The sequence below is a fragment of the Streptomyces sp. ISL-1 genome (assembly GCF_018614585.1).
GTDB lineage: Bacteria > Actinomycetota > Actinomycetes > Streptomycetales > Streptomycetaceae > Streptomyces > Streptomyces maoxianensis.
In genome coordinates this window covers 57,672-114,585 of the sequence record NZ_JAGGOI010000053.1, presented here as the reverse complement: position 1 = coordinate 114,585, position 56,914 = coordinate 57,672, and the positions used below count along the sequence as shown (strand labels likewise).

General features: G+C 69.2%; 51 protein-coding genes and 1 pseudogene (1 of these 52 running past the window's edge). 26 read left to right on the top strand and 26 right to left on the bottom strand.

Annotation, left to right across the window (positions count from 1 at the left end; genetic code table 11):
- Positions 1-795 carry the 5' portion of a hypothetical protein gene (locus J7E87_RS30980; protein ID WP_215097926.1) on the bottom strand. 30 nt of this gene lie to the left of the window's left edge, so only the first 795 of its 825 coding nucleotides appear in the window; it begins with the start codon at positions 793-795; its stop codon lies off the left edge, out of view.
- A gap of 4 nt (positions 796-799) precedes the next feature.
- On the bottom strand, positions 800-1,003 hold the full coding sequence (locus tag J7E87_RS30975) for a hypothetical protein (protein WP_215097925.1): 204 nt from the start codon (positions 1,001-1,003) through the stop codon (positions 800-802).
- 269 nt (positions 1,004-1,272) lie between these two features.
- Between J7E87_RS30975 and J7E87_RS30970 the strand changes: the two genes are divergently transcribed.
- On the top strand, positions 1,273-2,277 hold the full coding sequence (locus J7E87_RS30970; RefSeq protein ID WP_215097924.1) for a LuxR C-terminal-related transcriptional regulator: 1,005 nt from the start codon (positions 1,273-1,275) through the stop codon (positions 2,275-2,277).
- Here J7E87_RS30970 and J7E87_RS30965 read toward each other — a convergent pair.
- The 4 genes from J7E87_RS30965 to J7E87_RS30950 form a co-directional block, all read right to left on the bottom strand.
- Complete coding sequence (locus tag J7E87_RS30965; protein ID WP_215097923.1) at positions 2,212-3,261, bottom strand: DMT family transporter; 1,050 nt, start codon at positions 3,259-3,261, stop codon at positions 2,212-2,214. The genes J7E87_RS30970 and J7E87_RS30965 overlap by 66 nt on opposite strands.
- Positions 3,262-3,328: 67 nt before the next feature.
- On the bottom strand, positions 3,329-4,057 hold the full coding sequence (locus J7E87_RS30960) for a 2OG-Fe dioxygenase family protein (protein WP_215097922.1): 729 nt from the start codon (positions 4,055-4,057) through the stop codon (positions 3,329-3,331).
- Positions 4,058-4,117: 60 nt separating this feature from the next.
- Positions 4,118-5,323 carry an argininosuccinate synthase-related protein gene (locus tag J7E87_RS30955; protein WP_215097921.1) on the bottom strand — a complete coding sequence of 402 codons (1,206 nt, stop codon included), beginning with the start codon at positions 5,321-5,323 and terminating at the stop codon, positions 4,118-4,120.
- Positions 5,324-5,451: 128 nt separating this feature from the next.
- A complete protein-coding gene (locus J7E87_RS30950; RefSeq protein WP_215097920.1) occupies positions 5,452-6,381 on the bottom strand; it encodes an SDR family oxidoreductase in 930 nt (309 codons plus the stop codon).
- Positions 6,382-6,492: 111 nt separating this feature from the next.
- Between J7E87_RS30950 and J7E87_RS30945 the strand changes: the two genes are divergently transcribed.
- Positions 6,493-7,014, top strand: coding sequence for a DUF4240 domain-containing protein (locus J7E87_RS30945; RefSeq protein WP_215097937.1), 522 nt, complete (start codon positions 6,493-6,495; stop codon positions 7,012-7,014).
- Between the two features lie 28 nt (positions 7,015-7,042).
- Here J7E87_RS30945 and J7E87_RS30940 read toward each other — a convergent pair whose 3' ends face one another.
- On the bottom strand, positions 7,043-7,540 hold the full coding sequence (locus J7E87_RS30940; protein WP_215097919.1) for a GNAT family N-acetyltransferase: 498 nt from the start codon (positions 7,538-7,540) through the stop codon (positions 7,043-7,045).
- Positions 7,541-7,584: 44 nt separating this feature from the next.
- Here J7E87_RS30940 and J7E87_RS30935 point away from each other — a divergent pair, with 44 nt between their 5' ends.
- Together J7E87_RS30935 and J7E87_RS30930 are read left to right on the top strand one after the other, a co-directional pair.
- A complete protein-coding gene (locus J7E87_RS30935; RefSeq protein ID WP_251018247.1) occupies positions 7,585-8,475 on the top strand; it encodes a TIGR01777 family oxidoreductase in 891 nt (296 codons plus the stop codon).
- A 191-nt stretch (positions 8,476-8,666) separates the two neighbouring features.
- Complete coding sequence (locus J7E87_RS30930; RefSeq protein ID WP_215097917.1) at positions 8,667-10,037, top strand: NAD(P)/FAD-dependent oxidoreductase; 1,371 nt, start codon at positions 8,667-8,669, stop codon at positions 10,035-10,037.
- An 845-nt stretch (positions 10,038-10,882) separates the two neighbouring features.
- Here the strand turns inward: J7E87_RS30930 and J7E87_RS30925 are convergent.
- The gene (locus J7E87_RS30925) at positions 10,883-12,328 is read right to left on the bottom strand and encodes a regulator (RefSeq protein WP_215097916.1); all 1,446 of its coding nucleotides are present in this window, start codon (positions 12,326-12,328) and stop codon (positions 10,883-10,885) included.
- A 242-nt stretch (positions 12,329-12,570) separates the two neighbouring features.
- Between J7E87_RS30925 and lipB the strand changes: the two genes are divergently transcribed.
- From lipB to J7E87_RS30905, 4 genes are all read left to right on the top strand, one after another.
- The gene (gene lipB, locus J7E87_RS30920) at positions 12,571-13,365 is read left to right on the top strand and encodes a lipoyl(octanoyl) transferase LipB (protein ID WP_215097915.1); all 795 of its coding nucleotides are present in this window, start codon (positions 12,571-12,573) and stop codon (positions 13,363-13,365) included.
- Positions 13,366-13,467: 102 nt separating this feature from the next.
- Positions 13,468-14,433, top strand: a complete 966-nt coding sequence (gene lipA / locus J7E87_RS30915) for a lipoyl synthase (RefSeq protein WP_215097914.1) — start codon at positions 13,468-13,470, stop codon at positions 14,431-14,433.
- A 280-nt stretch (positions 14,434-14,713) separates the two neighbouring features.
- The gene (locus J7E87_RS30910; protein WP_215097913.1) at positions 14,714-14,923 is read left to right on the top strand and encodes a hypothetical protein; all 210 of its coding nucleotides are present in this window, start codon (positions 14,714-14,716) and stop codon (positions 14,921-14,923) included.
- A gap of 19 nt (positions 14,924-14,942) precedes the next feature.
- On the top strand, positions 14,943-15,650 hold the full coding sequence (locus tag J7E87_RS30905) for a DUF4191 domain-containing protein (RefSeq protein WP_215097912.1): 708 nt from the start codon (positions 14,943-14,945) through the stop codon (positions 15,648-15,650).
- A gap of 156 nt (positions 15,651-15,806) precedes the next feature.
- Here J7E87_RS30905 and J7E87_RS30900 read toward each other — a convergent pair whose 3' ends face one another.
- Complete coding sequence (locus J7E87_RS30900; RefSeq protein ID WP_215097911.1) at positions 15,807-16,274, bottom strand: RDD family protein; 468 nt, start codon at positions 16,272-16,274, stop codon at positions 15,807-15,809.
- A gap of 207 nt (positions 16,275-16,481) precedes the next feature.
- Here J7E87_RS30900 and glnA point away from each other — a divergent pair, with 207 nt between their 5' ends.
- Positions 16,482-17,891, top strand: a complete 1,410-nt coding sequence (glnA, locus tag J7E87_RS30895) for a type I glutamate--ammonia ligase (RefSeq protein WP_215097910.1) — start codon at positions 16,482-16,484, stop codon at positions 17,889-17,891.
- 442 nt (positions 17,892-18,333) lie between these two features.
- Here the strand turns inward: glnA and J7E87_RS30890 are convergent, their stop codons facing one another.
- Positions 18,334-21,900: a hypothetical protein gene (locus tag J7E87_RS30890; protein WP_215097909.1), complete on the bottom strand. Its 3,567-nt coding sequence runs from the start codon at positions 21,898-21,900 to the stop codon at positions 18,334-18,336.
- 133 nt (positions 21,901-22,033) lie between these two features.
- Here J7E87_RS30890 and J7E87_RS35660 point away from each other — a divergent pair.
- Both J7E87_RS35660 and J7E87_RS30885 read left to right on the top strand, forming a co-directional pair.
- Positions 22,034-22,210, top strand: a pseudogene (locus J7E87_RS35660) (site-specific integrase); the annotation flags it as partial.
- Between the two features lie 192 nt (positions 22,211-22,402).
- Positions 22,403-23,170 (top strand): hypothetical protein, encoded by a 768-nt coding sequence (locus tag J7E87_RS30885; protein ID WP_215097908.1) that lies wholly within the window; start codon positions 22,403-22,405, stop codon positions 23,168-23,170.
- A 129-nt stretch (positions 23,171-23,299) separates the two neighbouring features.
- Here the strand turns inward: J7E87_RS30885 and J7E87_RS30880 are convergent, their stop codons facing one another.
- Both J7E87_RS30880 and J7E87_RS30875 read right to left on the bottom strand, forming a co-directional pair.
- Entirely contained in the window at positions 23,300-23,836 is a 537-nt protein-coding gene (locus tag J7E87_RS30880) for an NUDIX domain-containing protein (RefSeq protein WP_215097907.1), read from the bottom strand.
- Between the two features lies 1 nt (position 23,837).
- Positions 23,838-25,196, bottom strand: coding sequence for a tetratricopeptide repeat protein (locus tag J7E87_RS30875; protein WP_215097906.1), 1,359 nt, complete (start codon positions 25,194-25,196; stop codon positions 23,838-23,840).
- Positions 25,197-25,424: 228 nt separating this feature from the next.
- Between J7E87_RS30875 and J7E87_RS30870 the strand changes: the two genes are divergently transcribed.
- The 4 genes from J7E87_RS30870 to J7E87_RS30855 all read left to right on the top strand — a co-directional run bounded on the left by J7E87_RS30870 (position 25,425) and on the right by J7E87_RS30855 (position 28,473).
- Positions 25,425-26,183, top strand: a complete 759-nt coding sequence (locus tag J7E87_RS30870) for a hypothetical protein (protein WP_215097905.1) — start codon at positions 25,425-25,427, stop codon at positions 26,181-26,183.
- Between the two features lie 75 nt (positions 26,184-26,258).
- A complete protein-coding gene (locus tag J7E87_RS30865) occupies positions 26,259-27,170 on the top strand; it encodes a phosphotransferase family protein (protein ID WP_215097904.1) in 912 nt (303 codons plus the stop codon).
- Positions 27,171-27,866, top strand: a complete 696-nt coding sequence (locus J7E87_RS30860; RefSeq protein WP_215097903.1) for a bifunctional 2-polyprenyl-6-hydroxyphenol methylase/3-demethylubiquinol 3-O-methyltransferase UbiG — start codon at positions 27,171-27,173, stop codon at positions 27,864-27,866. It begins immediately after the preceding gene.
- A gap of 28 nt (positions 27,867-27,894) precedes the next feature.
- On the top strand, positions 27,895-28,473 hold the full coding sequence (locus J7E87_RS30855) for an HAD domain-containing protein (protein WP_215097902.1): 579 nt from the start codon (positions 27,895-27,897) through the stop codon (positions 28,471-28,473).
- Positions 28,474-28,590: 117 nt separating this feature from the next.
- Here the strand turns inward: J7E87_RS30855 and J7E87_RS30850 are convergent, their stop codons facing one another.
- The 4 genes from J7E87_RS30850 to J7E87_RS30835 form a co-directional block, all read right to left on the bottom strand.
- A complete protein-coding gene (locus tag J7E87_RS30850) occupies positions 28,591-30,276 on the bottom strand; it encodes a relaxase/mobilization nuclease domain-containing protein (protein WP_215097901.1) in 1,686 nt (561 codons plus the stop codon).
- Positions 30,266-30,877: a plasmid mobilization relaxosome protein MobC gene (mobC, locus tag J7E87_RS30845; RefSeq protein WP_308313137.1), complete on the bottom strand. Its 612-nt coding sequence runs from the start codon at positions 30,875-30,877 to the stop codon at positions 30,266-30,268. The genes J7E87_RS30850 and mobC overlap by 11 nt, the downstream gene beginning before the upstream one ends.
- 334 nt (positions 30,878-31,211) lie before the next feature.
- Entirely contained in the window at positions 31,212-32,426 is a 1,215-nt protein-coding gene (locus J7E87_RS30840) for a DUF3631 domain-containing protein (protein ID WP_308313139.1), read from the bottom strand.
- A gap of 601 nt (positions 32,427-33,027) precedes the next feature.
- Positions 33,028-33,255, bottom strand: a complete 228-nt coding sequence (locus J7E87_RS30835; protein WP_215097899.1) for an AlpA family transcriptional regulator — start codon at positions 33,253-33,255, stop codon at positions 33,028-33,030.
- Between the two features lie 412 nt (positions 33,256-33,667).
- Between J7E87_RS30835 and J7E87_RS30830 the strand changes: the two genes are divergently transcribed.
- Positions 33,668-33,934 (top strand): helix-turn-helix domain-containing protein, encoded by a 267-nt coding sequence (locus J7E87_RS30830; protein WP_215097898.1) that lies wholly within the window; start codon positions 33,668-33,670, stop codon positions 33,932-33,934.
- The gene (locus tag J7E87_RS30825; protein WP_215097897.1) at positions 33,927-35,204 is read left to right on the top strand and encodes a tyrosine-type recombinase/integrase; all 1,278 of its coding nucleotides are present in this window, start codon (positions 33,927-33,929) and stop codon (positions 35,202-35,204) included. Before J7E87_RS30830 ends, J7E87_RS30825 begins: the two co-directional genes overlap by 8 nt.
- A 16-nt stretch (positions 35,205-35,220) precedes the next feature.
- Here J7E87_RS30825 and J7E87_RS30820 read toward each other — a convergent pair whose 3' ends face one another.
- Positions 35,221-35,496, bottom strand: a complete 276-nt coding sequence (locus J7E87_RS30820) for a hypothetical protein (RefSeq protein WP_215097896.1) — start codon at positions 35,494-35,496, stop codon at positions 35,221-35,223.
- Between the two features lie 351 nt (positions 35,497-35,847).
- Here J7E87_RS30820 and J7E87_RS30815 point away from each other — a divergent pair, with 351 nt between their 5' ends.
- From J7E87_RS30815 to J7E87_RS30805, 3 genes are all read left to right on the top strand, one after another.
- On the top strand, positions 35,848-37,305 hold the full coding sequence (locus J7E87_RS30815; protein ID WP_215097895.1) for a hypothetical protein: 1,458 nt from the start codon (positions 35,848-35,850) through the stop codon (positions 37,303-37,305).
- Between the two features lie 318 nt (positions 37,306-37,623).
- Complete coding sequence (locus tag J7E87_RS30810) at positions 37,624-38,142, top strand: hypothetical protein (RefSeq protein WP_215097894.1); 519 nt, start codon at positions 37,624-37,626, stop codon at positions 38,140-38,142.
- Positions 38,143-38,329: 187 nt separating this feature from the next.
- The gene (locus J7E87_RS30805; RefSeq protein ID WP_215097893.1) at positions 38,330-39,382 is read left to right on the top strand and encodes a phosphotransferase family protein; all 1,053 of its coding nucleotides are present in this window, start codon (positions 38,330-38,332) and stop codon (positions 39,380-39,382) included.
- A gap of 620 nt (positions 39,383-40,002) precedes the next feature.
- Here J7E87_RS30805 and J7E87_RS30800 read toward each other — a convergent pair.
- On the bottom strand, positions 40,003-40,461 hold the full coding sequence (locus J7E87_RS30800; RefSeq protein ID WP_215097892.1) for an ATP-binding protein: 459 nt from the start codon (positions 40,459-40,461) through the stop codon (positions 40,003-40,005).
- Positions 40,462-40,604: 143 nt separating this feature from the next.
- On the opposite strand from J7E87_RS30800, the gene J7E87_RS30795 reads away from it, so the two are divergent.
- A complete protein-coding gene (locus J7E87_RS30795; protein ID WP_251018245.1) occupies positions 40,605-41,501 on the top strand; it encodes an XRE family transcriptional regulator in 897 nt (298 codons plus the stop codon).
- The gene (locus J7E87_RS30790) at positions 41,498-42,316 is read left to right on the top strand and encodes a class I SAM-dependent methyltransferase (protein ID WP_215097891.1); all 819 of its coding nucleotides are present in this window, start codon (positions 41,498-41,500) and stop codon (positions 42,314-42,316) included. The genes J7E87_RS30795 and J7E87_RS30790 overlap by 4 nt, the downstream gene beginning before the upstream one ends.
- Positions 42,317-42,413: 97 nt before the next feature.
- Here the strand turns inward: J7E87_RS30790 and J7E87_RS30785 are convergent, their stop codons facing one another.
- From J7E87_RS30785 to J7E87_RS30765, 5 genes are all read right to left on the bottom strand, one after another.
- A complete protein-coding gene (locus tag J7E87_RS30785) occupies positions 42,414-43,616 on the bottom strand; it encodes a serine hydrolase (protein ID WP_215097890.1) in 1,203 nt (400 codons plus the stop codon).
- A gap of 317 nt (positions 43,617-43,933) precedes the next feature.
- Complete coding sequence (helR, locus tag J7E87_RS30780) at positions 43,934-46,096, bottom strand: RNA polymerase recycling motor ATPase HelR (protein WP_215097889.1); 2,163 nt, start codon at positions 46,094-46,096, stop codon at positions 43,934-43,936.
- 513 nt (positions 46,097-46,609) lie between these two features.
- Entirely contained in the window at positions 46,610-48,412 is a 1,803-nt protein-coding gene (locus J7E87_RS30775; RefSeq protein WP_215097888.1) for a choline/carnitine O-acyltransferase, read from the bottom strand.
- A 23-nt stretch (positions 48,413-48,435) separates the two neighbouring features.
- Positions 48,436-49,326: a class I SAM-dependent methyltransferase gene (locus tag J7E87_RS30770; protein ID WP_308313136.1), complete on the bottom strand. Its 891-nt coding sequence runs from the start codon at positions 49,324-49,326 to the stop codon at positions 48,436-48,438.
- A 97-nt stretch (positions 49,327-49,423) separates the two neighbouring features.
- Complete coding sequence (locus J7E87_RS30765) at positions 49,424-50,293, bottom strand: arpA protein (protein ID WP_215097887.1); 870 nt, start codon at positions 50,291-50,293, stop codon at positions 49,424-49,426.
- A 249-nt stretch (positions 50,294-50,542) separates the two neighbouring features.
- Here J7E87_RS30765 and J7E87_RS30760 point away from each other — a divergent pair, with 249 nt between their 5' ends.
- Positions 50,543-51,136 carry a GNAT family N-acetyltransferase gene (locus J7E87_RS30760; protein WP_215097886.1) on the top strand — a complete coding sequence of 198 codons (594 nt, stop codon included), beginning with the start codon at positions 50,543-50,545 and terminating at the stop codon, positions 51,134-51,136.
- A 49-nt stretch (positions 51,137-51,185) separates the two neighbouring features.
- On the opposite strand, the gene J7E87_RS30755 is transcribed toward J7E87_RS30760, so the two are convergent.
- Both J7E87_RS30755 and J7E87_RS30750 read right to left on the bottom strand, forming a co-directional pair.
- Positions 51,186-52,532 carry a glycoside hydrolase domain-containing protein gene (locus tag J7E87_RS30755; RefSeq protein WP_215097885.1) on the bottom strand — a complete coding sequence of 449 codons (1,347 nt, stop codon included), beginning with the start codon at positions 52,530-52,532 and terminating at the stop codon, positions 51,186-51,188.
- Between the two features lie 202 nt (positions 52,533-52,734).
- On the bottom strand, positions 52,735-53,004 hold the full coding sequence (locus tag J7E87_RS30750) for a hypothetical protein (RefSeq protein ID WP_215097884.1): 270 nt from the start codon (positions 53,002-53,004) through the stop codon (positions 52,735-52,737).
- A 121-nt stretch (positions 53,005-53,125) separates the two neighbouring features.
- On the opposite strand from J7E87_RS30750, the gene J7E87_RS30745 reads away from it, so the two are divergent.
- Positions 53,126-53,488: an arsenate reductase family protein gene (locus tag J7E87_RS30745; RefSeq protein WP_215097883.1), complete on the top strand. Its 363-nt coding sequence runs from the start codon at positions 53,126-53,128 to the stop codon at positions 53,486-53,488.
- A 236-nt stretch (positions 53,489-53,724) separates the two neighbouring features.
- The gene (locus J7E87_RS30740; RefSeq protein ID WP_215097882.1) at positions 53,725-54,411 is read left to right on the top strand and encodes a septal ring lytic transglycosylase RlpA family protein; all 687 of its coding nucleotides are present in this window, start codon (positions 53,725-53,727) and stop codon (positions 54,409-54,411) included.
- Positions 54,412-54,491: 80 nt separating this feature from the next.
- Here J7E87_RS30740 and J7E87_RS30735 read toward each other — a convergent pair whose 3' ends face one another.
- Positions 54,492-55,406, bottom strand: a complete 915-nt coding sequence (locus J7E87_RS30735; protein ID WP_215097881.1) for a Gfo/Idh/MocA family protein — start codon at positions 55,404-55,406, stop codon at positions 54,492-54,494.
- Positions 55,407-55,670: 264 nt separating this feature from the next.
- Here J7E87_RS30735 and glnII point away from each other — a divergent pair, with 264 nt between their 5' ends.
- Positions 55,671-56,693, top strand: a complete 1,023-nt coding sequence (gene glnII / locus J7E87_RS30730) for a glutamine synthetase (RefSeq protein ID WP_215097880.1) — start codon at positions 55,671-55,673, stop codon at positions 56,691-56,693.
- Positions 56,694-56,914 lie beyond the last annotated feature (221 nt).

The following is a 56,914-nucleotide window of genomic DNA, read 5'->3' as shown; positions in this document are numbered from 1 at the left end:
GTGCAGGCGCGAGACACGCCAGCCGTCGCCCACCACGCCTCCGCCCGCCGCCAGGAGCACCCCGGAACGGGCACGTACGGCGGCGGACAGGGCGTGGCCGCGCACGGCCGGGGCATCCACGAGGGCCTGGGCCAGTGCGGTCACGGCGGTCCTGGCCCGCCGTACCGCGCACATCTGCGGATGGACCGCCCACACCGTCCGGTCACGGGCAGCCTCTGCGAGCGCGGCGAAGGAACCCAGCCCGCAGTCGGCGACGGTCAGCACCGGCCCTCGTACGTCTGTCACCGCCACGAGGCGGGCGAAGCGGTCCTGCGGGGCGAGGACGGCGAGTGCGGCGGACCCGCCGCTCTCCAGGCCCGCGGCGGCGGCCTCCTCGCCCACCTGCCGGGCCAGCTCGGGCCAGCCGTCGCCGTCGCCGTGGACGACCGACAGGGTGCCGGCCCCGAGCGCGCTCGCGCCCTCGATGATGGCGCGGGCGAGTGCGTCCGTGTCCGGCATCCAGCTGAGAGCGCAGCCGCCGGCCTGGACGAACGGCAGCAGGCAGACGAGTCCGGCCGCGCGGTAGGCGGGCAGGGCGTCCCGGGCGGCGCTCACATCGCTGTGGCCGATGACGGCCGCGTAGCCACCCACTGCGACGGCGTCCGTCGCGCCGGGGGTCTCGTCGTGGACGTGCCATTCGACGGCGCCGGTACCCATGGCCCGGACCTGCTCGACCTGGCTGAGGAGTACGGCCCCCCAGGCGGCCCGCGGACCGGTCAGGGGTGCCACTACCGCCACCACCGGCTGTGCTGTCACGGGATCAGCCCCAGATGAACGAGCGGTCCGTGCTCGCCGTGCTCGTCGAATCAACCGCGCCCGCCGCGGCCGTCGCGACCAGTGCCGGCGCCGTGGGCTCGGCACCGTTCACGGCGAACGCCCCGAGCGCGAGGAGCACGGTCGCCGTCAGCCGCGCAGGCTCGGCGAACGAGCGTCGTGCATGCGGTGCCGCATGGGAAACAAACACGGGAACCCCCTGGAAGAAAACGACCGGATGTTGATCAATGTGTCGGGTTCAGCATGTTCCGGCCGCCTCACCTGCGGCTATGCCCAGCGTTGTTCCGGGACCGGCCATGGCCGGGGGCGGACGGGCCGGGATCGCCGAGTCGGAGGTTCCTGACGTGAGACGACCGTCCGCATGTCGGAACGCACCTGGTAACGGCCCTGGGCCTTTCTTATGATCATCGAAGGGAGCGCGGGGGGGGGCGTGCCCACAACAGCGGAGAGAAGTTTTGCGTGGACACACGGGCCAGGGCTCAGGAGCTGTACCGGATCGCTCTGGACGACGCTGCATGGAGACCGGAACTGCTCACCGACGAACGCGGCTGGAGCGGCACGGATTTCGCGGCGGCCCTCCAACTGCTCAGCCGCCTCGACCTGTTCGTACCGGCCCCGGAGACGCGCAGCGGCTGGACCGCGCTCGCGCCCGACACGGCGCTCCGTAATCTGCTCCTGGAGGAGGAACGCCACACGGGCTCCCTGCTGGCAGCCGTGCAGCAGACACGTTCCGCGCTGGCGCAGGTCGTCGCGGACTTCCAGCCGGTGCACGCAAGGGAGTTGTCCTCCGTGCACATGGAGGTGGTGACGGGCACCGCCAATGTGTCCGCCGCGCTGGAGGACGCCTCGCATCGGGTCGAGGACGAGGTGCTGTCGCTGCACCCGGGCCGTGCGTTGCAGGCCGGGATGATCGAGGCGGGGCTGGAGCGGGACCGCCTGGCACTCGGGCGGGGCGTACGTATACGGACCATTCATCTGGGGTCCGCGGCAGCCGTGCCGCACATGACGGCGTATCTGCGCCGGCTGACCGCTGCCGGGGCCCAGGTGCGGACGGCTCACACCCTGCCCCTGCGGCTGATCGTGGTGGACCGGTCCCTGGCGGTCGTCCCCGCGCCGGTGTCCGCCGACGGGGACATCGCGGCGATCGTGCTGCGCAGCGAGACCCTGGTGGAGGTACTCCGGGGGATCTTCGAGCACTGCTGGGCGGGTGCGAACGTCCTGACCGACACCGGCTCCGGTAGCGAGGCCCTCGCGGGCGACGCCGAGTGGCAGCCGACGGGCAGGCACCGCGAACTGCTGCGGATGCTGTCGGGTGGACTGACGGACGAGGCGATGGCCCGCAAGCTCGGTGTCTCCGAGCGCACGGTCCGCCGCCTCGTTTCCGAACTGACCGAACGGTTAGGCGCGGCCAGCAGGTTTCAGGCCGGGGTGTGTGCCGTCCGCCTCGGCTGGCTCGACGACTGACGGCGCACCTTGGGGCTCCGCGGCGACAGGCGGCCCGCCCGCGGCGCAGCCCCCCGCGGGGTTGGTCTTCGCGGGGTCGGTCTTCGCGACGGGATCGGCGGCCGTGCGCCCCCAGGCCGTACCGGCGAGGATCAGCACGATCCCGAGCAGGCCGAGCCACCCCGGCCGGTCCCCCGCCAACGTGATGCCGACGACGGCCGCCCACACCGGCTCCGTACCGAGCAGCAGGCTGACCCGCGACGGGGAGGTACGCCGCACGGCCCACATCTGCACGAAGAAGGCGAACAGCGTGCAGAACACGGACAGATGCAGCAACCACAGCCAGTCGCCGAGCCCGAAGTCCGCCGCCGCGGCCCAGGGCATGGCGCCTGTGCCGGGCACCGCGCACAGCACGGCGAAGACGAGGACCGCGCTGCTCAGCTGAACGGTTGTCAGGGACATCGCGTCCGCACCCTGCACCGACCGCATCCGCGACATCGCCAGCACATGCACGGTGCGGGCGAGGGCCGCACCGAGCATGAGCAGATCACCCAACGACGGCTCAGTGAACCCCGCCCCCTGAGTCAGCAGCACGATGCCCAGTACGGAGAGTCCCGCGGCCGCGACGAACGACCTCGGCAGCCCGGTGCCGTGCATCCTGCTCTCGGCGATCGGCGTGAAGATCATGGTGAGGCTGATGATGAGCCCGGCGTTGGTCGCCGAGGTGTGCACGACTCCGTACGTCTCCAGGAGGAAGATCCCGGCGAGGACCAGCCCGAGAAGTCCCGCCCCGCGTATCTGCGCACCGCTGAGCGCGCGCAGCTTCCGCCACCCCGCGATCACCAGGACCGGCAGCACCAGGGCGAAGCGCAGCACCAGGACCGCCAGTACGGTCTGGCCGGTGGTGACGCCCTTGGCTGCCAGGTAGCTCGAGCCCCACACCACTGCGACCAGCAGTACGGGCAGATCGGTCAGCCAGGTACGGCGGGCCGCGGTGACGGTCATGGGGCTCCTCGGCACAGGATGTTCTGCGGAGATGTTCGGACGAAGACGTGCGGAGGCGTGCGGCGTCTCAGCGCGCCGTGTAGGCGATCACCAGGACGTCGCGGTGGCCGGCGAGATCGGGGGCCGCCGGCTGCACCGGGGTCACCGAGTGCAGGGTGCGGCGGTCGTCGCCCAGCAGCAGGTCACCGGGCTCGGACAGCGTAGTCGTCAGCAGATGGTCGCCCTCGTCCGTATAGACGCCGCTCTCACCGCCGGTGACGTTGGTGCGGTTGATCATCAGCGACGTAATGAACGTCACGCCATCGCGGTGCCGGCCTTCGGGCGCGGGCTGACCCTGCTCGTCGGCAGAGGCGTTGATCCGGTACGGGTGGAGCTGGACGTTCCAGTTCCGCGTACCGTCCACCGCCGTGAAGATCCGGCCGAGCTCGACGAGCACCGAACGCAGCACAGGGTCGCCGGCGAACGAGTCCGTCAGCGGATCGAGGAAGCGCTCGATGCCGCCGTTGAGCGGGTTGATCTCCGACTCCTGACGGTAGGGCGCGTGGGGCAGCAACGTGAGCTCGCCCGCCTGCGCGTCGAGCTCGAACTGGCCGTAGCGGCGGTACCGGTAGGTGCCGCCGTCGGCCATATAGGTGTCGAGAGTCAGCTCGTCCCAGTGCGCGGCGAAACGGGCCCAGTCACCGGCAGACACTCCGGCGAGGGTGGACAGGGCGGCGGAGGGCATCAGGTGGCCGCCGGGCCCGGCCAGGCTCCGGACGGCGTCGAGGGCGACGGTGTGGGCGACAGCAGTGGTCATAAGGGAGCTCCAGAAAGGTCAAGGACGCCGGCGGACGACCCGCCAGTCGGCGGAAACGGATCAGACAGCGGTGAGCAGCGCCTCGGTACGGGCGAAAGGCGCCGACTCCGCGGCGATCGCCCGGTCCTCCCAGGCCTCGCGGTCACGGAGGTACAGCGGCTCGGGAACGGTGATGGCTCGGGTGTCGGCCCCGCCGTTACGCAGCCGCCAGGTCACCGATCCGGTCGTGCGGGCTGCACAGGCGTCAATGAACGTCTGGACGGCGAGGCGGAGTTCGCCGAACCAACGGCCTTCGAGCGCCTCGCGCACCCAGACCTGCTCCAGGTGCCGCTTCTCACGGATGAGTTCGGCGTCCAGGCAAGCGCTCTCGATGTGGCGGTAACTGCTCAGCAGCAGCCATGCGGCCGGCATCTCCCGGATCTCGAGGACCTTCTCGCCGTGGTCGAGGTGTTCGAGACCGGAGTAGCGGCCGAGTCCGTAGGCACCGACCCGCCGGTTGAGCTGGTCGATCACATCGGTCAGCGGCAGCGGGAGACCGTCGACGGCGACGGGCAGTCCGCGCTCGAAGGTGACGGTCACGGTGTCGCAGTCCGAGGGAGCGGCGGTCGGCCGGCTCCAGGTGTACATCTCGTCGGGGACGTGGTGCATCTCGGGGTCGTCGAGGATGCCGGACTCGAACTCCCGGCACCACAGATTGGAGTCGCCGCTGACGATCCGCCCGGCGAGAAGATCAACACCGGCGGCGCGCAGCTCGACGAGCTTGTCGTCACGGGTGACGGGGTCCAGATCGTACGGGCTGCCGAAGACGCGCTCGTAACCGAGCAGCGACAGGGCGCCGTTGAGGCGGCGCAGGGTGTTCTGCGACCGGTTGGCGGTGTGCAGGAGGGCTTGGGCACCGAGTACCCGGGCCAGGTCGACCGCGGCGTGGGCGATCAGCGGGCGGCTGAGGGTGGAGCTGACCGGGTGGATGCCGAGGTAAACCGCCTGCGCGGCGATCGCGGGGGCCACGTACTGCCCGGCGAACTCCGCGCGCCTGTCAAGGATGTGGACGGTGGCGCCGAGCGCCTCGGCAACCTGGCGTTTGTAGGAGCTGGACTCGTCCTCCCCGATGTCCACGCTCACGGCGTGCACCTCGCGGATGCCCATGCGGCGCAGCCGGAGCAGCAGGTACGAGCTGTCGAGCCCACCACTGAACAGGGTGACGACGGGGCGCGCGGGATCCAGGGATTCGAGCTGCGAGAAGGAACGTATGAGCGGGGACGTCATGGGCTCTCCAACTTCTGTACTGGTTACAGAGGAGACCCTGCCGCGCGGACACCCTGCCGGACAATGCGTTCCCCCCGTCCGTGCCCGGCCATGACCGGACCCGGAAACGGGGGGAACCCCCGGCTGCTCTACCGGTAGTCGGCCATGGACGGGTCCGCGCCCGCCGCCTCCTCCGCCATGTACGTCCAGACGTCCGGCCTGCTGCCGTCCGCGTCCGTGACGCCGTACACCTTCGCCAGCTGCCCGCTGGAGAGCGACTGCCCGTTCCAGCGGGCCCGCTCCGGGTCCGCGGCGAGCGCCGCGACCCCCCGGCCGACATAGACCGGCGACTCGGACAGCGCCCAGTGCGACTGCTTGTCGGTCGCGTCGCGCCAGGTCTCCTCCGTGACGCCGAAGATGTCGAGCATCTCCTCGGAGCGCAGAAAGCCCGGCGTGACGGACACCGCCGTGCCGCCGACGCTCTTCAGCTCCTCGCCCAGGACGAAGGCCATCCGGATCGGGCCGTTCTTGGCGAGGTCGTAGTAGAAGTTCTCGCGGAAGCGCTTGTTGGTCTCGGCCGTGCCGTCGGTGACCTCGACGACCAGGCCGCCCGGCCGCCGCACCAGCAGGGGCAGCGCGATGCTGCTGGTGATGATGTGGCTCTTCACGCCGAGCTCGATCATCCGCAGCCCGCGGCTCAGCTCGACGTCCCACATCCTCGTGTCGAAGTCGAGCAGGTGGTTGCCGCCCCAGATGTCGTTGACCAGGATGTCGAGCCGTCCGTGGTCGCGGTCGATCCGCCCGACGACCGCCCGTACCTGCTCGGGCTCCAGATGGTCCGCCGGTACGGCGATGCCCTCGCCGCCCGCCGCCGTGACCAGCTCCGCCGTCTCCTCGATGGTCTCCGTCGACCGGCCGACCTCGCTGACGCGCTCGCGAGTGGTACGTCCCGTCACATACACCGTCGCTCCGGCCGCGCCCAGCTGTACGGCGATGGCGCGGCCCGCGCCCCGGGTGGCCCCCGCGACGAGTGCGACTTTCCCTGTCAGTGGTGTGCTCGTCGGTGTGTCCGTCGTCATGGGCCGACAGTCGCACGGATACCCGACATCTCCTGTCCGCCATTCGAAAAAGTCAGCATTTCGGTGGCTCCGCGTGCGCCGCCCCCCGCCAACCAGGATGCTTGTCCCGTGATGGACGAGACGGAGTTCTGGGAGATCATCGACAGCACCCGCGAGGCCGCCGAGGGCGACCCCGAGGACCATGCCGAGCTGCTGGTCGAGCGGCTGCTGCAGCTCGACCCCGACTCCGTGCTGGACTTCGCCCGGCACTTCGAGGCCCGCTACAACCGCGCGTACACCTGGGATCTGTGGGGCGCGGCCGCGGTGCTGCTCGGCGGCGCGAGCGACGACGCCTTCGACTACTTCCGCTGCTGGCTGATCGGGCAGGGCCGGGAGATCTTCGAGGGCGCGCTGCACGATCCGGACTCGCTGGCCGAGCTGCTCGATGAGTTCGACGAGGACATCGACGGGGACGGCGAGGAGCTGGGCTACGCGGCGGACGAGACGTACGAGCAGCTCACCGGGGTCGTCGCGCCCGATCTCGGGATCGCGCCGCAGGCGGCCGAGCCGGCCGGGACGCCGTTCGACTTCGACAATGACGAGGCGCTGGCGCAACGTTTCCCCCGACTCTGGGAACGCTTCGGGAACCTGTGAGAACTCCGTCCCGGCTGGGGGCCGTTGCTCACTCGGTGAGGCTGCGGCCCATCATCACGTCGTCGACGTACTGCCCGTCCAGGCAGAACTCCCCCGGCAGTACGCCCTCGACCGCGAAGCCCTCCGACTCGTACAGCGCGCGGGCCGGTCTGTTGTGGCCGAGCACCCGCAGGGTGATGCGCACCGCGCCCTGCCGCCGCGCCTGGTCGAACGCCGCCCGCACCAGCGCCCGCCCGGTACCCTCCCCGCGCGCCCGGTCGGCCACGGCGAGGCCCTGGATCTGCCGCACATGCTGGTTGCAGGCGAGCGGGGTGGGCGGGACCAGCCGGATGTAGCCGGTGACCGTGCCATCGGCCTCCTCGGCGACGAGGAAGTCCTCGGGCCGGTGGTTCGAGTCGAAGAAACTGTCGTACGGCGGCCTCGGCCTCGGCTGTACCGCGTGCAGCGGCGACCAGGTCTCCCGGTCGAGCTCGCCGAGGGCCTCCTCGTCGGTGCGCAGTGCGGGGCGTATGTGCGACTCGGGCATGACGGTCACTGTGCCATGCGGCCGCACGGGGGCAGGATGTGCCCATGCGGATCGCGGTCACCGGCTCCACCGGACTCATCGGTACGGCACTTGTGCGCTCACTGCGCTCGGACGGGCATGAGGTGGTGCGCCTGGTGCGCCGCCCCGCGCGGGCCGGGGACGAGGTGGAGTGGGACGCGCACCGGCAGTACGTCGACGTGGGCGGCCTGGCCGGCTGCGAGGGCGTCGTGCACCTCGCCGGGGCGGGGATCGGCGCCCGCCGCTGGAACGACGCGTACCGCAAGGAGATCCGGGACAGCCGGGTGCTGGGCACGGCCGCGATCGCGGAGGCGGTCGCCTCCCTGGACGTACCGCCCCGGGTGCTGATCGTCGGAAGCGCGGTCGGTTTCTACGGCGACACCGGAAACCGTGCCGTGGACGAGAGCGCGCCGCCCGGCGACGGGTTTCTGCCAAATCTGGTCGTGGAGTGGGAGGAGGCGGCCGCCGCGGCGGAGGAGGCGGGCATCCGTACCGCCTTCGCCCGCACGGGGCTTGTGGTGGCGCGCAAGGGCGGGGCGTGGGGCCGGATGTTCCCGATCTTCAAGGCGGGCGTCGGCGGGCAGCTCGGCAATGGCCGGCAGTACTGGAGCTACATCTCGCTGCACGACGAAGTGGCGGCGCTGCGGCACATCCTGGACACCGAGTCGCTGTCCGGTCCGGTGAACCTCACGGCCCCTCACCCGGTCACCAACCGCGAGGTCACCGAGGCGATGGGCAGGGCGCTGCGGCGTCCCGCGTTCTTCGCGGTCCCGGCGCCGGTGCTGCGCGCCGTTCTCGGCGAGCTGGCCGAGGATGTGCTGAGCAGTCAGCGGGTGCTGCCCAACCGGCTGCTGGAGTCGGACTTCTCGTTCGCGTTCCCGGGCATCGACGAGGCGATCCGCGCGGTACTGCGGTAGTCCGGTGCCCGGACCGCGGGGGCGGGCGGAACAGCGGGAAGAAGTGTGCGCCCCCGCGCCCCGGTGCTCCAGCGCATGCGCGACTCGCGGTTCGGCCACCGCTGCCTACTCTCGGTCCGAACTCGGGCATTCCGGGGTCCTGTTGGGGGCATGAGCCTCCCACCAGCCGCGCCGACCTCGGGGAGGGGCACGTGCTCAGCAGCACCGCTCACCATGCGGACGTCGTCATCGTCGGGGCCGGGATCGCCGGTCTCTCGGCGGCTCATCAACTCACCGGCGCAGGCCTCAAGGTCAGTGTTCTGGAGGCCGCCCCTGAGGTGGGCGGGAGGATGGCCACCGAGGAGATCGACGGATTCCGGCTCGACCGCATCGGCCAGTTGCTCAACACCTCGTATCCCGAACTGCACCGTACAAAGGGGCTCGCGGACGTCGTGCTGCGCCCCTTCTCGCCCGGTGTGCTCGTGCACAGCGGGGGGCGGCTCCAGCGGACCGGAGAGGTGGTCGCGCGGACCGTAGAGGTGGTCGCGCGGTCCGGTGAACCAGGGAGCGCACGATGGGGGTCCCCGCACGCCCTCCGGGGCGTAGGGGGAGCATTCACCGTCGCACGCGCCCTCGCGAGCGCCCCCAGGCCGCTCGACCAGGCCAGGCTCAGCGCGTCCCTGGCCCGACTCGCGGCCACGCCGGTGGAGCGCCTGCTGGCCCGTCCCGAGCGGCCGACGGCTGGCTCGCTCTGCGCCCGCGGCGTGCCGGCCCGTACGGTCCACGGCTTCCTGCGCCCGCTGCTGTCCTCACTGCTCTGCGACCCGGCGCTGACCACCTCGAGCAGGTGCGCCGATCTGGCCCTGCGCGGCTTCGCACGCGGCCGGATGTGCGTACCGGAAGGCGGCGCGGCGGCACTGCCCCAGCAGCTGGCGGCCGCCCTGCCGCCCGGCACCGTACACACGGGGATACGCGTCACCGACGCCTCCATCAGCAGCGTCATGACGGAGGAATACGGCGAACTCGGCTGCCGTGCCCTGGTGCTGGCCACCGGCGCCCGCGCGGCCGCCGAGCTGCTGCCGGGCCTGCGCGTGCCGGGCTTCCACCAGGTCACGGTGCTCCACCACACCGCGCCCGAGGCCCCGCTCGCCGACCCGGCCCTGGTACTGGACGCGGACCGCAGCGGGCCCGTCGCGCACACCACCGTGATGAGCGAGGTCGACCCCTCACGCGCGCCGGTCGACCGCGTGCTGATCTCCTCGACCGTGCTCGGGACTCCCCCGCCGCAGCTGGACAAGGCCGTCCGCGCCCATCTCGCCACGCTGTACGGCACGCCGACCGACGACTGGGAGCTGCTCGCGGTCCACCACGACCCGGAGGCGGTCCCGGCGATGCCCCCGCCCCACGATCCGCGCCGCCCGGTACGGCTGCTGTCAGGCCTGTACGTCTGCGGGGACCACCGCGATACGAGTACGGTCCAGGGCGCGCTGTTCTCGGGCCGCAGGGCGGCGGACGCGATCCTGCGGGACTTCGGCGTCCAGCCGGGCCATGCGGAGGCGGCCGCGCTGTCGGCGGTGGCGTAGCTACTGGGGCTGGGCCGTGGTCGGGGCTCCGCCCCGGGCCCTCCCCCTGCGGGCGTGGGGCCCCCACCCCTCAATCACCGGCAGGAAATTAAGCCCGTCCGGCGATTGAGGACACGGCCGAAGGCCGTGCGGGGTCTGGGGCGAAGCCCCAGTCACGGGATGGGGATACCTCCCACGGCCGCCAGGCCGTAGGGGACGGGCGGGCAGCGGAAAGTCCCGTCGGCGACTGAGGCGCCGAGATCCGGAGGCCCCGGGCGGTCCGGGGATCCAGAGGTCCCGGGCGGTCCGGGGATCCGGAGGTCCCGGGCGGTCCGGTGGGTCCGGAGGTCCCGGAAGTCCGGAAGTCCCGAGGATCCGGAAGTCCCGAAGATCCGGAAGTCCCGAAGATCCGGAAGTCCCGAAGATCCGGAAGTCCCTGAGGGTCGCGGGGGTTCCTGAGGTCCGGAGGCCCCGGGCGGTCCGGAGGACCGGAGGGCCGGAGGGCCGGAGGGCCGGAGGGCCGGAGGGCCGGAGGCCCCGGGCGGTCCGGAGGACCGGAGGGCCGGAGGGCCGGAGGGCCGGAGGGCCGGAGGGCCGGAGGGCCGGAGGGCCGGAGGGCCGGAGGACCGGAGGGCCGGAGGACCCGGCCGGTCTGGGGGCCGGAGGGCCGGAGGGCCGGAGGGCCGGAGGGCCGGAGGACCGGAGGGCCGGAGGACCCGGCCGGTCTGGGGGCCGGAGGGCCGGAGGGCCGGAGGGCCGGAGGACCCGGCCGGTCTGGGGGCCGGAGGATCCGGAGGACCGGAGGGCCGGAGGACCCGGCCGGTCTGGGGGCCGGAGGATCCGGAGGACCGGCGGCGCCCCCGGGTTCAGCCCAGCGCTGCCACCCGGTCGCGATAGTTCCGCGCCGCCGCCGCGTCCCGGTACGGCTCCAGCCGCCGCTCGAATTCCCGTACATACTCCGTCGCCCGCGCCGACCGCATCTCCGACGCCTGCAGCGCCGCCTCCGCCCCCAGCGCGCACGCCTGGTCCAGCTCTCCGAGGCCGAGCCGGGCGGAGGCCAGCACCACGCGGCAGAAGACCCGGCTGCGCGCGAACGCCGGGGCGCGCAGTTGGAGCGAGCGCTCCGCGTGCTGCGCCGCGGAGCGGTACTGCTGCAGATCCCGGTGGCAGTGCCCGAACTCGTCGGCGAGCTGCGCCTCGTCGAAGAGCCGCGCCCAGTGCGGCACATCGTCCCCGGGCCGCGCCGTCTCCAGCGCCCGTTCGGCCCGTACCAGCGCGGCGGTGCACGCCCGCGCGTCGCCGAGCACACCGTGCCCGCGCGCCTCGACGGCGTGCAGCAGCGCCTGCACCAGGGGCGGGGCCGACGAACCCACACCCTGCTGGGCGACGCGCGTCAGCTGCACCGCCTCCCGGCCGTGCCCGAGATAGACCGCCTGGCGGCTCATGGTCACCAGCACATAGGAGCCGTACGCACGGTCTCCGGCGGCCTGGGAGAGCCGCAGCGCCTGGACGAAGTAGCGCTGGGCGAGGCCGTGGGCGGCGATGTCGTACGAAGTCCAGCCGGCCAGCCGGGTCAGATCGGCGGCCGCGGCGAACAGCCGCCGCCCGGTGACCTCCCCATAGGTGCCGCGGAGCATCGGCTCGGCCTCGTGCTCGAGATAGCGGACCAGCGCCTGCCGGACGTGCCCGCCGCCGTAGGCGTGGTCGAGGGTGCGAAAGAGCTCGCCGACCGAGCGCAGGGCCGCGATGTCGCCGTTGGAGACCTTCTGGCCGGGCCCCCGGTCGGTGGACCGCTGCCGGGGTACGGAGGCCCGGCCCTGCACGGGGACGCGGGCGGTCCCGTTCTGCACGGCCTCCCCGCGGCTGACCCGTTCGTCGGCCCGCCCGATCAGCCAGTCCCTGCTCGGCACGACAAGTCCGGCCGGGGTGAACGCGATCTTCCGCAGCTCCGCGTGGCTGCCGGTGTCCTTGCGCCACAACCCGCTGACGATGTCCACGGCCTCTTCCGGCGTGGCCGCGAACTCCAGACCGGCGTAGACGGGCGCACAGGCGTCGAGCCCCAGATCCTGCGCCGACAGCCTGCGGCCGAGCCGCCGGGTGAACACCTCGGCGATCAGGGCGGGGGTGGTGCCGCGTGGCTGCTGGCCGCGCAGCCAGCGGGTCACGGAGGTTTTGTCGTACCGCAGATCCAGTCCGTGCTCCAGCCCGAGCTGGTCCACTCGGCGGGCAAGACCTGCATTGGAGAATCCGGCTTCTGCGATGAGCGCGGCGAGCTGGCGGTTGGGGATGCGCTGTGGGGGTCGTTCCGTCATCAGCTGTGCGGTCTCCTGCCTTCCGGGCCGCGAGCAGCCCTCATGGAACGGCGTGAATTTAGCGGCCCCTCGCGCCCGGACCGCCACCTTCGCCCCACATTCATCCGATCGTGTGAGGATTGGGGAAGTCGCTGACGGGACGCACCTGCCCCGTCGGCCTCTCACGAGCCGCCGTACAGTGGCGTGGGCGTGATGAGTGCAGGATGAAGGTTCTGCAGGTGAGGGTCGAGGGAGGCTCAGCCGTGAGTGAGCTGCGGTTCGTACCACTGGGGTTCGGCGACCAAGCCGTCGAGTACCAGGAGGCGTGGCAGAAGCAGCGCGAGGTCCACGCCGCCCGGTTCGCCGACGAGATCGAGGACACCTGCCTGCTCCTGGAGCACCCGCCCGTCTATACGGCCGGCCGGCGCACAGCGGACAGCGAGCGTCCCCTGGACGGCACCCCCGTCGTCGACGTCGACCGCGGCGGCAAGATCACCTGGCACGGCCCGGGGCAGCTGGTGGGTTACCCGATCGTGAAGCTGCCGCGCCCGGTGGACGTTGTAGCCCATGTCCGCAGGCTCGAGGACGCGCTGATCCGCACCTGCGCGGAGTTCGGCCTGGAGACCAGCCGCGTCGAGGGCCGCAGCGGTGTGTGGGTGCTTGGCGACCCGGTCGAGGACCGCCCGGCGATCGGCGGTCTCGCGCTGGACTTCGACCCACGTCTGCAGGACGAGGAGTTCGACCCGCGGCTGAACGGCCCGGAGTACGCCCCCTCCAACGCCGGCCAGCGCCGCGAGGACCGCAAGCTCGCGGCCATCGGCATCCGTATCGCCAAGGGCGTCTCGATGCACGGCTTCGCGCTGAATGTGAACCCGGACAACACCTGGTTCGACCGGATCGTGCCGTGCGGGATCCGGGACGCGGGGGTGACGTCGCTGACGAACGAGCTGGGCCGTGAGATCACGATCGCCGATGTCCTTCCGGTGGCCGAGAAGCACCTGCGGGCCGTACTGGAGAACGCAGACCTGCGACCGAGGGCCGTCGAGGCCGCCGTCTAGGGAATGCACCCCTGTGGCCTGGGGTTGTCCACACGTTGGACCACACAAATAACGGGCGTACCCTGGGGTCCGCCGAAGAATCGAAGTCGTAGGGAGCCGGACGTGTCCGCAGTCGCACCCGACGGACGCAAGATGCTGCGCCTGGAGGTCCGGAACAGCCAGACGCCCATCGAGCGCAAGCCCGAGTGGATCAAGACCCGGGCGAAGATGGGCCCCGAGTACACGCAGATGCAGAAACTCGTGAAGAGCGAGGGCCTGCACACCGTGTGCCAGGAGGCCGGCTGTCCGAACATCTACGAGTGCTGGGAGGACCGCGAGGCGACCTTCCTCATCGGCGGCGACCAGTGCACCCGGCGATGTGACTTCTGCCAGATCGACACCGGCAAGCCCGCCGACCTCGACCTCGACGAGCCGCGCCGCGTCGGCGAGTCCGTGGTCACCATGGATCTGAACTACGCCACCATCACCGGCGTCGCGCGCGACGACCTGGAGGACGGCGGCGCCTGGCTGTACGCCGAGACGGTGCGCAAGATCCACTCGATGACGTCGGAGCGCGAGGCGGGCCGCACCAAGGTCGAGCTCCTCATCCCCGACTTCAACGCGGTGCCGGAACAGCTGGCCGAGGTCTTCTCGTCCCGCCCCGAGGTGCTCGCGCACAACGTCGAGACCGTGCCGCGGATCTTCAAGCGGATCCGCCCCGGCTTCCGTTACGAGCGCTCCCTGGAGGTCGTCACGCGCGCCCGCGAGGCGGGCCTGGTCACCAAGTCGAACCTCATCCTGGGCATGGGCGAGGAGCGCGAGGAGGTCAGTGAGGCGCTGCAGCACCTGTACGACGCGGGCTGCGAGCTGATCACGATCACCCAGTATCTGCGTCCTTCCGTACGCCACCACCCGGTCGAGCGCTGGGTGAAGCCGCACGAGTTCGTGGAGCTGAAGGAGGAGGCCGAGGAGATCGGCTTCTCCGGTGTGATGTCGGGTCCACTGGTCCGTTCCTCGTACCGCGCGGGCCGGCTGTACCAGCAGGCGATGGAGGCCCGGGGTGCGGTCGTCGCCCCCCAGACCATGTGAATTCGGGCACAGGCAACTACCGGCCAGTGATGGCCGATTGGACGCGGTTCGTACACTCCCCGCAGGTCGGGGGCGGCGTACGGGCCGCGTCACCGTTTGGGCGCGCGCGGAAAGGTTTCATCGGTGTTTGACCGCTCGGTCATGCACTGGTAACACCAATCAGTGACCCTGGGCTTACGCACAGCTCGCACCGCTCGCTCTGTGCACAGGACTCACCGCTCTCCGTACCACCCCGAACGACTCCCGCTCTTCGTCTCTCACCCCGAGGGGGGACATCCACATGCAGGTCGCGTCAGTCCGTCCAGTACGCGCTACCGCCATCCCGTCCGTCACCGATGCCCTGCGCGCCATGGAGTCGCTGCTCCTTGGCAGCGGCCAGCGCACGGCCCGCAGGAACGCGTGGACGGCAGTCCTCGAAGACCGACGCCGGGCCAAGGACCGGGTCGATGCGCAGCATGTAGTGGAGGCCGTGGCCCACCGCACTTCCTAGGCCACGTAAACTTCCTGTTATGGCGAGGAAGGCAAACACAGACAGCAGTGACGCTGCTGCGAACCCGGGGCGACTGAAGCAGATCGCCCTCACGTACAAGATGACCCGGAAGGCCGATTCGAAGGTCGGTCTTGTCGTCGCGGCTGTGGGAATCGTCACCTTCGGTGTCTTCCTCGCGATCGGCTTCTTGATCGACCACCCCATTTATCTGAGCATCCTCGGATTCCTGCTGGCCTTCCTCGCGATGGCGATCGTCTTCGGACGCCGCGCCGAGCGAGCGGCCTTCGGGCAGATGGAGGGCCAGCCGGGCGCGGCGGCCGCGGTGCTGGACAACGTGGGCCGCGGCTGGAGCACGACCCCGGCGGTGGCGATGAACCGCAGCCAGGACGTGGTGCACCGGGCGGTCGGCAAGGCCGGCATCGTGCTGGTGGCGGAGGGCAACCCGAACCGGCTGAAGTCGCTGCTGGCGGCCGAGAAGAAGAAGATGGCGCGCATCGTGCTGGACGTGCCGGTGCACGACATCATCGTGGGCACCGGCGAGGGCCAGGTGCCGCTGAAGAAGCTGCGCACGACGATGCTGAAGCTGCCGCGGGTGCTCACCGGGCCGCAGGTCACGGCCGCGAACGACCGCTTGCGGGCGATGGGCGACCTGATGAGCAATATGCCGCTGCCGAAGGGGCCGATGCCGAAGGGCATGCGGATGCCGCGGGGCGGAAAGACGCGCTGACGTCGGACGAGACGTCGTAACAAGCGTCGTACGAGACAGGGAAGCGGCCCGGACTCATCAGTCCGGGCCGCTTCCCTGTCTCCGTCTACCGGGTCGTTTCCGTCTGCCGGGTCTCCGTTTACCGGGTCTCCGTCTGCCTGGTCTGCGTTTACCGGGTCAGGTCCTCACCTGTACGGCGCGGGCGAGGCGGTCGTGCAGCCCGCGCCCGTCGCGGTCCCAGATGAGGGCCGGGATCGCGAGGCCCAGGAGCACGCTGCGCACGAGAACCCGGACGACCCCGAGCCGCCCGCCGTCCTCGGAGATGACGCGCAGCCCGAGGATCCGCTTGCCGGGCGTGAAGCCGACGGTTCCGACGGTCAGCACGCTCAGTACGAGGAAGATGCCGAGCGCCCAGTTCCCGACGCCCTGCCGGTCACCGTTCGCGAACAGTCCGTATGCGATCAGGAGGCACAGCCCCCAGTCGATGAGTACGGCGCCGAAGCGCCGCCCGAGGGGTGCGATGGAGCCCGGTCCCGCCTCCGGCAGACCAAGCCGCTCACCGCGGTGACCGAACTCGGCGCCCATGTCCTCGGCCGCCGCACGGGGCCCGGAGAGCCACGATCCGATTGCTTGCCTGTTGTCCACCCGTACACGGTACTGCGCCCGGTTTCACCCACCTGAAGGCGGGGCCTTTGCCCGGCCCCGACTCCGGCCCGGTTAACTTCGGCGAAACAAATGGGTCATGCTAGAGAAATCCGGCCTGCCTAAGGTCAGGTCTCAGCGTGTGCCACCGCACTGGCCGCACGACGAGCTATAAGCCCGTCCCTCCCGGGTCGGGAGTAGGAGGAGTGGATGTTCCAGAACGCCGAAGACGCCAAGAAGTTCATCGCGGACAACGACGTCAAGATGGTCGACGTCCGGTTCTGCGACCTTCCCGGCGTGATGCAGCACTTCACGATCCCGGCGACGGCGTTCGAACCGTCCGACGAGCTGGCCTTCGACGGCTCCTCGATCCGCGGCTTCCAGGCGATCCACGAGTCGGACATGGCACTTCGCGCGGACCTGTCGACGGCACGGATGGACCCGTTCCGCAAGGACAAGACGCTCAACATCAACTTCTTCATCCACGACCCGATCACGGGCGAACAGTACAGCCGTGACCCGCGCAACATTGCCAAGAAGGCGGAGGCGTACCTCGCCTCCACCGGCATCGCCGACACCGCGTACTTCGGCCCGGAGGCCGAGTTCTACGTCTTCGACAGCGTGCGCTTCAGCACCGCGGCGAACGAGGGCTTCTACCACATCGACTCCGAGGCCGGCGCCTGGAACACCGGTGCGCTGGAGGACAACCGCGGCTACAAGGTCCGCTACAAGGGCGGCTACTTCCCGGCCCCGCCGGTCGACCACTTCGCCGACCTGCGTGCCGAGATCTCCCTGGAGCTGGAGGCGTCCGGCCTTCAGGTCGAGCGCCAGCACCACGAGGTGGGCACCGCCGGCCAGGCCGAGATCAACTACAAGTACAACACGCTGCTGGCCGCGGCCGACGACCTGATGCTCTTCAAGTACATCGTGAAGAACGTCGCCTGGCGCAACGGCAAGACCGCGACCTTCATGCCGAAGCCGATCTTCGGCGACAACGGCTCGGGCATGCACGTCCACCAGTCGCTGTGGCAGGGCGGCGTCCCGCTCTTCTACGACGAGCAGGGCTACGCGGGCCTGTCGGACACCGCCCGCTACTACATCGGCGGCATCCTGAAGCACGCCCCGTCGCTGCTGGCCTTCACGAACCCGACGGTGAACTCCTACCACCGCCTGGTCCCGGGCTTCGAGGCGCCGGTCAACATGGTGTACTCGCAGCGCAACCGCTCGGCGGCGATGCGCATCCCGATCACGGGCTCGAACCCGAAGGCCAAGCGCGTGGAGTTCCGCGCGCCGGACCCGTCGTCGAACCCGTACCTGGCGTTCTCGGCGCTGCTGCTCGCGGGCCTCGACGGCGTGAAGAACAAGATCGAGCCCGCGGAGCCGATCGACAAGGACCTCTACGAGCTCGCCCCCGACGAGCACGCGAGCGTCCCGCAGGTCCCGACCTCGCTCCCGGCGGTGCTGGAAGCGCTGGAGGCGGACAACGAGTACCTGCAGGCAGGCGGGGTGTTCACGTCGGACCTGATCGAGACGTGGATCGACTACAAGCGGACGTACGAGATCGCGCCGATCCAGCTCCGGCCGCACCCGCACGAGTTCGAGCTGTACTTCGACATCTAAAGATCAGGTCTGGGTGACCTGGGCGGGAATCCTGAAACATGCGTTGACCTGCGAAAAGACTGCTCAGCAGTTCGCGCTGTTCCCGCTTGCTTTCCGCCCCCTTGTGCACCGCGTGTGCACCGCCCGGCCGATCCTCTGACGTAGCGTCAGCAACAGTGCGGCCGCCACCCCCCCATCGGGGTGGCGGCCGCACTCGTTTTATGGCACGGCCCCACCCAAGACCTACGCATTACGAGGGCCTGCAAGATCGTGCCGAATGGTGATCCGAGATCATGCTTGATCCGGTTTTCCCTGGTCAGAGGATTGCCGGACTCGCCAGCGTGATGTTCGGTCCAGCTGCTGGACGCCCCGCTGACCAGCCCCGAACTACCCATGGTGAACATCACGCCCACATTGCCCCCAATGGAGATCGTCCTCCCTGCCGAGAGGACTACCCGCTCGCTCAATCTCCCCGCACCCGCTCGGCCCGCTCCTTCTGCACCGCCTCCCGCAGCAACGACTCCTGCTGCGCGCGGCCCGCAGCCGCGACAGCAGTGAGAGCAGGCACACGGGTCGAGAGAGTGGTGAAGTAGTCGATGAGTTCCTGGTGCCTCGTAGAGGCAGAGCCCCACCAGGTGTCGTACCACGCAGCTGTGGCGGCGATGTGAGCAGCAGGAACACCGTGGTCAAGCAGCACAGGGCCGAGGCTCTCCAAGATTTCGTTGCGCTGGCCGGAGAGCGCTTCGAGAAGTCGGTCGGCGGTGACTTCACCTTCGCGGAGCAAACGTTCAGCCAGGTCTCGATCGGGGCCAACTAATTGGATGAGAGGGCTGGGCCCGATTCGGGGGAGGCCAGCACAACGGATGGCGAGCCGATATCGGTGTGTTTGGGGAAGACTTGCCAGGTGAGCCTCGCAGCCACGGGGTTCGAGCGGAGTGAAGAAGCCCCGGTCGGTCATCTCGTCGAGCCGTTCGGTGAACCATGCCTCGAAGAGATCGGGATCGCTCTCGGCCAGGTGCCCGAGCAACTGACCGGCCCGCCATTGGCTGTGCTGGGGCAGGTCCTCCACCCTCATGTGCTGTACGGCCTCACGCCAGGCCGGTCGCCATACCTCGGGCAGCGAGGGGCCATGACGCTGGCCTACGGCGAAGCTAACGGCGGCGCTACTGGCGATCGCGGCGATCGGGTGCAGCAGCAGCCGTTGCAGCACCTCATCCGGCTCATCGTGTACGAACAGCGAGTCGAGTAGGCCGACGTCCTCCTTCCTCATCGCTGCGATCACGAACTCGGCGGACTCGTCGATCTCAGCGCGTCCGAGCACAACGCTGATAACACCGGAACGAAAGTCCGGATTGTCCAGAGACCTGGCGAGGATGTCCCTCGGGACCGTAGTGGGATCGGTCTTGAGCCACTGTCCCAGTGCGCTGCGAAGCAGGAGCGGGTTCCCGGACGTCGCAGCGGCCTCATACCAGGCACTTGGGTCGCTCAGGAGGGGTGCCATCTGGTCAGCAACCCAGATCCCACCACTCTGGTCACCGGCAAGCGCCGATTGCTCGGCCAGCTCACCGAATCGCGCCACTCCGTCGTACGGTCCTAGCTCTGCAATCTTCTGTGCGAGGGCCTCCACAGAGAGGGGCGGGTCCGGCTCAGCAGCGTCGGCAGCGTCGGCAGCGTCGGCAGCGTCGAGGTGACTCCACCACCCCCGACCTGCGAAGGCTTCCAGGTCCGGATCAACATTGAACGAAGGGAGTTCACGCCCGGTGCCATCGCGCTCGCGCAGTGAGTCGAGCATGCGCTGAGCGCGTAGGGCCAAGCCAGGAGAGGCTTGGAGCAGGGGATACAGCGTGGCAAGGATGCGGCCCCCTCCTTCAACCCCCAAGCGCTTTTGCTCATCTGTGGGTCCCGCATGGCCAGTTGCGTGCCCCTCGCCGAGCCGTAGCCAGGTGAGCGCGAGGTCGAGCAGCGGAACGAGCGCGCTCGGAGGGCATCCACAGGGTCTCTCCAGTTCGTCCTCTGCGTCGAGAACTGCCGCAACCTGCTCCCACAAGGAAATGAGCTGGGCCAAGTTCTCCGCCCTGTCGATGCCCCGGCTCAGGGTAACGGTGTTCGGCGCGCCGGGATCAGTCCAGTTTCCCGACACTTCCACGGTAAAGATGCTCGCCAACATCTCGGTCGCCACGGCCCAATGCGACGGTTCGCGATGAGCACGCAGCCAGTCCAGTGCAGACCGCAGCAGGAGCCTGCGAATCTCGATCTCGGTGCCGAAGTCAGGGTCGATGATGCCGGCCAAGTCACTCAACACGCGCAACGGGTGTTGCGGCGTGGAGTGACGCGGACGGTGGTCACCCACAGCAAGGTCGAGTAGGCCGGAAACAGCGTCGGGCAGCAGAAACTGTTCTGCAGATTGGATCAGTTGTCGAACCGCAGCGTCACCAGCAAGGTCAACGGAAACTCCAGATAGCTGATGAACCTCGCGTGGCCCATCAAGAACGGCGTGGGCGGCCGCGACGGCAAATTCAGCTGCCCGTCGGTCCAGCTGGGCGTATTCCGACACCACGGCGAAAATTTCGGTATCCCAATCAGTCGGCGCGGGCAGCGCACGGATCCAGGCTGCCGCCGCCGCGCGAGCAGCGGGGGAGTCAGAGACCCGGGCAGCAGACATCACCGCCAACGCGAGGTCTGAAGCCCGTTCTGGAAAGGCATCACAAACGGTGGACCATGGCCTGCCAGCAGGGGTGGTGAAGAACCACCGAGCTACGAGTGGCGCGCGCAGTGCTGGCTGCAAGCGCCAGACATCGCCAACGGTTTCAACTAGGCCATTGCGCGCGAGCCGCTCCATCAGGCCGGACATGCTGGCTGGCGGCTCGCCGACGAGGGGCGCCAGCGCGTACAGCGTCTCGGTGGACGCACCTCCAAGGGCCGCTACGCAAGCCAGGGTGTCCACAGCCGTCTCGGATTCAGTGACGCGCCGGAGATGTCGTTCCACATTCGCCAGGTGCGCCCTACCAGTTACAACGCTGTCGCCCTCCCCCGTGGCAAGCAACTCACAGAGCGTAAGGGCCCAGCCCGGTCTGCCGTCCGCCTGAGCGAGAACCACAGCACGTGCCCGGTGGCCGGTCACACCGACTGAGGTGACCAACGTGTTCATGTCGGCCCGCTCCAGCAAGTCGACGTCAACACGGACGGCCCCCGGAAGAGCTGACATCACCTCGTCATCCCTGTCAGGCCAGGTCGGCGCGACGATAACGAATGAGAGGTCTGCCTGGCGGCGAGCCCGCCGGAGAACGCGGATGTCGTCGAGGCGAACATGGGCGTCGTCCACCACGACGGCATCAGGCCGGGCCTGCAACAGTTCGTCGATGAGTCGGTCGAGTTGCGTCTGCTCAAGGTAGACGACGCGGCGGTCCAGCTCAGCCGTAAGCCGTGTCTTTCCCACACCGGGGACACCGACCACAACAGTGTCGCGACCGGCATCAACCTCACTGTCGAGCACTGCAAGGGTGCTCTCCCGGCCCACGAGCGGGGTCAGGTCCGTCACGTGGTCCGGTGCCTCGAGCGGGCGGTCAAGCAGGGCACCCAAGTCCGCCGCGATGCGCAGAAGGTTCCATCGCCAAGCCGGCTCACGCACGAAGTGGTCAACGAACCATTCCTGGGCGTAGATGTGCGGTGCTGGGAGGCTGCGTCTCGCACACAACCGGTCCATGGCCGCGCGGGTAGTCGCGTCAACTGCCCGTGAGCAGGCCACCACAATCAGGTCGGCCCGCACGCCCTCCTCGCGCATTCTTCTGAGACCGGTGCGTAGATTCGCCACCGGATCACCCGTGGTGACCAGCAGCCGTCCCCGGGCATCCACGTCGTCGGTGCCAAGGGGAAAGTAGATGTCGGCATCACGACCGAAGTCATGACCACCCTCGACTGCAGACAGACCCGGGTACCGCGATTGCAGGAGCGCGCACGCGCAGCGCTCGAACTCTGTTGGATGGATGGCTTGTTCTCTTAGCGCCTGACGCACGCGTACTACGAGATCCACGAATGGTCATGATACGCACCGCTTGTAATCAATTTTGCGATGATGAGCATGTTGCTTCCGCTCGCAGCACTACAGCGTGTCGCTGATCGCTAGGTCAGCCAAGAACTGCGCACGACTCGGTAGTCACCACGACTTCCTCTGGTTCGTGGCCGAGGATCGGTTGTACGCCTCGTAATGCCTGGCTGCCTTCCGCGGCCTGCATCGAGGCGAGGCATGCGGCCAGCCCTGGCCGGAGACCAACCTGGACCGGCGCTCCCTCCTCGTCACCGGCCAACTCGTCCGGGACAGATGGGACGTTGAGAGGCATGAACTCATGCAGGTCAGGGCTGAGTCACATGCCCACGGACTCACCGGGACGGCGACGGATAGAGGCGCGCACGTGGCCGCTACCGCAGCCAGAGACGCGCCGAGAGGCTTCCTGCCAACTAGACGCTGTCCCAAGTCAGTTGTCAGTGCCTGCCCCTATGGTTCCAAGCAGCCCTGGCGAGCCGAGGAGGACACCGTGACGGAAGCGCCCCACAGGAAGTACGACAACACCACCATCGCTGCGCTCATGACCTTAGCCAGAGGCGGCTGCTACGCCCCCCGCTGCGGAGCACCGACGATCCGCTTCATTGACGGCGAGCCCGTTCTCAACTTGGACATTGCCCACATTCGCGCCCTGAAGCCGGGCGGGAAGCGATTCGACTCCACATGGAGCGTGGAGGGCAGGAACAGCTTCGCCAATCTGATGCTGCTATGCAATGTGCATCACAAGCGGGTTGATGGTGCGGATGGTGAGAAGTACACCGTAGAGATCCTCGAAAAGTGGAAGAGCGATCGCGAGGCCGACGGTCGGGGCGCCCTTGTGGGGTTGAGCGGACTGACCGAGTCCCGGCTGGTCGAGATGATCCAAGAGGCACAGGATCAGTACGTTGATCGGCTCGCTCCTGTGCTGGGTGCCATCGCAAAACAGGTGCCGGAGCTGTCTTCACTCGTCAAGGTCCTCAAACAGGACCTTGAACGCACGCTGGTGCGCACGCAGGGCATTTCAGAGGACACGGCTTGGATGGTGTACGAAGCCAGCCGAAACCTGTCACATCTACAGGACAACGCACCCTTGTTGATGCAAGCAGGAGACGACCTCGCACACCTGCAGGACAACGTCGCTCTGTTGACCTCCGCAGCACGTAGGTTGACGGGAGTGGCAGATCTACCGGCAGCACTCGAAGACGCGTCCAGGAGCATCCAGAGCGCTGCCGCTGCGCTCTCAGATGCGAGGAGGTACTGACCTGGCTGTCCGATCGACGTCGGCCATGTCCACCCACAGGGTCCCGTCGGCGATCAATGCCTTGCAGACGTCAGCACGGGTCGACAGTTCACGGCTCACGACGGCCTCCTCGAATGACTGGAGGTGCCTTCACCGATGCCAGCCGTCGAGGGAGACCTCTGGCCCGCCGGTGAGATACCGGCGGAGGGCGCTGGCGGTGGTGTCCACGAATTCGTCGGGGATGGCGTCGGCGGCGACCCAGCGGACCTGGGCGTGCTTGCGTGGTTCACGGTTCTCGGGCTCGCCGGTCCACTCGTGAGCGGCGAAGACAACGGTGAGGAAGCCGTTCGGGGCCTCAACTCCCCAGGCACCGTGAATGATGTGGGCGACCTTCAGAGCCTCGGACTTCACCGTCAGGCCGGTCTCCTCGTACAGCTCGCGGACCGCGGTCTCGGTGATCGGCTCGCCCGGCTCGCTCTTGCCGACCGGCAGGTCCCACATGCCCTGGGCGAACTTGGCGTTCTCACTGCGTTGGAGGAGGACGACGCGATCGGTGGCCTGGTCGTGGACGATGACGGCCGCGACCAGCAGGGTCATGGATTCGAGGGCGGGCTTGAGGGCTTTGGGCTGGTCGTCGGTGGTGGGTTGAGCCACTGTGCGTCCCTTCGTCGGCCGGTTGGTGGGCATGTTAGGCGAGTGCTTCGCGCGCGCGGCGGGCGAGTTCGGCGGCTCCGGGTACTTTGCGCCGCTGGTAGATCGCGAGGGTGGACCGCAGTGAGGTGATCGCCTTGCGGGTGCGGTCGGAGGTCATGCCTTCCATGAGCGTCAGGGCCTGCGACCAGGCGGCGACGGCCTCGTCGGCGCGGGCTTGGGCGGCGAGGCTGTCACCCAGGTCGGCGTACGTGAGGGCGTGGACGCGCTTGTACTTCACGGGGTCCCAGCGGACCAGGGCGTCGCGGTGCTGTTGCTCGGTGCCGATGTGGTCGGCGAGGTCGGTCAGGGTGCGGGCGGTGTGGCTAGCCACGGTGCCGGCGGCCGGGCCGCTGACGCGGGAGTAGCTGGGCTGAGGGCCGTCGTCGCGCAGGAGAGCGTCCTCGGCGGCGAGCAGGGCGCGTGCGGCGGCCGGCTTCTCGCCTGTAGCGGCGTAGGCGCGGGCGTGGGTGATGTGAAGCAGGGCCTCGGTCTGGCCGTCGATGTGGCCGAGGCCGCCAGCAAGGGCGGCTTCAGCGAGGTCCACGCAGTGGTGGGGCTGCTTGAGGCTGAGGGCCTGGTGGGCAAGAGCGCGCATCATCCAGGCGGCATGGCCGTGCGGGTCGGCCTCGCAGGCGAGTTGGTAGCCGACTTGGTAGTAACGCTGAGCGGCGCCTTCCTGGCCGAGGTCATGGTGCTTCCAGCCTGCCAGGTAGGTGAGTTCGGCCACCGCCCCGAAGGCGGCCCGGCGTAAGGCTTCGGTCGGGAAGCGGGCGCGGAGCATGGGAGCGGCTGTGTCGGCGAGGTAGGCGGTCACAGTGGTCAGGCCGTGGCCTCCGCCCAGGCGTTCGTCGGCGGCGCTGAAGGCGGCGGTGATCTGGCGTACGACGTCCACGTCCTCCGGTCCCACCAGGGTCGCGCCAGTACGGGCGCGGAGCATGCGGGCGGTGGCTTCGTGGTCGTAAGCAAGGGGCATGGCGACGCCGGCCGTGGTGAAGGCGGCGATGGCGAGGAAGCGGCGTCGTTCGACGTCGGCGCGGCCGAGGTCGGTTGCGGCAACGACCGGATCCTGGTCCGGTTCGTCGGCCGTGGATTCCGGTGTGGTCAGGCCGATCTCGACCTGAGTGATGGTCCTTTGCGACCGGCGGGAGAGGGCTTCGGCGAGGTACTGGCCAGTCCTCCCGGTGGGCTGGCGGGCTCCGCTTACCCAGTGCGAGATGGCCGACTTGTTGGTCTGCAGCATCTCGCCGTTCTCCGCGGCGACGCGGCGGACGTCCTTGGCGAGGGCCTCGAAGGTGCAGCCGACGGCCTCGATGGTCTCGCGCAGACGAGAGTTGGGCTCTCTCGACGCTGCCACGATCGCCTCCGCTCCGGGCTGTAAACCGCGTATACCGCTTGGCCTGCCCTTCACCGTACCCACTGAGCGTGACCGGCGGTTCACTAATCATCAGCCGCTCGGAACGGTTCCAGGTCCGACCGTGAATCCAGGCTCCCCACTTGGCCGGGCGGCCCCAAGTTGCGTACACCCGCTCCGGGTTCGGGCATTCCTGTGCCCGAACCTGGCCGACCAGAAACGGAGACCCCGGTGACCACCATCGACACGGCACCCACCACGGCCATCACGGTCGAGCTGCCCGAGGCATTCGACGAGCGCTGGAGCCGCCTACCCGGCATCCAGGTCGAAGGCCGGCGCATCACCATCGACCCGGCCGACTACTTCTTCCGCTTCGAGTCCAACACCTGGCTCGTCGCCGACTGGACGCTGGTCAAGTCCCAGCTCCTGGACGTGAACGAGACCACGCAGAGCGCGGTCGAGCAGCTCGCCCTCGACTTCGTGAAGGCCCATGCCACCTCCACGTCGGACGCGGCCCAGGTCCTGGCCACCGCGTACGAGGTGTACGCGTACCTCTTTCGGGATGAGCACCTCGCCGCTCTCGGGCTGCCGCAGATCACCGCTGCCCACCTGCGGATGCTGCGCGAGGCGGCCACGCTGATGGCGCTGGACAAGGTCGAGCTGGACGGGCACATCTCGAACGTCGGACCGTGCTGGTTCTTCCCCGCCGCCACCTCGGTCGTCTTCGACCTGGACGACGAGACCGGCGGCATGCTCGACGAGGTCTACCACGGCGGCTGGTTCAACGAGCACCGCCGCATCGAGTCCATCAAGGCCCACGCCGCGCTCGGCGGACGGCTCGTGCACGGCTGCCAGTCCGTGCCGGACCAGTCCGGTGGCGTCGTCGCGCCCTACGGTGCCTCGATGGCCAACTTCCGTAACGACCTTGCCCAGTTCAAGGCCGGATGGATCGAGCAGGTCTACGCCCGTCGCGTGACCCCCGCCACATAGCCCGCACCCGACCTGGCTCCGGGGCGGGCCGGCACCTTCGCCCGCCCCGGACGCCCTCCACCGCAGGAGCCACCTATGGACGCGAACCTGAACGCCGAACTCTTGGACAACGTGCTGACCGCTGCCGGCCAGTCCGCCGTAGCGCGCGAAGAGGTGCGCGTCTGGTCCATGTCCGGCGTCGAACGCCTGACGCTCCCCGACGGCGCCACCGCCATCTTCAAGTACGCCAAGAAGCCCTTCGACAGCGAAGACCAGGCCCTCCGCCTGGCCCACACCCTCGGTGTCCCGGTCCCCAAGGTCCATGCCTCCGCGGTGCTCGACGGCTGGCTCGGGATGCTGCTGGAAGATCTCGGAACCCCTATCCGCGACGCCGACGACCTCGACGGCGCTGCCGCAGCCGTAGTCCTGCACCACACCCGCACCGCCGCCGCCCTGCCCGTCCTCGACCAAGAAGCCCTACGGTCCCTGCCCGGCAGGGCGCTGGATCACCTCGATCAGCTTCGCAAGGCTGAGCGGTGGCAGGACGCGGACGACATCGAGAGCGCGCTCGACCAGCTCGCCCAGGCCGCCGAAGCCCGCTCGGCCGGAACGACGGTGGCGCCGTTCGGCTGGGTGCATTCCGAGTTCCACCCCACCAGCCTCCACATCGGCCAACGCGGATGGCGCCTGCTGGACTTCGCCCGTGCCTTCACCGGCCCCGGCCTTCTCGACCTCGCCAGTTGGCACGGCACCCTCGAGGAGCCCGACCCCGTACGCCTGCGCGTATTCCTGGAGACCTACGTCACCGAGGGCGGCACCCCTGATGCCCTCGCCGAGCGGGGCGGTCTCGCCGCCGAGAATTGGGCGCTGGGCTGGCACCGTATGTGGGCGGTGGAGTGGTTCATGGAGCAGGCCATCCGCTGGATCAACGACCCGGCCACCGACCCTGCGTACATCAAGGTCGTGCGCCGCCACCTCACCGATGCCCTCCGGCTCCTGGAGGTCTAGATGCCGCTCGCTCAGGCATCCCCCTGGCACGCACACGCGCTCCAGCGCACCGCTGTCGGCCTCGCCGGAGCACTCCCCGTACCGGCCCGCATGGAATGGACCACCAGGCCCGGCAGCGGCCCAGGTGCCGAGATCCTCGGCCACGACCTGCCACGGAGGCGGCTGCTCGAACTCGGCTGCGGCCCCGGCCACAACGCCGCCCACCTCGCCACCCGGCACGGGGCACGCGTCACCGGCCTCGACCTCGTCGGCCTTCAAATCCGCCGAGCCCGCTCCCACTACGGACGTCTCAGCAACCTCACCTTCGTCGCCGGCCATGCCCTGCACTACCTGCAGGCCAGCGACGAGCAGTTCGACGCCATCTACTCGGTCTTCGGCGCCATCGGCCTGGTAGCCCCCGAACTCCTGCTCCCGGCCATCGCCCAGCACCTGAAGCCCGGCCGCACTCTGGCCTTCACGGTGCCTCACCCCGAGCGCGGCGGCCGCCGTCCCTCACCAGACGACTGGCCGCGCCGCGATCACGTCGTGCTCCCGGACCGCACCCGACTGCCCGTCGCGCGCTGGGACTTCGACGCCGGCCGATGGGAGACGCACCTCGACCGCGTGGGCCTCTGGGTCACCTCAGCCCAGGAGTTCCACGACGCCCGCCACGGCCACTGGCCCACCACCTTGCTGATCAGCGCCCGCAAGCTCTGACCCTCGCTCCAGCTCCTGGGAGGAACCGATGCGCCAGCCCTACCTGCTCCTCGACATCGACGGAGTCCTCATACCGTTCCCGGCCGACGACGGGGCCACCCCGGCCACGCACGTCCGGCACGACGTCGTCCCCGCCGGACGAAGCGCCGACGACCCCGTCGCCGTCTGGCTCAACCCCGACCACGGCCCCCTGCTCATGGAAGTGTTCCGAACCGGCCTGGTCAGCCCTGTCTGGTGCACCAGCTGGCGCAGGGATGCCGCCACCTTGATCGGCCCGCTCCTCGGCCTCCCGTCCTTGCCGTACGTGGATCTCCCGCGCCCACAGATCACCACCAGCCATCCCGACGGCTACCTCTGGAAGCGCGACTTCGTAGACAGTTGGCTGGGTGACGCGCCCGCCGTCTGGATCGACGACGACTTCACCGGCCTCGACCACGCGTGGGCCGCAGAACGCACCACCCGCGGCTCGGCGACCCTGCTCGTCCAACCTGACCCCCGCATCGGGCTCCGAGACGAGCACCTGGCGCGCGTGCGAGCGTGGGCCAGGCAACTGATCACCTCACCGGCCGGTGAACCGGCAGCCACGAGCAAGGGCCAAGCTGCCTGATCTACCGGGCGCCCAGGCAAGTTGATGCCCTCGCCGCGACGAGCGGCGAGGGCACCTGTTCTGGCTCAGCACTGCCGATTGGGGCCAGGCTGCCTCGGCTCCCTGAGGCCGATGCTGCTACCGGTGTCGGCCGCGTTCTTCGGTATTCGTGCTCATCGTTGAGGTCGCGGGTCGTGTCGCTTTCGGCGCTTTTCGCATGGATGCAGTGCCACTACGGGTACTTGGCGTGCGCGCTGCCTGTGCGCGCTTGTTGGGCTGTGCGGTGATGCGCCAGGTGAGGACTTCGGCCGGGCGTTCGGCCGTGTCGAGCTCTCGGCTGGCAGCCACTTCGGAAAGGAGACGCCGGGCGTTGTGGCCGGCGGATTCCGCGCGGGCAAGTGTGGTGACCAAGGCTGGCCAGGCGGCGTCGGTGAGGACGCGGTCGGCATGGTCTGGTATGGCCTGGCGTACGGCGGTTTCGAAGCGCTGGATGGTCTGGGGGCGTGGGGCGCGCTGGGCGAGGTCCGCCAGGGCGGGCTCGGCGGTTTGGCGGTAGCTCTCCTGGAGGTGGCGGAAGGCTTCTTCGGCTGCTGCGGCCTGCTGTACGTGGCCGCGTTGCTCGTGCCACTTGGAGGCGGCTCGGGCCAGGTGCAGGGCGGTGAAGATGAGGGCTATGGCGAGGCCACCTGGGATGTTAGCGGCGTGGGTGAGTTCCCTGGCGGCTTGGCGGAGTTCGGTGGCGGCCTGGTGGTCGGCGCGGATCACGGAGCGGCGGGCGCGGTTGAACGCCGAGGCTGCTGCTTGCAGTTCGGCCTGATGAGGGCCGGGGATGTTGCGGGCCACGTTGTGCAGGATGTCGGCGAAGGCGTCCAAGTGGCCTTGGGCGGTGGCGTCGTCGCCCGCGTCGAGCGCGGTGAGGGCCGTACGCACAGCGGATTCCGTACGGCGCCACGGCTCGGCCGGGTCCGCCACCTGTTGGGGCCGGTCGGGCACGTCCTGGGTGGGGAGGCGTTCGGCCAGGCGGTTGTAGGACAGGTCAGGGGCGAGCGCGGAACCACCGAAAAAGATGGTGTCACCGGGGGCGGCCAGGCTGTAGCCGTCCACCTCATCGGTCTTGGCGCTCACGCGCAGCTTGACCTGGATACCCAGCGACGTGAGCACGCTGAAGTAGTCGTCGATGCTGCGCACCGCGGCGGCAACCTCGTACGCCCGCTCGCGCAGCCACTCCCGCGTGGTCACCTCCTGGCCCAGGCGCTCGGCCTTGGCCCGCTCCGCCCCGGTGGGCGTCTTCGGGGCGGTCAGGTCGCCGGACTTGAGGCGGCGCAGCCCGAACTCGGCCTCGATCTTGCGGCACTCCTGCTGCGCCCGCCAGCCATCCCGGTTCGTACGCGGGCGGCGGCCGTCGGCGCGCACGGTGGTGGCGAGGATGTGGATGTGGTCGTCCGCGTGCCGCACGGCGATCCACCGGCATGCCTGGTCGTCGCCCTCGGGTGCGATACCGGTAGCGGCGACGACCCGGCGGGCGACCATGGCCCACTCGGTGTCGGTCAGGTAACGGTCGCCGGGCGCGGTGCGTACCGGGCAGTGCCATACATGCTTCGGCGGCTTCTTGCCGAGTTCGCGGGTGCGCAGGTCGACGTGGTGGTCGAGGCGTCGGGCAAGTTGGGTGTAGGTGGCTTCGGGATCGCGGCCTGGGTCGGGGGCGCCGGTCATGTCCCAGGCGGCCACGATGTGCGGGTCGGTGTGCTCGTCGCGGCGGCCCGGCCCGAAGAGGTAGTTGATCAGGCTGCGGGTGTCGGAGCCGGAGGAGACATCAGGCACCATGGCCAGCGCCGCCTTCCGCCACGAGCTCGTCCATCAACTCGTAGTTGCGCTGGACGGCTTGGTCGACGTGGTCGAGTACGACCTCGGCCTGGTCGGGGACGGCTCCGCTGTTGATGGCCATGGTGATCTGGTTGAGGTTGGTGCCGATCCGGTTCAGCGCCTTGGTGTGGGACTCGACGGCCTCCACCAGCGGGCGGATGGGATCGTCCTCCGGGCTGCCGGTCATGGTCGCCTTGCCGAGCGCGACCGCGAGGGCGGCGTCGCCGACGAACCCGGCGAACTTCTGACGGCGCCGCTTGGCTGCCTCGTCGATGATGCGCACCGCGGTCGGGGTGAAGCGGATCTTCTTCTCCTGGTCGCGCCTCTCGATGGTGCGCTTGCGGTTCAACCGCGCAGGCAGCGCGGGGGCGTCGGGCTCACGCCACGAGGGCTGCTCAACGGGCAACGGAGTGCGGGCAGGTGACTCGGGCTGCGGGACGGCGAGCTCGGCGGGCAGCTCATCGTGTACGGCGGGAGTGTTGGCGGCGGACGCGGCGTTGGGCTCAGCCACCCCCTCCTCCGGCTCGGGTGCCCGCTGGCGCCCGGCCTCCTCCTCCGCCACCCCTGGGGCGGGGGCAAGCGCGGACGAAGCCCCGTTAGGGGCTCGAACGCTCCAGCTTGCTGCTGTTCGTCGGCCGAGGCCGAGCCATCCCCAGCGGCGAGGGGGGTAGTGGTTGCTGGTGCCGGTGTCGGGCATCGTGGTGCTCCAATGGCAGGAGTGGTGCGGTGTCGCATCCGTTGCATGCGTCGCGTGCCTGGTCAGCACAGGTACGGACGGCCGGGCAGGTACGGATACGTCCGTCCCGGTGAGAGAGTCCGTCGCCGTGCTGACCTGCGCGGGGACGGATGCGACGCACTGCTGCGGACTACTGCCCAGGTGCGATACGCGGGCGGGGTCAGAGAGTTCGCTTCGGTCCGGCGGGACCTCCGGGCGGGCCGACGGGCAGCGAACCCGCCGGCCCGTCCATGAGCGGCTTGCGTTGCGTCGGGCGGGCGGGTGAGGTGCCGTGGGCGGGCTCGGGTAGAGCCTCCGCCTGGATCAGGTCGGGGCAGTGGCGGGCCCAGGCGTCCAGGAATCGGTTGCGCAGATATGCCTTGGCCTGCCTGCCCTGGTCGAAGCGGTAGTTGGCGGGGCCGATGCCGAAGTCCCGCAGCAGGTTGCCCAGATGGTAGGCGTTCATCCCTTTGGCGCCGTGCTCCGCCCACGGAGCGTCCGCGTCCTGGATCAGAGCAGCGACCAGATCCAGGGTGGGCAGGGCCTCGGGGTTGTTCGCCCGCTCGAAGATGCGGTGGATGTCGCGCAGCAGCCGTGTCTTGAGGCTCGTCTGTTCGTCCTGGACCGCCTCGTGCCGAGTCATGGCCAGGCAGGCGGCGCGAGCCCCAGCGGGCCAGTGACCGCCGGCCAGGTCGGCGATGATGACCAGCGGCTCCCAGGTATCCGCCGCCCGGTCCTCCACCGGCATCGCCGGAACCATGCGGGCAGCCGTGCCGCGCAGTGGCCCGAGCCAGGCGGCCAACCGGTCACGCAGCACGTTGAGTTCGGGCGCCGCGTATCGCGTTCGGAACGGGGCGACCTTCTCGCCAGGCTTGCGCTTTTGCATCCGCAGTACGACCGACCGGTCGGTGATCGTATCCGGCAGGTCACCGATCCCCGCGATCGCGGCCAACGCGAAGGTGGGGAACGGGGTGGGCTTGTGCTCCGGGCCGGAGATCCGCCACGCGGGCCGGTTGCGCTGGTGCCCGGCGTTCAGCAGGCCGCGCAGGATCTCGCTGTCGCCGCTTGCCTTGGGGCTGAAGATGGTGTCCGCCTCGTCGACCAGCAAGGTGGGCGGGATCTTGCCGATGGTGCGGAAGATGACGGCCGGTGAGGTGTTCACCGTCATCATCGGGTCGTGGACGGTCTCGTAGAGCACATCCAGCACGCGGGACTTGCCGCAGCCCTTGGTCGGGCTCATCACCGCCAGGCGGGGCGCGTGCTGCAGGGCGGTCTGGATATGCGTGGCCGCCACCCAGAGGGTGACCGCGGTCAGCGCTTCTTCGTTGGGCAGCACCACGTACTTGCCGATCGCTGACCGCAGCTCGTCCAGCAGCACCGCTCCCTCACCGGTCACCGCAACCGCATCGTCCCCGGTCCCCGACGAGCCACCGGAATCCGAGGTGCCGCCCAGCTCGGTCCCCACCCGGCCGCCCGTCCCCAACTCTTCTCCGGTCCCCAGTGACCGTTGGGGACCGGAATCCCGGTCCCCAAGTCGCTGTGATTCGTCCCCGTCGCGGTCCCCAAACGCGGTCCCCATCACGCTGACCTGCAGGTCAGGGGCAGATGCCGATATTCGGTCACCGGTTGGGGACCGGTCCCCAAGTTCCGGTCCCCGCACGCCGGTTTCGCCTTGGGGACCGTGCTGGCCCCCGTCGACGGCAATGGCCATCTGGCCGGGGACGGCGTCCACAGTCCGCGCGTCCCCTTGGTCCGCACGGAGCCAGGGGATCCCCTCTCCGGGGACGGCGACCTCAGGCCAGACAGTCTTCGGGGATGTGTCGGTGGCAGTGGGGGACGTAGAGTCCTCCATAGACGTTCCTCTCCGGTGAGGGCAGGTCCGGCAAGACCCACCCTCACCAGCTCGTTCCTTCAGGTGTGGGCGATCAGTTGGGGAATCCTCGGCCCTCGGCGGTGGCTCGCCGGGGGCCGTTTCGCTGTCCCGATGGGGTGCGGAGTCAGACCGTGAGGTCGTACGAGGTCTGCGCGTCCAGCCACGCGTCCACCTCCCGCCACCGGTAACGCAGGTGCCGACCGACCTTGTGCACGGTCGGGCCGATACGGCGATGACGCCACTGATAGAGCGTCTTCACCGGTACGCCGAGGTAGGCCGCGACCTCCTCCGGCGTGGCCAGCGGGATTGGACTAGCACCGCCGGCGACTTCGTGGCGAGGGGTTCGGGGCATAGGGGCTCCTTCATGGAAGTGGCGGGATGGACAAGACAGCCACAGGTTTACCGACGGCGTCCAGCGGCATTGTGTGGAAATTCCACGGCCGCCCCAAACGGCGCTTCGCCGAGTGAGAGCAAAACGGTAGACCCGAATCCCCGGTTGCCGAAATCACCTCGCAAACCAAGGGGATCTGTCCGCTTTCTGTCGGACGGCCCCTCTCACCCGATTCCAGCCGAACGATCAGGCTGCAACCATCGCTGCCGCAGGTCAGCGGGCATCTGGAGTGCCCGCGGGAACAGGGGCGCGGGACCATAGCATGAGAATCCAGCTTCACCGAACCGCCCGAATTCTTGACGCCACCGAGTTTTCACGACTTCTTGAGTAACCCCTTGCCATGGCCACCGAATTCGAGTTACAGCTATCTGTCATGGCAACCCGACCCGTAGAAATAGGCCCCGCCAGAATTCAGGCCGCGCGCAATATCGAGCGCTTGCGTCTGCTGCACGGACTCTCCCAGCAGGACCTCGCTGAGCGCTGCACCGCTCTCGGCCGCCCCCTGACCAACATCGCCCTAAGCCGCACCGAACGCGCTCGCCGCCGCTGCGACGTCGACGACCTCGTCACCATCGCCTCCGCACTCGGCGTCTCCCCGATCGCGCTGTTCACAGCTTCCGTGGCGGCGCCGCGTGGCTGAGCCGTACGACCGCTGGCACAAGAAGCGGCCGCAGGCCGACGAGGAGAAGTGCACAGCCCACAACAAGGTCCCCTCGGGCGAACACGGTCGCGGCAAGCGGTGGTTGGCCCGGTGGCGCGACCCCGACGGGCAGCAGCAGAGCGAGAGCTTCGACCGGTACGAGGACGCCCGGCAGCACCTCACCAAGATGCAGGGCAGCGTCGACGACGGCACGTACATCGACCCGAGGAAGGGTGAGGCCCAGCTCAAGGCGGTGGCCGAGCAGTGGCTGGAGAACCAGACCTTCGACAACCCTCGGACCTACGCCCAGTACGAATCCCGCGTCCGCAACCACGTCATCGGGCCGCTGGGCTCGCTCAAGCTGCGCCAGATCAAGGCATCCACTGTGCAGACCTGGATCAAGCGACGGTTGCAGGTGCTGGACGAGACGACGGTCGGGCTGGTCTTCACGCACCTGTCGTCGATCTTGGCCATGGCCGTGGACGACGACCTGATCGCCAAGAACCCTTGCGAGACGGGGTCGGTGAAGCGCGTGAAACCGAGGCGGTCGAAGAAGGCGGCGAAGGACGTACCTCTGTCGTGGGAGCAGACGGACGCGCTGCGACCTCATCTACCCGAGCGCTACCAGGCCACGGTCGACTGCGGCCGAGGGCTCGGCATGCGGCAGGGCGAGATCTTCGGGTTCAGCCCCGAGGACGTCAACTGGCTACAGAAGGACAAGGTCGTTCACATCCGCCGCCAGATCACCCACGACCGCGGCACGCTGGTCTTCGCCCCACCGAAGGGCGGCACGGAGGACGACCCCAAGGACCGCTTCGTACCAGTCGGCGACGAGTTGGCTGTGCTGCTCACCGAGCACATGCGCAAGCACCCACCGGTCGAGGTCACCCTGCCGTGGATGACCAAGGACGGTGAGCCTGTGACCGTGCGCCTGGTGTTCACCACGCGGGAGCGCAAGCCGCTCAACAAGAACTACTTCAACTACCTCTGGAAGGGTGCCCTGGAGGCGATCGGCGCGATAAAGGCCCTCAACGACAAGCCCATTGGCAAGGGCCGCAAGTGGGAGGAGTGCCGTGACAAGATGATGCACGCCCTACGGCACCTGTTCGCCTCCGAGGCGATCAACGAGGGCGTTGACGTCTACACCCTCGCCGACCTGCTCGGCCACGAAGATCCCGCATTCACGCTCCGCCGGTACGTCCACCGCGTGACGGGCGCGGTCGAGAAGGCCCGCAAGGCGATCGGCCAGCGCTACCGGTCAGCCGCCTGACACTGGCGTGCGCAGGTCAATCGACTTCGAACAGCTCAGGCCGCCACTCTTGGATGTCCATGTCGAGATTGCCTCGGCGCACGTCCTGCATGGCCGCCGCGTAGCCGATCTCGATGGCCCGCGAGAACGCCTCCAGTACCTCCATCGGCGCGTTGAGGTAACCGCTGCCCGAGTGGAGGTTGGCGGCGGCTTCGGATGCCGCACGGGCGTCCTCGTCACGCACGGTGGCTAAGTGAAGGTCGTTGATGGCCTGCACGAAGCCGTCGAGCTGTTCCTGTGGTGTGTCGGTCATGAGGGACTAGATGCGCCGCCAGGGAGCGATCGAAACACCGCTCCGCCGCCCCTCCCTCGCGATGTGCACTTCCTGTGCACCGACCCACTCGCAGACCAAATGTCGCCGCAGGTCAGAGCCGTTTCACACCTCTACTTCGACCTCTAGGCGGACCCGGCCGGTCGCGTGACCGGTCGCCCGGAGACAGCGCCGAGGGCCGTCATCCCTGTTGGGGCGGCGGCCCTCGGCGCTGTCTCCGGGCGGGCAGCGGGCTGCGGTCCGCGTGCGGATATATCAGGCGACCGGCCGGAGTGGGGCGGCGTAGCATCACCGCAGATCGGACAGGTCGAATACACATATTGCGGGGCACGCATGGGCGGGGACGACAGAACCGGGGTGGCGGCTGCCGTACGGCTGGGTGAAGGGGTGGCGTTGGGCGAGGCGCTCGATGTCCATGATCCTGACTCGTGGCTCAGCCTCGATCTCGGCGTACGGTACCTCCGCCCGCATCAGCGCGAGTTGCTGCCCACGCGGGCCGAGGTCATCGACGGGCAGGCGAGTCGGTCCGCGAGTTGGTCCCTGAAGGGATTCGCCGTTCGACGGCAGGCCCGGGAGCTCGACGACGCCCGGCTCGCGATGGCGCTGTGCCACCCTGACGGGCGGGTGCGGGAGGCGGCCGTGGGCAAGGCAGTGGGGCGGCCCGCGCTGTTGCCGCTCGTGGTCGTCCGATGTACCGACTGGGCGGCTCCGGTGCGGGAGCGGGCGCGCGAAGTGCTGCGGGCCGGGCTCGACTGCGCGGATACCACAGGGCTCGCGGCGCTGGTGCTGAAGGCTGGGCGCCGGGATCGCGGGGAGTTCGCGGTCGGACTGCTGCGCGAGCTGCTGTGCCGGGCGCCGCACGGGCGGCTCGTGCCGCTGCTCACCGACCGGGACCGTGACGTGCGCAGGTTCGCCCATCGCATCGCCGTGGCCGAGCGTCGGCTGTCCCCCGCCGAGCTGGCCCGTACCGCCGCCCGCGACAACGACACGGTCGTCCAGAAGCTGTGCGCCGACGTCGCGCTCGCCGGAGCGTCGGAAGCCGACTACGACGAAGTGCTCGTGCCGCTGCTCGGCTCCCGTAATCCTTGGGTGCGGTCGGCCGGTGTGACCGGGCTGCGGCGGGCCGGACAGGCAGGCCGGGCGCGGGAATTCCTGGTCGACCGCTCGTCGCTGGTGCGGGCCTGCGCGCGCTATGTCGTACGACAGGACGGGGTCGATCCGCTTCCGCGGTACCGGGACTGGTGCACGCGCGCCGGCGAGGTGCCGCCGGGGGCGCCGGCCGGGCTCGGCGAGTGCGGGGTACGCGCCGATGCCGAGCTGCTGTGGCCGCTGGTCACGCACCCTGTGGGTGCGGTCCGGGTGGGTGCGGTGGCGGGGCTGCGCGCTCTGGACGCGGTGGAGGCGGAACGGCTGCGCGTGCTCCTCGACGATCCGGCACCGGCCGTCGCACGCGAGGCGGCGACCGCGCTCGCCCCGTCAGCAGGCCGCCTGGATACCGACTGGCTGCTCGACCGGCTCGCACCGGACCGGCCCCGGCACACCCGGCTCGCCGCGTTCCGGCTGCTCGACGTACAGGGCGGAGTGATCCAACTGCGTTCTGCGGTCGCTCTGTTGAACGACTCGGACGACAAGCTGCGCCGCTGGGCCGAGCAGTCCGTCCAGCGCTGGCAGCCGTCGGCGGACGTGCCGCGCGGGGACGCAGAGGTGGCCGAGCTCCTCGGCCGGTGCGAGCACCTTTTCAGTACGTACGTGATGGACCGTCGCAAGTGGGCGGCAGGGATCAGGAGTTGACAGTACGACACGTACTCGGCGACCAGCCCTTCGCCGGGACGGGGCGGTCACCTGCCCCGAACAGGCCGCCGATCAGCAGCGCGTGCACCCGGTGTGCACCTATCCCCCATCGAGGGCTGGTCTACGCAGGTCAGAGCGTTTCTCTAGCTCTACTTCGACATCTAGGAAGGCCGCAGGTCAGAGCGGATTCCGCTCGCCTGGGCCGTGTGTGGGCCGTCGGCCGTGTTCTTCCGCTCTCGGAAGGCACGGCCGACGGCCTTTTCCGCGGGTGCTTCCCGGTCTACCCCTGCAGGCTGCGAGCCCCCAAACTGCTTAAACATGGGGGACATCGGGCTGTGGGTCGCAGGGCTGACAGGCGCCACAGCTGTGCTGGCCAGTTGGGTGACGAGCCGTGGCCATACGCGAGCTGCGCAGCTCCAGGCCGAGGCAGCAGCGGAGGTGCAAGACAGGGCACGCCGGAATGAAGCGAGGCAAACGTCCTACCTCGCCTTCATCGAGCAAGCCCACCTCATGGGTGGCGAGTACCGCCTGACTCCGACAATCTTGAGCGTTGAAGATCCAGAACAGCGCGGCGTACGCCTGGGCGAGCACCGAGCTCGCTTACGTGAGCTCTATGGTCCCTTCGGCCAGAGCTGCGCCCTGGTGACTCTCCATGGCTACAGCGCCGAAGCGGTAGACGCCTGCAACGCAGTATCCGCCGCCTCTACAAAGGTCTATATGACACTCGGCGAGATCGCGGAAAGTACGCAGGAGTCCACAGCGTTCTACCCCGCTCTTGATGAGTACTGGACAGCGATGGGCAAGTTCGTCGATGCCGTGCGCCTCGAAAATCTGTAACCAGCGGCCTGATATCACGCGACTAGGGTCGGGCGACCTGGGCGGAGCACGTCGGCCACAAGCCAAACAGGCTTCGTCGTCTCCTAGATGATCAACGCACGCAGGCATCGCCTAAGATCGGGCGCTTATGCGCTTGCCTGCCTAAGCGGTAGCGTCCTCCTCCAAGCGGGGGGCAACGCGTCGACACATGGGGAGGCAGGTCGTGGACGCGGTACACAGGGTTGTCACACGGGATGACCTGGAAGGCGTCGCACGTGCGGCTCTGGGTGCCGAACATCGCCTCGTGGGCGCATCGCGACTCCGGGGTGGAAGCAAGAAGGGCGTGTACCGCCTCATCTTCGACGATGACTCCACCGCAATCGTCTACATCTGGGACGGTGCCGAGAACTACTGGCCCACCACGCAGGCCGACGAGGCCGACAACCACGCGGACCCGTTCTCGCCCGCCTCCGGCATCGAGCTCTTCGAGGCCGCCCACCGGCATCTGGACACCCTCGGAATCCGCACGCCCCGGATCCGGCTGGCCGACCGAAGCAGGAGCCACTACCCGGCGGACGTCGCCGTGGTCGAGGACGTGCCCGGCGACAACCTGGAGGCACTGCTCCGCCAAGACCCGCGCAGCGTGGAGACGACCATGGCGCGACTCGCCGAGGCACTCGGTGCGATGCAGCGGCATCAGGGTCCGCGCTTCGGGAAAGTCGCCCTGATCGACAAGGGCGACACCTCCGAGGGCAGCTCGTGTGAGCAGGTCGTCCTGGACCGCGCGCTCGACGACCTCACCGAAGCCGCCTCTCGCGGCACGCGGATCACACGTTCCCGCGACCAGCTGGAGACTGTAGTTCGCAAATTGGCTGCGGCTGTGCGCCCACGCTCGCAGCACGGGCTCATCCACGGTGAGCTCGGGCCGGACCACGTGCTGGTGGACCGGCACGGGCAGCCGGTCCTCATCGACATCGAGGGGCTGATGTTCTTCGATGTCGAGTGGGAGCACGCGTTCCTGCGACTGCGCTTCGGCGAGCACTACCGATGGCTCGACCACAGTGACCTCGACGAGCAGCGTCTTGCGTTCTACTCGCTGGCGATGCGCCTGTCTCTCGTCGCCGGACCACTGCGGCTCCTCGACGGCGACTTCCCCGACCGCGACTTCATGAGGGGCATCGCCGAGCACAACATCCAAGAGGCGCTCGCCTTCGTGCCACGGACGACCGCTGAACAGCCTTGGACTGCGGGGCGCCGTTGATCTGCGTGCCGACGACCAGCACGATCCGCTGGGGTGGGCGTGGTCAGGATGCGCGGGGTGAGGATGTCCTCGGCGTGGTGGAGGGCGTTGGCGAGCACGATGTTCGGCGAGACGGGGTGGATCGTCACGGGAGGTCCCCTTGTGTCGGGCAGCGGTTCATTCGGTGCGGGTGTGGCCGAAGAGCAGCCGCTGCTGGAGCATGGCGCGGCCGAGGTAGGCGTCGGTCTCGGCAGGGGTGGCAGTGCTGGAGAGCGCGTCGATGCCTAGGACGAGGACGACCTCGGTCCGTTGGCGAAGGAGCAGCGTCCAGGGCCGGCCTGCGGGTGGGCTTGCAGTAGGGGGTGCGGCCGAAGCGCAGGGCGACGTCGGTCGGGCTGGTCGGGCGCAGCCGCGGTCCAATATCGCGTGGGGGCGCCGTGGCTGGCCCGAGGCCGAGCGCGGTCGCGATGGTGCGCATGCGCTGCTCGATGACCGTCGGTGTCTCGCACGGACTGCGCGGGAGCTGCGGCACCAATAGCAAGCAGCACAGGGGGCGCCGGTCGGGTCGGTGTCCAGCCAGGTCGCGGTGGCCAGGCAGGCGATCAGGGGGGACAGGTCGGTCTGTCCCGTGCGCGCGGGAGTCAGCATGTGGTCACTGCCTGGCGCTGAAAGGACGCCCAGACTCGTTTGCCGGGGCCTTGGCGGGTTGTGACACCCCAGTCGTCGGCGATGGCGGACACGAGGAACAGCCCGCGGCCCTCCTCGCTGGATTCCGGCGCCTCACGCAGTCTGGGGGTACCGCTGCCGCTGTCGTGCACCTCGACGAGCAGCTGCGCGTCTTGGAGTTCGAGGCGGACGAGGATCAGGTGGCCGGCGGGCGCCCCGTGTCGCAGAGCATTGGTCACCAGCTCGGACACGCACAGCCGGACGTCGTCGAGGCGTTCGGTGAGATCCCACTGAGAGAGGGTCTCGGCGACAAACTCACGGGCTTTGTGTGCGGTGGGCCTGCGCCTGGCGAAGAGCATCGTGCGGTTCTCGACGCCGCCTGGGGCGTCGTCAGGCTGGGTCGTCTCCGGCTCATCGCGCGTTCTGTTGGACATGTCCAACAGCCAACCGCCTTAGCTCGTTTGGGTCGGGAGCCAGCGTGGCGGCCATGCCCGGGGCCACTATGGGGGGCCAGAGTCCACATGCTCCGGGGAGATGGGATGGGCGAGCCGACGTCGCACGGCTCGCGCGTTCGTATGTGAGCCACCCTCTGCTGGAGTTCTACGTCGAGATCAAGCAACTGCGAGATGGGGTGTTCGGCCTGCTGCGAGGACGTCAACGGCCCCGTCAGACCAGTGACTTGTACGTCTCGGCGTCGCGGCTGTGCGGACTGTCCGCGCATGTCTGCCTCGATCTGGGCCGCTACGACTCCGCAGCCACGCATGCCCGAACGGCTCGTGCGTGCGCCGAGGCGGCCGGGCACGAGGGGCTACTGGCCTGGGTGCGGGCCGTGGAGTCGCTGATCGCCTACTGGACAGGGTGGTACGAGCAGGCAGCGCGGCTGGCCCAGGCCGGACGTCACCATCGGGCGGGCGGCAGCATCGGCGCCCGGCTGGCGAGCCTGGAGGCACGGGCGCTCGCGATAGCGGGCGACAGCGCGGGAGCGGCAGCCGCCCTGGTGGATGCCGAGCGCTCCCGCGAGACGATGGCCGGGCACGACGACGTACCCGGGATCTTCGCCTTCCCTGCCGCCAAGCAGCACGCGTACGCCGGCACGACCCACCTCGCGATCGGTGGGCGCGACCACGTCCAGCAAGCCATCGCCAGTGCGGACACGGCAGTCCGGCTCTACCGCAGTGCCGAGCACGACGACCAGTCGGTCGGCGATCTGTTCGCCGCCCATGTCGACCTCGCTCGCGGCCACCTGCTCCTGGCAGACATCGACGGCGCCGAGGCGATGCTCGGCTTCGTACTCGAGGCACCGCCGGAACGCCTGTCGGCGAGCATCGTACGGAGGCTGGTTGATCTCGGCCGGGTGTTGGGCGAGCCGCAGTACGGTGGAGCGACGCAGGCGACCCAACTGCGCGAACGCCTTCAGCACACGGCCGTCCTCGCGGCCTCTCCCGCCGCCCGCCCTCCGGAGCTGCCGACGTGACCGACCTCTCCGCTACCCATGACGCTGCCGTGACTGACCGCGGCCGCCTGACCGGGAGCGCCTACAACGACGATCGCGGCCTCGCCGCCCGCCAGTCGCTCTACCAATGGCAGACGCCCCGCTATGACCTGCCCGGCCTCGTCGCCGAGCAGCTGAGAGCGGTACGCGGGCGTGTGGTCGATGTCGGCTGTGGGAACGGCAGGTTCATCAAGCGTCTGCGCCAGGACCGGCCCGACCTGAGCCTGCTTGGTCTCGACATCGCTCCCGGCATCCTGGCGGATGTCCCCGGCCCGGTCGCTGTGGCGGATGTTGCCCGCCTCCCGCTGGCCGCTGCAAGCGTCGACGCCGTCCTGGCGCTGCACATGCTCTACCACGCCCCGGACATCGCCCAGGCGGCCATCGAGCTGTCCCGCGTCGTGACCGCCGACGGACTGGTCATCGCCTCGACCAACAGCGACCGGGACAAGGCCGAGCTGGACGAGCTATGGGTGCGAGCTGCCGGCGACATACTTGGTACGGGACGCGGCCCGGCCCGCATCTCGCTCAGCGCCCGCTTCTCCCTGGAGAAGGCGCCGGCCTTTCTCGACGAGGAGTTCGGCCGAGTTGAGACGATCGAGCTGCCCGGCACGATCACGGTCCGCGACCCGGAACCGGTGGTAGCGCACATGGCCTCGTATCAGGCGTGGGCGGACCAGCACGATGTGCCCTTTGAGGCGACCATCGAGCGGGCCCGCACCATCCTCGTCGATCGCATCGCCCGGCGAGGAGCATTCGAGATCACCTGCCTGGGCGGAATTCTCATCTGCCGACGCTGACAAGGCGACGTCCAGTTCCGGCACTGGTCCGGGAAGACTCGACTTGGACGGCCTTTTTCGTCGGTACCAGCAGCCTGCTTCCCATGGCCGGCCCGGCTCACCGCCCCGCCGGCTGGGCGGGCAGTTTGAAGATGTGCTGCGGGGTCACGATGCGGGTGATCGCCTGGCCGAAGAGAGTGCTCGGTTCAGACCCCTTGTAGTTGACGTCCGTGTTGAGGAGCACGACCAGCGTCGCCTTCGCCTCAGGCAGGTAGACGACCAGGGACTCGTAGCCGGGCAGCGAGCCGTTGTGGCCGATCCAGCCCGCGACGTTGAAGATGCCCAGGCCGTAACCGGTGTCCGGCAGGCCGCTGGGGGACATCTTCATGCGCTGTGCCTGCGTGGCGGGACTGAGCAGTGTGCCGGTGGCGAGGGTGTGGGCCCAGGTACGCAGATCGTTCAGGTCGGAGATCATGGCTCCGGCGGCCCAGGCCCAGGAGGGGTTCCAGTCCGTCGCGTCCTCGACCTTGCCGGTGGCCGTCTGGTCGGTGTAGCCGTGGGCGTGCGGCGTCGGGAACTCCGCGGCCTTCGGGAAGAGCGTGTGCTCCAGGCCCGCCGGTTCGAGGACGTTCCGCTTGATGTACTCCGCGATGGGCTGACCGCTGACCTTCTCCACCACCAGGCCGACGAGGATGAGGTTGGTGTTGCAGTACTCGAACTTCTCACCGGGCTGGAACTGCACGGGGTGCTTGAAGGAGTACCCGAGCAACTCCTGCGGTGCGAAGGGCCGTCGGGGGTCGGTTGTCAGTGCCTTGAAGAAGGCCTGGTCCATGGTGTAGTTGAAGAGTCCGCTGCGCATCCCCGCCAGCTCGCGCAGGGTGATCCGGTCTCCGTTGGGGACACCCTCCACATACTTACCGATCGGGTCGTCCAGGCTGACTTTGCCCTCGTCGACCAGCGTGAGCAGGGCGGTCACGGTGAACGTCTTGGTTTCGCTCCCGATCCGCATGTTCAGGCCGGTGGACATGCGCGCGCCCGTCGCCTTGTCGGCGACCCCGAACGCGCGGACGTAACTGCCCTTGCCGGGAGCCCACAGTCCAACCGTCACGCCGGGCACGTTCGCTTCGCTCATGACCTGTGTGACTGACTTGTCCAACTGTGCGGCCACAGCCGGAGTGAGCTCCGGGAAGGCGGAGGATGATGCGGTCGGTTCTGGGGTGGCTCGGGAGTACGCAGATTCCGCGGGCACGAAGATGACCAGTAGCCCTGCCGCCATGGCGGCAGCCGCCCCCCTGCGCAGCCGTGAGTGCAAGCGCGTCATGAGCCGGCTCCCGTCACGAGAGGACAAAGCTCCAAGAGAATCGTAGGCCCAGGTCACAGGCCCGGCGACTTGAGCGGCCTGCCACGCGCAAGGGCCGCCATCCCGACGCGGGGTGGCGGCCCTCACCGGCTCTGGGTCAGTCCCGGACCGCTCCGGCGTCGGCGCCTCCCGCAGTTCGCCCCACCGGCCCGCTCGGACCGAGGCGCGCAACGACAGTTCGCCATCCTGCGGGCGGGCGTGCCGGGTCGTCGACCTCCCTCACATCCGGATCGTCATCGGCGCCACGGCGGGCGGCGATCACGTTGTCCTGGCCGACGTCAGGAGCTCGTGAGGATGACGAGTTGCTGGGTCGCTCGGGTCATCGCGACATAGCGGTCGACCGCTCCTTCGATTCCCTTGCCGAACGCCTCTGGGTCGATGAGGACGACCAGGTCGAACTCGAGCCCCTTCGACAGCTCCGGGGTCAGCGACCGGACGCGGGACGTCGCCCGGAACGTGCCACCGTCGATGTCACCAGTGCCGATGACGCAGGCGATCCCGTCGGCATGCGCAACGAGCCAGGTGTCGAGTATCGAGTCCAGATCCGAAACAGATCCGTGTACAACGGGGACGTTGCTGCTGCGGACGGAGGTCGGCACATTGGCGTCCGGGAGCACGGCTCGGATGACCGGCTCGGCTTCCGCCATGACCTCTTCCGGCGTCCGGTAGTTGATGCTCAGGGAGGCCAGATTGATCCGGTCGAGTCCGATCCGCTCGAGCCGTTCCTGCCACGACTCCGTGAACCCGTGCCTGGCCTGGGCGCGGTCCCCGACGATGGTGAAGCTCCGGGACGGGCAGCGGAGCAGCAGCATCTGCCACTCCGCGTCGGTCAGTTCCTGCGCCTCGTCGACGACGACGTGCGCGAACGGCCCGGCGAGCAGGTCCGGTTCGGTGCCGGGCAGTGCGGTCTCGTCGATCAGGGTGTCCTTCAGGTCCTGTCCGCGCAGCATCGTCACCGCACCCTCACCGTCGGCATCGGCCTCGAGCAGGTTGTCGATGACGCCGGCCCTGCGCTCGCGTTCGGCGGAGACAGCGGCGTCGTGCCGACGCTTGCGCCGCGACGCCTCCGGGTCGCCGAGCCGCTGCCGTGCCGCGTCCAGGAGCGGCAGGTCGGACACCGTCCATGCCTGGGCGTCCGCGCGCCGCAGCTTGCGGACGTCGTCGGGGCCGAGCCAGGGAGCACACATCCGCAGGTAGGCGGGTACCGACCACAGGTCTCCGACGAGGTCGGCCGCTTCGAGCATCGGCCACGCACTGTTGAGGGTCGTGACCAGCTCGTTGTCCCGCAGCAGCGACTTGCGGAACAGGTCGGGCGGGACGTCGCCGTCGTGCTTGTCCATCAGGATCGTGACCAGTTCCTCCCAGATCTGGTCGCGTGCCTCGTTGTGCGGAGTACCTGCTCCTGGTGCTTCGAACGCCACGGCCCACTCGTCGGCGCTCAGCCAGATGTCGGACCAGTCGGTCGTGACCGTCATCCCCTTGGTGGGCGGCTCCTCGTAGAACCTGACGGCCTTCTCGATCGCCTTCACCATGTCCGCGGACGACTTCAGCAGGGCCACGTCCGGGTCGGTCTCGCTCGCTGCTGAGGCTCCCTCTGCGACGAGGTCACGCAGGATGCAGGTCTGCACGCCCTCCTCGCCGAGGCTGGGGAGGACGTCGGCGACGTACGCCAGGTAGGGCCGGTGCGGACCGACGAACAGCACGCCGCCCCGGCGGCGTGCGAGGTGAGGGTCGGAGTAGAGGAGGTAGGCGGAGCGGTGCAGCGCGACGACGGTCTTGCCCGTACCCGGACCGCCGTCGACGACGAGAGCGCCGCGGGATCCCGCCCGGATGATGGCGTCCTGGTCGGCCTGGATGGTGCCGAGCACGTCTCGCATCCGGGGCGACCGGTTGCTGCCCAGGCTGGCGATGAAGGCGGACTGGTCGTCGAGCGCGGCGTGCCCGGCAAACCCGTCCGGGGTGAACACCTCGTCCCAGTAGTCGCTGATCCGGCCGCGGGTCCAGCGATATCTGCGGCGGCTTGTCAGACCCATCGGGTTGGCGTGGGTGGCTCCGAAAAACGGCTCAGCCGCGGGGGAGCGCCAGTCGATCAGCAGCCGACGGCCCGCGCTGTCGGTGAGGCCGAGCCGTCCGACGTACACAGGCTCGGAGTCGTCCGCGCTGACCATGTGTCCGAGGCACAGGTCCAGGCCGAAGCGCCGCAGTGTGCGCCGGCGAGCGGTCAGGCGGTGGATCTCCATGTCCCGGTCCATCGCCTGCTGGCCTGCGCCGCCGGGCGCCTTGCGCGTGGCCTCGAGGCGGTCGGACAGTTCGGCGATCGACTGCTCGAGGCACTCCGCGATGGCCGCGAAGTGCTGCTCGTCGCCGGCGATCAGCGTCGGGTCGGCCTTGAGGGAGAGGTGGTCGGGAAGGTCGAACGCGCTGGTGGTCAGGTAGTTCATGCCATCAACTCCGATCCGAGGTCGATCCCGCGAAGTCCGGCCGCGCACACCCGCACGTCGGCGCCGAGTGCCCGCGACCGCAGCGCGGGTCCCACCACCGGCTCGCCGTCACCGCACGACCCATGAACCGACAACAACAAACGCACTTTGTGAATCTCCCATTTCCGCAGGTCCTGGCCCTAGGCCAGCGATTCTGCGGCACGACCCGGGGCTTGCCGCAAGCCCCCCGGTGCGCTATACGTTGAGAGTGGAAAGGAGTGGGTACTCCCCTTTCCCTTGATCGTCCGCTTTGGACGGACAGCCCTTCGCGAGGCGGCGACGCGCCACGTACGGCGGTTTCGTCGGCCCAGGAGGATCCCCAGCAGGATCTCCCATGGGCTTACATGCAGCCGTCGCCATCTCCTACGGGCTGAAACTCGTCAGCGCCATCTCCCTCGCGCACCACCTGAGGCCCCACTTGATGCCGAAAGGGCCGCCACCCCAACACAGGGTGGCGGCCCTCCCGGCCCTCCGTCAGTCCCCGGACCGCTCGGGCGCCAGCAGCTCCCGCAGTTCGGCCACCGCCTCCCGCAGCCGCTCGGCGTATGTCCGCATCTGGTCGGCCACCGCCAGCGGCGTGCTCAGGTAGAGGTTGAACCGGTCGGGCAGCAGCACATAGGCGATGCCGATGCACCGGCTGCTGGTCGAACCGAAGCCGAAGTACTGGATGTTGGCGGACGGCGCGGAGCTGGTGCTCAGGTAGTCGTCCCGCATCGTCAGCCAGCCCGGCGTCCGGTACAGCGACGGCTGCTCGGTCACTCCCAGCTCAGCCCCGCGCCGGCGCTGGATCAGCTCCAGCTCCCACAGGTGCTGCTCGGGCGCCTGCCCGAGCTGGCACTCCTTCGCTCGGGCCACATGCTGCTCGGCGGCCGCCCGGAACGCGGCGCGCCGGGTGGCCTTGTCCGTTGCCGGGTCCTCCATCACCTCGACGAAATCGCGGATCCCGGGGGTGACGACGCGCATCGCCTCGGTCCGCCCGAGCCGGTACTGCCGGGTGGCGATCGACTCATACGTGGCGCCCAGGTGCCCCTTGGCACGCTGGTGGGCGAGCTGATAGGCGAGCTGGACGAACGCGTCCGGCGAAACCCCGAGCGCCTTGGCCGCATTACTGCCGAAGTCCGCGAACGACACTGTGGTGGTGGCGGTGTTGTTCCCGAACACGGCGAACGCGTCGGCGGCGGAGCGCACCTGGGCTCGCAGGTCGCCGTCCAGTTCGAACACGACCGGCTCCAGCGCCGGCAGCCCCTGGGAGCGGGCTCCGGACTGGCTGGAGTGCTCCTCGGCCGGGGTGGTCAGCAGGGCGTCGGTGAAGCTGAGGATGGTCGTTCCGTCCAGCTCGCAGTGCTCCACATTGATCCCCGCCCGGCCGTCGGCGAAGACGATGAAGGACAGGGCCTTGTCGAACCACCGGTTGCCGCGGTCGCCGTACAGCAGCTCGTCGCACGCCTCCTGGGTGTCCGCGGGCGCGAAGTCCTCCAGAGCGACGCAGAACAGCGCGGTCTCGATGTCCTCCAGCGCGTCCGCGTTGCGCGGGTGGCAGGCGATCAGCGACTCCCTGGCGGCCGCCCATTCCGCGCGGGCCATGGTGGTGAGGTGGCCCACCGAGGTGTCCACGGCGGCCGGCTCGGCACCGGCCTTCATGACGGCGTGCAGCCCCGCCTCGAGGTCGTCCAGGCTGTGCGGGGCGCCGTCGGCGCCGAGCACGTCCAGCCGGAACATGCTGCCCCGGAAGAACACCACGATGTGCCGGGCCGTGGACGGGCCGGGCGACTGGGCGGAGTAGGGCGCGCGGACGGTGTCCTGCTGCGCGCCGGGGATCCGGGTGGCGGAGAACAGGAATTTGTTCTGCACCATCGACTGGGGCACTCCGCGCTGCACCACCGGCGGGATCAGCCCCTGGTCGAGCTGCCGCTTGTAGTTGACGGCACCGGCGATGAGCCCGGCCGCCCGCTCGACCTGCGGCTGGTCGGAGTCCTTGTACAGGAAGAAGAAGTTGGCGTTGAGCGCGATCCGGTCCCGGCGGCCCAGGTAGCGGTAGGGCCAGAAGGTGTCGAGCCAGCTGCGCACGCCCTCCGTGGCGTCGTACTCCTCCAGCGCCGCCTGCAGCACCCGGCCGGGGCCGTCAGGCCGGAGGAAGGCGGTCACCTCTGCCTCGGTGGCCGCCCGTTCGTCGGCGGTCAGCAGCGGCTCGCACCAGGCGAGGAACCTCTCGCAGCTTGCCTCCAGCGTAGGCAGCGGTACGCGCGGCAGGCTGTCCTCCTGGGCGAAGGTCGTCATGTCTGCCGATGGCTGGCTGGTGTTCAATTCTGCTCTCGTTTCGGTTCGTGGGGAACTGTGGTGGTTTCCTCGCGGGCGGCGAGGCCCCCGGTCTCGGGGCCTGATGGGTCCTGCGGCCGGGAGAGGTAGAGCTGTGCGTAGAGCCAGCCTTCCGCTTCCAGGCCCCGCGCATCCACCCCTGCGGCCGACATCCTGTCCAGTACGAGTGTCTGCTCCTCCGGGGACGCGAACCGCCGCTGCTTGAAAACCTCTTCTACACGGGTCGTCCGGTACCCCAGCCCCGCCAGCGCGCGCTCGATCGGGTCGAAAGGAAACATCCGCAGCACGAAGTGCGCCATCCAGGGCTGGCGGCCGTCCTGGGCGTGGACGACGCGCGTGAGGGTCCGCTCGGTGACGTAGCCGAGGCAGCCCGTCGAGATCACCAGGTCCGTCCCGGCCAACTGCTCGCGCTGCCGCGGGGTCGGCTCGTGCGCCTCCAGGTCGGCGTGCACCGCGTCGTCGAGGAACCCGGCCTCGAGCGCGTAGGTCAGCGCACTGCTCGAGTTGTCGAGGCCGACGAACCGGATGCGCTGCGCGGGTTGACGCGACCGGGACAGCTCCCGGTCGCGGGCCAGCAGGGCTTCGCGGCTGTCCCCCTCGCGATCCTCGGCGCAGTAGCGCCCGTACAGCTCGTCCATGGTCGCGTCGTACTTCAGCAGGGCGGCGTTGATCCCGTACGAGCACCCGATGTCCAGCACCTTCGGCGCCGCGACGTGCTGGGACTCCCGGTACTCCTTGATGAGCTTCGCGAAGTAGGGCTTGGCCTGTTGCGGTACGCAGTAGCCGAGCGGGCGCAGCACACTGAAATAGCTGCGCGGATCGGGCTGGGTGTAGATGTGGTCGAGCGAGACTTTTCCGGTCGCGTCGAAACGCACAGGGTTACTCCTCCATGGATCGCAGAGTGGGGCAACGGCCTACGACGACTGTGGTCGAGCGCGCACGTCCCCGCCGCGCGCACGTCCTCGCCGCCCCCTAATCCAGCAGTTGATCGCCCCGGACGGCTTGGCCCTCGGCCGCCAGATGCTCGGGCAGTACCCGGCCGAAGAGCTGTTGCGTCCGTGCCACGCTGCCGATGACTCCGGGGCGCTCGCTGTAGGCGAATATCGCGGAGTGGCGCGCGGCCTCGCCCTGCACGGGGCTCACCCGGTGCAGCGAGTAGCGGCCCTTGAACAGCTGCAGGTCACCGGGTTGCAGAGGGAGGCGCCGGGTCATCCGCTCGCCCCGGCCGTCCAGTACGTCCCGTACATCGTCGAAGCTCTCGTCGTGCGCGGACCTGATGTTCGGGCAGTACTCGAAGACTCCGCCGGCCTGCGCTTCCTGGGTGAGCATGCTCACCGTGAACTCGTTGGTGTCGAAATGCCAGGGGTGCTCCATGCCCGGCGCCACGACGTTGAGAACCAGCCCGGAGAGCGGGTCCGCCAACTCGTGCAGCTGCGGAAGTTGGAAGCAGTCGGCGACGAAGCGCTGGAAGACCTGGTGGGAGTAGAGCCGGCTGATGAGGGAGCCTTCGGGGATGCGGTCCCGCGCGACAAACGCGTTGCCCCGCTCGAAGGTCCTGCGGCCGGGGTGGTCCTGCGGCAGGGCCGAGTCCACCGCGATGTTGTAGACGTTGACCGTCTCGACGTCGAAGTGTGCCCGGGGGGCGATGGCCGAGCACTCCTGCCGCAGGACATCCCGGAGCGACGGACGGATGAAGTCCGGCAGCACGGTGCAGCCGAGCGTCAGTAGTTCGCGCCGGGCGCGGGAAATCACCGCCTGCCCCTCGGCGCTCTCGAGTTCGGACAGGGGATACCGGGCCGTGTCGACCACCTGGTCGATCGCCATGGCTTCCAAAGTGCTCATTTCGATCCTCTCCACATGCGGGCAGACCGTCCCGAGCGCGATGCCCCGGACCCTCGGCTCGTTCATCAACTCACTCGTCATCAACTCAACTGAGGGCTAGCAGAGTTGAAGCTCCCACAGCGCCGCCGAGTTGTCTGTGACACTTCACACTGTGTAAACGCGCCACACTCGAGTCGCGAGGAGGGGCCGCTTTTGCACTAGTGCAGAAACGAATTGAAACTAGTACAGAAGGAAGCTATTCTTCGGGCCATGCCTGCCAAGACACCGCTTCCCGTGACGCTCACCGGCCGTCACGTGCGCCTGGAACCCTTGACGACGGATCATCTCGGAGACCTCTTCACCGCGGGGGGCTCGGACGACGAGGTCTGGCGCTGGCAGGGCGGACCGACGCCGCGCACGCAGGAGGAACTCGGGTTCAAGCTCGCTGCGCTGCTTGCCGCTGCCGAGCAGGGCGTGTACATACCGTTCGCTGTGATTCATCGCGCGACGGGCAGTGCCGTCGGCTGGACGACGTACATGGACATCGCTCCGGAGAACGAGCGGCTGGAGATCGGCTGGACCTGGTACGGCCGCGCGTCCTGGCGCACGGCGGTCAACACCGAGACGAAGCTGCTGTTGCTCGGCCACGCCTTCGAGGAACTGGGCATGGGGCGTGTGCAGTTGAAGACCGACCACATGAACGAGAGGTCTCAGGCCGCCATCGCCCGTCTGGGAGCGCAGCGGGAAGGTGTACTTCGCCGCCACAAGCAGCGGCCGGACGGCACTTGGCGGGACAGCGTCTACTTCTCGATCCTCGCCGAGGAGTGGCCGGCCGCGAAGGCGCGCCTCAGCGCCCGGATCTGAACACCCTCACGCGGCCGGCGCGGATGAGCGCCGGCCGCGTCGCGTTCCGTCAGCAGCGCGGAGCGGGCTTGCTGTAGGTCGTCTTGCTCGGGGTGGCCACGTAGTAGTCGGAGACATAGCGGCCGTTGTCCATCCTGTCCCAGATCTTGGTGGTACCGACCGCCGAGCCGGCCCGCTGGCAGTACACCCACGCCAGGGACCCGTTGGGCGACTTCCCCAGCGCGGTGTACGAGGTGCCGGGGCCGCTGCGCTCGGTGACGCCGCCGGGGGCAGTGGTCTGGTACGGGTACGTGCAGCGCGGCAGCGGAGCGCTGTAGGTGGCCTTGGACGGGGTGCTGACGTAGTAGTCCGTGACGTACGTGCCATCGGAGAGCTTGTCCCATACGCGGGTGCTGCCCACGGTGGAACCGGGCGCCTGGCACACCACCTCGATGGAGGAATTGGGCGCGTAGGACTTGGCGGCGGGGTAGCCGGTCGAGGGACCGGTGCGGGCGTTGAGCATGGTGGAACTCTTCGCCGTGTACGTGTACGCAACGGTGGCGACCGGGGTGTCGAGCCTGTCGCTGTCGATGTTGAGGGTGACGCCGCCGTAGGTCTCGTTGTGGCTGCCCTTGAACTGCTTGGCCCGCTGGTGGGCGGCCCACTTGGAGTCGGCGATGTTGGTCCAGCCCGTCAGCGAGTCGACTCCGTCGTAGCGGGCGATCCACAGCGCGTCGGGGCGGGCGTAGGCGGTGGACGTGTAGACGTCGGAGAGCTGCTTCGACCCGAGGTTGAGGTTCATGTAGACGCCCGAGACATAGCCCAGCCGGTGCAGCTCTTTCGTCCAGGCGGAGACGTACGACAGCACGGCGGTCCGGCATGTGGCGTCCGTCTGGACGTAGTTCTCGATGTCGTTGTAGAAGGCGCTGCCGGGCCGCATGCCGAGCGCCTTGGCCTTGGCGATGGCGTCGGCGGCCGCCTCCGCGCCCTGGGACCTGGCGGTCGCCGCGTCCGAGCTGATCTTGGCGTCGGTGGGCCTGCCGCCACAGGGCGGTTGCAGGCCCTTGTAAATGGGCAGCAGACGCCACTTCATCTTCGACACGGAGGCGACCCACGACGCGGTCAGTTGCGGCTGGGCGCAGGTGCGGTTGACGCCCCCGATGTACACACCGACGGCGCGGTACGGGGACGCGGCCCACGCCTGCATCGCCGTCAGCGGCGGTGCCGTACAGGTGTCGAAGGCGAGCCCCGAGTAACGGGTCGCGCTCGCTCCCACGGGATAGGGGACCGCCGTGGCCGGTTCGGCCGCGGCAGGCGGGGCGGAGGCGAGCGTGGTGGCGGCGCTCAGCACGCCGACGGCCGCGAGGACGAGGAATCTACGAAGGGTACGGAGGGTGGTGCGATGCGGGTGTGACATGTCTGCCCCCCGGGGCGGCTTGAAGCGAGTGGGGTCAGAATGCCCCATTTCTCACCAACCGCACCGTGGCTCGCCCGGGTTGTTACCGGGGACCCTCAGCTTGTTACGAGGGACCGCAAAGCCGCGTCGCCAACAGGCCGATAAGGCCGCGCGCATGCGTCCCGCCGCCGCCACCTGAGGTGGCGGCGGCGGGACGTTGCGCTCAGCGGCCGTATCGGATCAGTGCCCGCACCATCCGGCACGTCGTGTCCGACGGCGGGTGGATCCCGATGCTCTCCGCCGTCGCTCGTATCTTGCGATTGTCGGCCGTGGCCGGGTGGTAGACGCCCGAGTCGAGCAGGGCGATCGCGAGGCGCATGGCCTTCAGTCGGCGGTTGTGCGAGACGTACCACTCGCGCGGCTGTCCGGCCGGGAGCGGCTTCTTCTTCAGCGGCTGGTACACGGGCTTCGTCATGAGTGTGGCAACGGCCATCGGCAACCTCCTGGCGCGGTGGCGGGACCATCCCGAACTACTGTTCATTCTACCGGCCACCACTGACAATCGTCCCTGGCCAGGGGGTGTTTGAGGGGCGCGCGAGCGGTACGGTGACGGTATGGAGATCTGGATCAACCCCGCCTGTTCCAAGTGCCGCAGCGCCATCGATCTGCTCGACGAGGACGGCGCCGCCTACACCGTCCGGCGCTACCTCGAAGACGTGCCGAGCGAGGACGAGATCCGGGCCGTCCTCGGGCGGCTCGGGCTGGAACCGTGGGACATCGCGCGGACGCAGGAAGCCGTGGCGAAGGAGCTCGGGCTCAAGGAGTGGGCGCGCGACGAGGGTTCGCGGGATCGGTGGGTGGCTGCCCTCGCCAAGCACCCCAAGCTGATTCAGCGGCCGATCATCACGGCTGACGACGGTACGGCTGTGGTGGCGCGTACGGATGAGGCCGTACGGGACGCCCTCGGGCGGTCCTAGGCCACACAGCGGCACGGCGTACGAGCCGGCGGTGCGTCAGGTATTCGACCGGCACCGCGATCAGGCCCAGGACCCGGCGATAGAGGGGCCGCCACCCGGTACGGCGGGGCGCCGGACGCTCTCTGCCGCGCGCTGCCTTAAGAAAAGTTAAGGATGTTGTAGGTGGCAGGGCTGAGAAAGCCGGGATCCCTACTCGTACGTAACGGCACACGGAACCGACCCGACAGGAGTCCCACGTGTCCCGCAAGAAGACCCTCAGCCCGAAGAAGAAGATCGCTCTGCTCGTCGGCGCCGCCGTCGCGATCGGCGGTACGGCAGTGGCAATGACCGGCACCAGCCAGGCGTCGGTGGCCTGCGACGGACTGGTCACCGCCCTGCAGAACAATGAGAATTTCATCGCCGGCCAGCGTGCGAATCCGGACGCGCAGTCCGAGGCGCGGATCGCCAACCGGCAGGCCGTGATCGAGCAGATCAAGCGGCAGCAGGAGGCTTCGGGGTGCGAGGTCGGAGGGGGCGGAGGCGAGGCCGCTCCCCCCGCCGAGCAGCCTCCGGCCGAGGGGCAGCCCCCTGCCGAGGAGCAGCCGCCCGCCGCCCCGCCCGCGGAGGAACAGCCGCCTGCCGAGGAGCAGCCCCCGGCTGAAGGTGGCGACCAGGGCGGCGACCAGGGGGCCGGCGGCGAGGTCGTCTGCGCGGGCTCGACCGTGACCCTGTCCGGCGAGGGCGGCGCGCCCGCCGCCTCCAGCAGCCAGTTCCCGGTCGGCACCACCCTCAAGGTGACCAACCTCGACAACAGCAAGTCGACGACTGTCAAGGTCACCTCCGTCTCCGGCAGTTGCGCCCTGCTGAACAACGCGGCCTTCGAGCAGGTCCGCGAGCCCGGCAAGTTCCTGATCCGCAAGGCGCGGATCGAGCGCGTCGGCTGATCCATGGCCGAAAGCAGGACGGTGCCGTGCTCCTCCTCCCGCCGGCGGAGGAGCACGGCACCGTCCCAGCCGGCTCCCGGCTACCCGCGCATCAGAAGCTCGGCCTCGGCCACCCCGAGAATCTCGGTCAGCCGCAACCCGAACCGCACGTCGCACTCGTGCGCCTGCCCCGTACGCGCCGACTCCAGCAGCGCGTCCAGCGCCGCGCCGAACGAGCGCACCGCGTCGCTCCACTGCGGCATCGCGACCGTGCCCCGATCGCCGAAGAGCTCGATGCTCGCGCCCGCCGCCTTCACCGGCGCGCTCAGGCCCAGCGTCGCCGTGCTCGACGCACCCGACTCGTGCCGCAGCACCAGATGCGCGGTGTCCACGGGCCCTCGCGCCGCCGCCACCGCCGTCACATCGCCCAGGACCGGGATCAGTACGGACAGCACATGCGGGCCGACATCCCACAGCCCGCCCTTCTCACGACGCCACGGCGACGCGGCGTACGGACTGTCCGCGCCGGGCGCGAACAGCGAGCCGAGCCACTGCACGTGGGCCGTGAACCAGCCGTCCACCGCCGCCTGTTCGGCGATCCAGGGCGCGGTTTCCGCGGCGAACCGCAGCGTGCAGAAGACCACCGAGGCAACCCCGGCGAGCTCCGCCGCCAGCGCCGTCTCCCGCGCCGCCGCCACGCTCGTCGCGACCGGCTTGTCCAGCAGAAGGTGGCAGCCCGCCGCGGCCGCCCTGGCCGCGAGCGGCGCCTGAACGTCCGGCGGCAGCGCGAAGGCGACCGCGTCACAGGCGGCGAAGAGGGCGTCGGCGCCGTCCTCGCCGGAGTAGGCCGTCGCGCCGTATGCGGCGGCCAGGGCGGCGGCCGCCTCGGGCCGCCTCGCCCACACCCCGGCGAAGTCGACGTCCGGGTGGGCGGCGAGGGCGGGAGCCTGGGTGCGCTCCGCCCAGGGACCGGCGCCGAGGAGTCCGATACGCAGCTGCTTTGCGGGCTTCTTCATGCAGTCCAGTGTGCCGACCGCCGAAAAATCCCGGGGGACGCAAGGCCACCGGTGCTACGTTTTCGTCAGCCGGCCGCGGCACTCCGGTGCGACTTCCGCCCGTTCGCTCGCGGTCGCGCGCTCAAGCAGGGGGTCGAGCGGATGGACGCCGGCGAGACCGTCACCGGTCCGGCGTAACGTGGGGTTCACACACGGGCAACGGTCAGGAAATCGCGAATTGCGATGCTGCGCGACATACCGCTGCACCCGCAAAGGATGAGGCCCGTGACCTTCAAGGCTGAGTACATCTGGATTGACGGCACCGAGCCGACCGCCAAGCTCCGTTCGAAGACGAAGATCCTCAACGACGGAGCCGAGCTGCCCATCTGGGGCTTCGACGGATCCAGCACCAACCAGGCCAAGGGCCACGCCTCGGACCGCGTGCTCAAGCCGGTCTTCTCCTGTCCCGACCCGATCCGCGGCGGCGACGGCGACGTACTGGTCATGTGCGAGGTCCTCAACACGGACCTGACCCCGCACGAGTCCAACACGCGTGCCGCGCTCGCCGAGGTGGCGGAGAAGTTCGCCGCGCTGGAGCCGATTTTCGGCATCGAGCAGGAGTACACGTTTTTCAAGGGCGCCCGCCCCCTCGGCTTCCCCGAGGCCGGCTTCCCGGCCGCGCAGGGCGGCTACTACTGCGGCGTCGGCGCGGACGAGATCTTCGGCCGTGACGTCGTCGAGGCGCACCTGGAGAACTGCCTCAAGGCGGGCCTGGGCATCTCCGGCATCAACGCCGAGGTCATGCCCGGCCAGTGGGAGTTCCAGGTCGGCCCGCTCGCCCCGCTGGAGGTCTCCGACCAGCTGTGGGTCGCGCGCTGGCTGCTCTACCGCACCGCCGAGGACTTCGAGGTCTCCGCGACGCTCGACCCCAAGCCGGTCAAGGGCGACTGGAACGGCGCGGGCGCGCACACCAACTTCTCGACCAAGGCGATGCGCGAGGGCTACGACGCGATCATCACCGCCTGCGAGTCGCTGGGCGAGGGCTCCAAGCCGCTCGATCACGTCAAGAACTACGGCGCGGGCATCGACGACCGGCTGACCGGCCTGCACGAGACCGCCCCGTGGAACGAGTACAGCTACGGCGTCTCCGACCGCGGCGCCTCGGTCCGTATCCCCTGGCAGGTCGAGCAGGACGGCAAGGGCTACATCGAGGACCGCCGTCCGAACGCCAACGTCGACCCGTATGTGGTGACGCGGCTGCTCGTCGACACCTGCTGCACCGCCCTGGAGAAGGCCGGCCAGGTCTGATCCCCGCCCGGGTCTGATCCGCACAGTGAGTACGAGAAGGCGCCCACCGGTCCTGCCGGTGGGCGCCCTTCGGCGCGCGTCCCGCCAGGTGCCCCTTGGGCAGGCTTTCGGCGCACGGTGCGCAGTTGTCCCCCGCAACGACACAGCAACGTGCGAAAGGCCACTGCTGCCCCACGATGCCATCTGCTTCAATAGGGGCATGGCCAGCTTCAAGCACATCG

Excerpts from the sequence above, each read along its gene's own strand:
- J7E87_RS30965 (WP_215097923.1), bottom strand. The coding sequence starts at position 3,261 with ATGACCGTCACCGCGGCCCGCCGTACCTGGCTGACCGATCTGCCCGTA.
- J7E87_RS30960 (WP_215097922.1), bottom strand. The coding sequence starts at position 4,057 with ATGACCACTGCTGTCGCCCACACCGTCGCCCTCGACGCCGTCCGGAGC.
- J7E87_RS30955 (WP_215097921.1), bottom strand. The coding sequence starts at position 5,323 with ATGACGTCCCCGCTCATACGTTCCTTCTCGCAGCTCGAATCCCTGGAT.
- J7E87_RS30950 (WP_215097920.1), bottom strand. The coding sequence starts at position 6,381 with ATGACGACGGACACACCGACGAGCACACCACTGACAGGGAAAGTCGCA.
- J7E87_RS30945 (WP_215097937.1), top strand. The coding sequence starts at position 6,493 with ATGGACGAGACGGAGTTCTGGGAGATCATCGACAGCACCCGCGAGGCC.
- J7E87_RS30940 (WP_215097919.1), bottom strand. The coding sequence starts at position 7,540 with ATGCCCGAGTCGCACATACGCCCCGCACTGCGCACCGACGAGGAGGCC.
- J7E87_RS30935 (WP_251018247.1), top strand. The coding sequence starts at position 7,585 with ATGCGGATCGCGGTCACCGGCTCCACCGGACTCATCGGTACGGCACTT.
- J7E87_RS30925 (WP_215097916.1), bottom strand. The coding sequence starts at position 12,328 with ATGACGGAACGACCCCCACAGCGCATCCCCAACCGCCAGCTCGCCGCG.
- J7E87_RS30910 (WP_215097913.1), top strand. The coding sequence starts at position 14,714 with ATGCAGGTCGCGTCAGTCCGTCCAGTACGCGCTACCGCCATCCCGTCC.
- J7E87_RS30905 (WP_215097912.1), top strand. The coding sequence starts at position 14,943 with ATGGCGAGGAAGGCAAACACAGACAGCAGTGACGCTGCTGCGAACCCG.
- glnA (WP_215097910.1), top strand. The coding sequence starts at position 16,482 with ATGTTCCAGAACGCCGAAGACGCCAAGAAGTTCATCGCGGACAACGAC.
- J7E87_RS30880 (WP_215097907.1), bottom strand. The coding sequence starts at position 23,836 with ATGCCCACCAACCGGCCGACGAAGGGACGCACAGTGGCTCAACCCACC.
- J7E87_RS30865 (WP_215097904.1), top strand. The coding sequence starts at position 26,259 with ATGGACGCGAACCTGAACGCCGAACTCTTGGACAACGTGCTGACCGCT.
- J7E87_RS30860 (WP_215097903.1), top strand. The coding sequence starts at position 27,171 with ATGCCGCTCGCTCAGGCATCCCCCTGGCACGCACACGCGCTCCAGCGC.
- J7E87_RS30855 (WP_215097902.1), top strand. The coding sequence starts at position 27,895 with ATGCGCCAGCCCTACCTGCTCCTCGACATCGACGGAGTCCTCATACCG.
- J7E87_RS30850 (WP_215097901.1), bottom strand. The coding sequence starts at position 30,276 with ATGGTGCCTGATGTCTCCTCCGGCTCCGACACCCGCAGCCTGATCAAC.
- J7E87_RS30835 (WP_215097899.1), bottom strand. The coding sequence starts at position 33,255 with ATGCCCCGAACCCCTCGCCACGAAGTCGCCGGCGGTGCTAGTCCAATC.
- J7E87_RS30830 (WP_215097898.1), top strand. The coding sequence starts at position 33,668 with ATGGCAACCCGACCCGTAGAAATAGGCCCCGCCAGAATTCAGGCCGCG.
- J7E87_RS30820 (WP_215097896.1), bottom strand. The coding sequence starts at position 35,496 with ATGACCGACACACCACAGGAACAGCTCGACGGCTTCGTGCAGGCCATC.
- J7E87_RS30815 (WP_215097895.1), top strand. The coding sequence starts at position 35,848 with ATGGGCGGGGACGACAGAACCGGGGTGGCGGCTGCCGTACGGCTGGGT.
- J7E87_RS30810 (WP_215097894.1), top strand. The coding sequence starts at position 37,624 with ATGGGGGACATCGGGCTGTGGGTCGCAGGGCTGACAGGCGCCACAGCT.
- J7E87_RS30805 (WP_215097893.1), top strand. The coding sequence starts at position 38,330 with ATGGGGAGGCAGGTCGTGGACGCGGTACACAGGGTTGTCACACGGGAT.
- J7E87_RS30800 (WP_215097892.1), bottom strand. The coding sequence starts at position 40,461 with ATGTCCAACAGAACGCGCGATGAGCCGGAGACGACCCAGCCTGACGAC.
- J7E87_RS30785 (WP_215097890.1), bottom strand. The coding sequence starts at position 43,616 with ATGACGCGCTTGCACTCACGGCTGCGCAGGGGGGCGGCTGCCGCCATG.
- helR (WP_215097889.1), bottom strand. The coding sequence starts at position 46,096 with ATGAACTACCTGACCACCAGCGCGTTCGACCTTCCCGACCACCTCTCC.
- J7E87_RS30775 (WP_215097888.1), bottom strand. The coding sequence starts at position 48,412 with ATGACGACCTTCGCCCAGGAGGACAGCCTGCCGCGCGTACCGCTGCCT.
- J7E87_RS30765 (WP_215097887.1), bottom strand. The coding sequence starts at position 50,293 with ATGAGCACTTTGGAAGCCATGGCGATCGACCAGGTGGTCGACACGGCC.
- J7E87_RS30760 (WP_215097886.1), top strand. The coding sequence starts at position 50,543 with ATGCCTGCCAAGACACCGCTTCCCGTGACGCTCACCGGCCGTCACGTG.
- J7E87_RS30755 (WP_215097885.1), bottom strand. The coding sequence starts at position 52,532 with ATGTCACACCCGCATCGCACCACCCTCCGTACCCTTCGTAGATTCCTC.
- J7E87_RS30750 (WP_215097884.1), bottom strand. The coding sequence starts at position 53,004 with ATGGCCGTTGCCACACTCATGACGAAGCCCGTGTACCAGCCGCTGAAG.
- J7E87_RS30745 (WP_215097883.1), top strand. The coding sequence starts at position 53,126 with ATGGAGATCTGGATCAACCCCGCCTGTTCCAAGTGCCGCAGCGCCATC.
- J7E87_RS30735 (WP_215097881.1), bottom strand. The coding sequence starts at position 55,406 with ATGAAGAAGCCCGCAAAGCAGCTGCGTATCGGACTCCTCGGCGCCGGT.